59 protein-coding genes (1 of these 59 only partly in view) are annotated in these 53,820 nt (G+C 63.6%); 30 read left to right on the top strand and 29 right to left on the bottom strand.

Annotated features, from left to right (window positions below; translation table 11 throughout):
* The 4 genes from sucC to AC0L2B_RS04365 form a co-directional block, all read right to left on the bottom strand.
* Nucleotides 1-537 carry the start of an ADP-forming succinate--CoA ligase subunit beta gene (gene sucC / locus AC0L2B_RS04380; protein WP_473744360.1) on the bottom strand. 657 nt of this gene lie to the left of the window's left edge, so only the first 537 of its 1,194 coding nucleotides appear in the window; the start codon lies at nucleotides 535-537; the stop codon falls past the left edge of the window.
* Between the two features lie 47 nt (nucleotides 538-584).
* On the bottom strand, nucleotides 585-1,553 hold the full coding sequence (gene mdh, locus AC0L2B_RS04375) for a malate dehydrogenase (protein ID WP_027153710.1): 969 nt from the start codon (nucleotides 1,551-1,553) through the stop codon (nucleotides 585-587).
* Nucleotides 1,554-1,951: 398 nt separating this feature from the next.
* The gene (zapE, locus tag AC0L2B_RS04370) at nucleotides 1,952-3,148 is read right to left on the bottom strand and encodes a cell division protein ZapE (RefSeq protein WP_473744359.1); all 1,197 of its coding nucleotides are present in this window, start codon (nucleotides 3,146-3,148) and stop codon (nucleotides 1,952-1,954) included.
* 146 nt (nucleotides 3,149-3,294) lie between these two features.
* Complete coding sequence (locus AC0L2B_RS04365; RefSeq protein ID WP_473744358.1) at nucleotides 3,295-3,843, bottom strand: protease inhibitor Inh/omp19 family protein; 549 nt, start codon at nucleotides 3,841-3,843, stop codon at nucleotides 3,295-3,297.
* A 292-nt stretch (nucleotides 3,844-4,135) separates the two neighbouring features.
* Here AC0L2B_RS04365 and AC0L2B_RS04360 point away from each other — a divergent pair, with 292 nt between their 5' ends.
* The 7 genes from AC0L2B_RS04360 to AC0L2B_RS04330 all read left to right on the top strand — a co-directional run bounded on the left by AC0L2B_RS04360 (nucleotide 4,136) and on the right by AC0L2B_RS04330 (nucleotide 11,008).
* Complete coding sequence (locus tag AC0L2B_RS04360; protein WP_473744357.1) at nucleotides 4,136-5,146, top strand: MBL fold metallo-hydrolase; 1,011 nt, start codon at nucleotides 4,136-4,138, stop codon at nucleotides 5,144-5,146.
* A gap of 90 nt (nucleotides 5,147-5,236) precedes the next feature.
* Nucleotides 5,237-5,398 (top strand): DUF1328 family protein, encoded by a 162-nt coding sequence (locus AC0L2B_RS04355; RefSeq protein ID WP_023803355.1) that lies wholly within the window; start codon nucleotides 5,237-5,239, stop codon nucleotides 5,396-5,398.
* A 278-nt stretch (nucleotides 5,399-5,676) separates the two neighbouring features.
* A complete protein-coding gene (dapF, locus tag AC0L2B_RS04350) occupies nucleotides 5,677-6,561 on the top strand; it encodes a diaminopimelate epimerase (protein WP_473744356.1) in 885 nt (294 codons plus the stop codon).
* A complete protein-coding gene (mtaB, locus tag AC0L2B_RS04345) occupies nucleotides 6,561-7,880 on the top strand; it encodes a tRNA (N(6)-L-threonylcarbamoyladenosine(37)-C(2))-methylthiotransferase MtaB (RefSeq protein WP_473744355.1) in 1,320 nt (439 codons plus the stop codon). The genes dapF and mtaB overlap by 1 nt, the downstream gene beginning before the upstream one ends.
* 11 nt (nucleotides 7,881-7,891) lie before the next feature.
* A complete protein-coding gene (gene ftsY, locus AC0L2B_RS04340) occupies nucleotides 7,892-9,634 on the top strand; it encodes a signal recognition particle-docking protein FtsY (protein WP_473744354.1) in 1,743 nt (580 codons plus the stop codon).
* Between the two features lie 62 nt (nucleotides 9,635-9,696).
* Nucleotides 9,697-10,371 (top strand): septation protein A, encoded by a 675-nt coding sequence (locus AC0L2B_RS04335; protein ID WP_023803351.1) that lies wholly within the window; start codon nucleotides 9,697-9,699, stop codon nucleotides 10,369-10,371.
* 16 nt (nucleotides 10,372-10,387) lie between these two features.
* Nucleotides 10,388-11,008 (top strand): pyridoxamine 5'-phosphate oxidase family protein, encoded by a 621-nt coding sequence (locus tag AC0L2B_RS04330; RefSeq protein WP_473744352.1) that lies wholly within the window; start codon nucleotides 10,388-10,390, stop codon nucleotides 11,006-11,008.
* A 94-nt stretch (nucleotides 11,009-11,102) separates the two neighbouring features.
* Here AC0L2B_RS04330 and AC0L2B_RS04325 read toward each other — a convergent pair whose 3' ends face one another.
* Complete coding sequence (locus AC0L2B_RS04325) at nucleotides 11,103-11,312, bottom strand: tautomerase family protein (protein WP_473744351.1); 210 nt, start codon at nucleotides 11,310-11,312, stop codon at nucleotides 11,103-11,105.
* 34 nt (nucleotides 11,313-11,346) lie between these two features.
* A complete protein-coding gene (locus tag AC0L2B_RS04320) occupies nucleotides 11,347-12,261 on the bottom strand; it encodes an SMP-30/gluconolactonase/LRE family protein (RefSeq protein ID WP_473744349.1) in 915 nt (304 codons plus the stop codon).
* Between the two features lie 273 nt (nucleotides 12,262-12,534).
* Between AC0L2B_RS04320 and AC0L2B_RS04315 the strand changes: the two genes are divergently transcribed.
* Nucleotides 12,535-12,702 (top strand): hypothetical protein, encoded by a 168-nt coding sequence (locus tag AC0L2B_RS04315; RefSeq protein ID WP_023803346.1) that lies wholly within the window; start codon nucleotides 12,535-12,537, stop codon nucleotides 12,700-12,702.
* Nucleotides 12,703-12,791: 89 nt separating this feature from the next.
* Here the strand turns inward: AC0L2B_RS04315 and AC0L2B_RS04310 are convergent, their stop codons facing one another.
* The 4 genes from AC0L2B_RS04310 to ccmA all read right to left on the bottom strand — a co-directional run bounded on the left by AC0L2B_RS04310 (nucleotide 12,792) and on the right by ccmA (nucleotide 14,996).
* Entirely contained in the window at nucleotides 12,792-13,370 is a 579-nt protein-coding gene (locus AC0L2B_RS04310; protein WP_473744347.1) for a DsbE family thiol:disulfide interchange protein, read from the bottom strand.
* Nucleotides 13,367-13,534 (bottom strand): heme exporter protein CcmD, encoded by a 168-nt coding sequence (gene ccmD, locus AC0L2B_RS04305; protein WP_023803344.1) that lies wholly within the window; start codon nucleotides 13,532-13,534, stop codon nucleotides 13,367-13,369. The genes AC0L2B_RS04310 and ccmD overlap by 4 nt, the downstream gene beginning before the upstream one ends.
* Before the next feature lie 150 nt (nucleotides 13,535-13,684).
* Entirely contained in the window at nucleotides 13,685-14,350 is a 666-nt protein-coding gene (gene ccmB, locus AC0L2B_RS04300) for a heme exporter protein CcmB (RefSeq protein WP_023803343.1), read from the bottom strand.
* Nucleotides 14,351-14,387: 37 nt separating this feature from the next.
* Nucleotides 14,388-14,996, bottom strand: coding sequence for a heme ABC exporter ATP-binding protein CcmA (gene ccmA, locus AC0L2B_RS04295; protein WP_473744346.1), 609 nt, complete (start codon nucleotides 14,994-14,996; stop codon nucleotides 14,388-14,390).
* 285 nt (nucleotides 14,997-15,281) lie between these two features.
* Between ccmA and acnA the strand changes: the two genes are divergently transcribed.
* Nucleotides 15,282-17,972, top strand: coding sequence for an aconitate hydratase AcnA (acnA, locus tag AC0L2B_RS04290; protein WP_473744345.1), 2,691 nt, complete (start codon nucleotides 15,282-15,284; stop codon nucleotides 17,970-17,972).
* Nucleotides 17,973-18,070: 98 nt separating this feature from the next.
* Here acnA and AC0L2B_RS04285 read toward each other — a convergent pair whose 3' ends face one another.
* Nucleotides 18,071-18,736: a ceramidase domain-containing protein gene (locus tag AC0L2B_RS04285; protein WP_473744343.1), complete on the bottom strand. Its 666-nt coding sequence runs from the start codon at nucleotides 18,734-18,736 to the stop codon at nucleotides 18,071-18,073.
* 176 nt (nucleotides 18,737-18,912) lie between these two features.
* Here AC0L2B_RS04285 and AC0L2B_RS04280 point away from each other — a divergent pair, with 176 nt between their 5' ends.
* Together AC0L2B_RS04280 and AC0L2B_RS04275 are read left to right on the top strand one after the other, a co-directional pair.
* Nucleotides 18,913-19,707: a DUF1223 domain-containing protein gene (locus AC0L2B_RS04280; protein WP_473744342.1), complete on the top strand. Its 795-nt coding sequence runs from the start codon at nucleotides 18,913-18,915 to the stop codon at nucleotides 19,705-19,707.
* Between the two features lie 581 nt (nucleotides 19,708-20,288).
* Nucleotides 20,289-20,675, top strand: a complete 387-nt coding sequence (locus AC0L2B_RS04275) for a DUF2794 domain-containing protein (protein ID WP_023803338.1) — start codon at nucleotides 20,289-20,291, stop codon at nucleotides 20,673-20,675.
* On the opposite strand, the gene AC0L2B_RS04270 is transcribed toward AC0L2B_RS04275, so the two are convergent.
* The 4 genes from AC0L2B_RS04270 to AC0L2B_RS04255 all read right to left on the bottom strand — a co-directional run bounded on the left by AC0L2B_RS04270 (nucleotide 20,676) and on the right by AC0L2B_RS04255 (nucleotide 25,646).
* Nucleotides 20,676-21,248 (bottom strand): GNAT family N-acetyltransferase, encoded by a 573-nt coding sequence (locus AC0L2B_RS04270; RefSeq protein WP_091592173.1) that lies wholly within the window; start codon nucleotides 21,246-21,248, stop codon nucleotides 20,676-20,678.
* Nucleotides 21,249-21,365: 117 nt separating this feature from the next.
* Complete coding sequence (locus AC0L2B_RS04265; protein ID WP_091592171.1) at nucleotides 21,366-22,145, bottom strand: Bax inhibitor-1/YccA family protein; 780 nt, start codon at nucleotides 22,143-22,145, stop codon at nucleotides 21,366-21,368.
* A gap of 241 nt (nucleotides 22,146-22,386) precedes the next feature.
* Nucleotides 22,387-24,936, bottom strand: coding sequence for an ABC transporter permease (locus tag AC0L2B_RS04260; RefSeq protein ID WP_473744340.1), 2,550 nt, complete (start codon nucleotides 24,934-24,936; stop codon nucleotides 22,387-22,389).
* A complete protein-coding gene (locus AC0L2B_RS04255; protein ID WP_473744338.1) occupies nucleotides 24,936-25,646 on the bottom strand; it encodes an ABC transporter ATP-binding protein in 711 nt (236 codons plus the stop codon). Before AC0L2B_RS04255 ends, AC0L2B_RS04260 begins: the two co-directional genes overlap by 1 nt.
* 85 nt (nucleotides 25,647-25,731) lie before the next feature.
* Between AC0L2B_RS04255 and AC0L2B_RS04250 the strand changes: the two genes are divergently transcribed.
* Together AC0L2B_RS04250 and thpR are read left to right on the top strand one after the other, a co-directional pair.
* On the top strand, nucleotides 25,732-26,376 hold the full coding sequence (locus tag AC0L2B_RS04250) for an arylesterase (protein ID WP_473744337.1): 645 nt from the start codon (nucleotides 25,732-25,734) through the stop codon (nucleotides 26,374-26,376).
* A gap of 139 nt (nucleotides 26,377-26,515) precedes the next feature.
* On the top strand, nucleotides 26,516-27,112 hold the full coding sequence (thpR, locus tag AC0L2B_RS04245; protein WP_473744336.1) for an RNA 2',3'-cyclic phosphodiesterase: 597 nt from the start codon (nucleotides 26,516-26,518) through the stop codon (nucleotides 27,110-27,112).
* Here the strand turns inward: thpR and AC0L2B_RS04240 are convergent.
* Nucleotides 27,016-27,534 carry a low molecular weight protein-tyrosine-phosphatase gene (locus AC0L2B_RS04240; RefSeq protein WP_128175331.1) on the bottom strand — a complete coding sequence of 173 codons (519 nt, stop codon included), beginning with the start codon at nucleotides 27,532-27,534 and terminating at the stop codon, nucleotides 27,016-27,018. The two genes, thpR and AC0L2B_RS04240, sit on opposite strands and share 97 nt — an antisense overlap.
* 52 nt (nucleotides 27,535-27,586) lie before the next feature.
* Between AC0L2B_RS04240 and AC0L2B_RS04235 the strand changes: the two genes are divergently transcribed.
* From AC0L2B_RS04235 to AC0L2B_RS04205, 7 genes are all read left to right on the top strand, one after another.
* Complete coding sequence (locus AC0L2B_RS04235) at nucleotides 27,587-27,907, top strand: 4a-hydroxytetrahydrobiopterin dehydratase (protein ID WP_473744334.1); 321 nt, start codon at nucleotides 27,587-27,589, stop codon at nucleotides 27,905-27,907.
* Nucleotides 27,908-28,022: 115 nt separating this feature from the next.
* Nucleotides 28,023-28,385 carry a YkvA family protein gene (locus tag AC0L2B_RS04230; RefSeq protein ID WP_023803329.1) on the top strand — a complete coding sequence of 121 codons (363 nt, stop codon included), beginning with the start codon at nucleotides 28,023-28,025 and terminating at the stop codon, nucleotides 28,383-28,385.
* A gap of 234 nt (nucleotides 28,386-28,619) precedes the next feature.
* Entirely contained in the window at nucleotides 28,620-29,123 is a 504-nt protein-coding gene (locus AC0L2B_RS04225) for an invasion associated locus B family protein (protein ID WP_091592451.1), read from the top strand.
* Nucleotides 29,124-29,324: 201 nt separating this feature from the next.
* Nucleotides 29,325-30,032: an IS110 family transposase gene (locus AC0L2B_RS04220; protein ID WP_473744333.1), complete on the top strand. Its 708-nt coding sequence runs from the start codon at nucleotides 29,325-29,327 to the stop codon at nucleotides 30,030-30,032.
* Nucleotides 29,948-30,364: a transposase gene (locus tag AC0L2B_RS04215; RefSeq protein WP_473744332.1), complete on the top strand. Its 417-nt coding sequence runs from the start codon at nucleotides 29,948-29,950 to the stop codon at nucleotides 30,362-30,364. The genes AC0L2B_RS04220 and AC0L2B_RS04215 overlap by 85 nt, the downstream gene beginning before the upstream one ends.
* Before the next feature lie 169 nt (nucleotides 30,365-30,533).
* Nucleotides 30,534-31,769: a dual-specificity RNA methyltransferase RlmN gene (gene rlmN / locus AC0L2B_RS04210; protein ID WP_473744331.1), complete on the top strand. Its 1,236-nt coding sequence runs from the start codon at nucleotides 30,534-30,536 to the stop codon at nucleotides 31,767-31,769.
* Nucleotides 31,766-32,245, top strand: coding sequence for a hypothetical protein (locus tag AC0L2B_RS04205; protein WP_473744330.1), 480 nt, complete (start codon nucleotides 31,766-31,768; stop codon nucleotides 32,243-32,245). Before rlmN ends, AC0L2B_RS04205 begins: the two co-directional genes overlap by 4 nt.
* On the opposite strand, the gene AC0L2B_RS04200 is transcribed toward AC0L2B_RS04205, so the two are convergent.
* A complete protein-coding gene (locus tag AC0L2B_RS04200; RefSeq protein ID WP_091592156.1) occupies nucleotides 32,217-32,858 on the bottom strand; it encodes a LysE family translocator in 642 nt (213 codons plus the stop codon). The two genes, AC0L2B_RS04205 and AC0L2B_RS04200, sit on opposite strands and share 29 nt — an antisense overlap.
* Nucleotides 32,859-33,041: 183 nt before the next feature.
* Here AC0L2B_RS04200 and AC0L2B_RS04195 point away from each other — a divergent pair, with 183 nt between their 5' ends.
* The 3 genes from AC0L2B_RS04195 (at nucleotide 33,042) to leuB (ending at nucleotide 36,101) form a co-directional block, all read left to right on the top strand.
* Nucleotides 33,042-34,265: an argininosuccinate synthase gene (locus AC0L2B_RS04195; protein WP_287121033.1), complete on the top strand. Its 1,224-nt coding sequence runs from the start codon at nucleotides 33,042-33,044 to the stop codon at nucleotides 34,263-34,265.
* A 118-nt stretch (nucleotides 34,266-34,383) separates the two neighbouring features.
* A complete protein-coding gene (locus AC0L2B_RS04190; RefSeq protein ID WP_473495517.1) occupies nucleotides 34,384-34,767 on the top strand; it encodes a RidA family protein in 384 nt (127 codons plus the stop codon).
* Nucleotides 34,768-34,997: 230 nt separating this feature from the next.
* Nucleotides 34,998-36,101 (top strand): 3-isopropylmalate dehydrogenase, encoded by a 1,104-nt coding sequence (leuB, locus tag AC0L2B_RS04185; RefSeq protein WP_473744329.1) that lies wholly within the window; start codon nucleotides 34,998-35,000, stop codon nucleotides 36,099-36,101.
* 60 nt (nucleotides 36,102-36,161) lie between these two features.
* On the opposite strand, the gene AC0L2B_RS04180 is transcribed toward leuB, so the two are convergent.
* Complete coding sequence (locus AC0L2B_RS04180) at nucleotides 36,162-36,845, bottom strand: DUF805 domain-containing protein (protein ID WP_473744328.1); 684 nt, start codon at nucleotides 36,843-36,845, stop codon at nucleotides 36,162-36,164.
* A 378-nt stretch (nucleotides 36,846-37,223) separates the two neighbouring features.
* Nucleotides 37,224-39,080, bottom strand: coding sequence for a DEAD/DEAH box helicase (locus tag AC0L2B_RS04175; RefSeq protein ID WP_473744327.1), 1,857 nt, complete (start codon nucleotides 39,078-39,080; stop codon nucleotides 37,224-37,226).
* 199 nt (nucleotides 39,081-39,279) lie between these two features.
* On the opposite strand from AC0L2B_RS04175, the gene AC0L2B_RS04170 reads away from it, so the two are divergent.
* From AC0L2B_RS04170 to AC0L2B_RS04150, 5 genes are all read left to right on the top strand, one after another.
* Nucleotides 39,280-39,429, top strand: coding sequence for a hypothetical protein (locus AC0L2B_RS04170; protein ID WP_287057073.1), 150 nt, complete (start codon nucleotides 39,280-39,282; stop codon nucleotides 39,427-39,429).
* A 106-nt stretch (nucleotides 39,430-39,535) separates the two neighbouring features.
* A complete protein-coding gene (locus AC0L2B_RS04165; protein WP_473744326.1) occupies nucleotides 39,536-40,570 on the top strand; it encodes an aspartate-semialdehyde dehydrogenase in 1,035 nt (344 codons plus the stop codon).
* 402 nt (nucleotides 40,571-40,972) lie between these two features.
* A complete protein-coding gene (locus tag AC0L2B_RS04160; protein WP_473744325.1) occupies nucleotides 40,973-41,878 on the top strand; it encodes a bestrophin family protein in 906 nt (301 codons plus the stop codon).
* Nucleotides 41,879-42,002: 124 nt separating this feature from the next.
* Nucleotides 42,003-42,413: a DoxX family protein gene (locus AC0L2B_RS04155; protein ID WP_091592141.1), complete on the top strand. Its 411-nt coding sequence runs from the start codon at nucleotides 42,003-42,005 to the stop codon at nucleotides 42,411-42,413.
* 144 nt (nucleotides 42,414-42,557) lie between these two features.
* Nucleotides 42,558-42,821 (top strand): YMGG-like glycine zipper-containing protein, encoded by a 264-nt coding sequence (locus AC0L2B_RS04150; RefSeq protein ID WP_473744324.1) that lies wholly within the window; start codon nucleotides 42,558-42,560, stop codon nucleotides 42,819-42,821.
* A 77-nt stretch (nucleotides 42,822-42,898) separates the two neighbouring features.
* Here the strand turns inward: AC0L2B_RS04150 and rpsP are convergent, their stop codons facing one another.
* From rpsP to AC0L2B_RS04115, 7 genes are all read right to left on the bottom strand, one after another.
* Nucleotides 42,899-43,300 (bottom strand): 30S ribosomal protein S16, encoded by a 402-nt coding sequence (gene rpsP, locus AC0L2B_RS04145; protein WP_027153676.1) that lies wholly within the window; start codon nucleotides 43,298-43,300, stop codon nucleotides 42,899-42,901.
* 44 nt (nucleotides 43,301-43,344) lie between these two features.
* Nucleotides 43,345-43,671: a chorismate mutase gene (locus AC0L2B_RS04140; protein ID WP_023803766.1), complete on the bottom strand. Its 327-nt coding sequence runs from the start codon at nucleotides 43,669-43,671 to the stop codon at nucleotides 43,345-43,347.
* A 7-nt stretch (nucleotides 43,672-43,678) separates the two neighbouring features.
* A complete protein-coding gene (ffh, locus tag AC0L2B_RS04135) occupies nucleotides 43,679-45,307 on the bottom strand; it encodes a signal recognition particle protein (protein ID WP_023803767.1) in 1,629 nt (542 codons plus the stop codon).
* Between the two features lie 324 nt (nucleotides 45,308-45,631).
* The gene (locus AC0L2B_RS04130) at nucleotides 45,632-46,594 is read right to left on the bottom strand and encodes a lysostaphin resistance A-like protein (protein ID WP_473744323.1); all 963 of its coding nucleotides are present in this window, start codon (nucleotides 46,592-46,594) and stop codon (nucleotides 45,632-45,634) included.
* A gap of 291 nt (nucleotides 46,595-46,885) precedes the next feature.
* Nucleotides 46,886-47,485: a DUF1236 domain-containing protein gene (locus tag AC0L2B_RS04125; protein ID WP_023803769.1), complete on the bottom strand. Its 600-nt coding sequence runs from the start codon at nucleotides 47,483-47,485 to the stop codon at nucleotides 46,886-46,888.
* A 63-nt stretch (nucleotides 47,486-47,548) separates the two neighbouring features.
* Nucleotides 47,549-48,643 carry a zinc-binding metallopeptidase family protein gene (locus tag AC0L2B_RS04120; protein ID WP_287240081.1) on the bottom strand — a complete coding sequence of 365 codons (1,095 nt, stop codon included), beginning with the start codon at nucleotides 48,641-48,643 and terminating at the stop codon, nucleotides 47,549-47,551.
* A gap of 100 nt (nucleotides 48,644-48,743) precedes the next feature.
* Nucleotides 48,744-49,991, bottom strand: a complete 1,248-nt coding sequence (locus tag AC0L2B_RS04115) for a flavin monoamine oxidase family protein (RefSeq protein WP_473744322.1) — start codon at nucleotides 49,989-49,991, stop codon at nucleotides 48,744-48,746.
* Nucleotides 49,992-50,258: 267 nt separating this feature from the next.
* Between AC0L2B_RS04115 and AC0L2B_RS04110 the strand changes: the two genes are divergently transcribed.
* The gene (locus AC0L2B_RS04110; protein WP_473744320.1) at nucleotides 50,259-51,053 is read left to right on the top strand and encodes a lytic murein transglycosylase; all 795 of its coding nucleotides are present in this window, start codon (nucleotides 50,259-50,261) and stop codon (nucleotides 51,051-51,053) included.
* Between the two features lie 118 nt (nucleotides 51,054-51,171).
* Here AC0L2B_RS04110 and AC0L2B_RS04105 read toward each other — a convergent pair whose 3' ends face one another.
* Nucleotides 51,172-52,101 carry a hypothetical protein gene (locus AC0L2B_RS04105; RefSeq protein ID WP_091592124.1) on the bottom strand — a complete coding sequence of 310 codons (930 nt, stop codon included), beginning with the start codon at nucleotides 52,099-52,101 and terminating at the stop codon, nucleotides 51,172-51,174.
* Nucleotides 52,102-52,162: 61 nt separating this feature from the next.
* On the bottom strand, nucleotides 52,163-52,768 hold the full coding sequence (gene leuD, locus AC0L2B_RS04100; protein ID WP_023803774.1) for a 3-isopropylmalate dehydratase small subunit: 606 nt from the start codon (nucleotides 52,766-52,768) through the stop codon (nucleotides 52,163-52,165).
* A 152-nt stretch (nucleotides 52,769-52,920) separates the two neighbouring features.
* Here leuD and AC0L2B_RS04095 point away from each other — a divergent pair, with 152 nt between their 5' ends.
* Entirely contained in the window at nucleotides 52,921-53,346 is a 426-nt protein-coding gene (locus AC0L2B_RS04095) for a GNAT family N-acetyltransferase (RefSeq protein ID WP_419695245.1), read from the top strand.
* A 66-nt stretch (nucleotides 53,347-53,412) separates the two neighbouring features.
* On the opposite strand, the gene AC0L2B_RS04090 is transcribed toward AC0L2B_RS04095, so the two are convergent.
* Nucleotides 53,413-53,820 (bottom strand): NAD(P)/FAD-dependent oxidoreductase (locus AC0L2B_RS04090; protein ID WP_473744319.1); only part of this gene is annotated, 408 nt, incomplete at its 5' end.

The raw sequence follows: 53,820 nt of genomic DNA, 5'->3' as shown, positions 1-53,820 counted from the left end.
GAGCTTCAGCGCGCCGTTGAGTTCTTTCAAATCATCCGCCGTTATGCCTTTTTCCGGGTCGATGGCGACGGTGATGATCTTTTCCGGCGTGTCGTGGGCGACCGCCTCGATATCCATGCCGCCCTCGGTCGAAACGACGAAAGCGATGCGGCCGACGGTGCGATCGACCAGCAGCGACAGATAGAGCTCGCGCTCGATGTCGGCGCCGTCCTCGATGTAGAGGCGGTTGACCTGCTTGCCCGCCGGGCCGGTCTGCTTGGTGACCAGCGTGTGGCCAAGCATTTCCTTGGCGTTGGCGACCACTTCGGCCACCGATTTCGCCAGCCTGACGCCGCCCTTGGCGTCGGGGCCAAGCTCCCTGAACTTGCCCTTGCCGCGGCCGCCGGCATGGATCTGGCTTTTTACCACATAGAGCGGGCCGGGCAGTGCCTTGGCGGCGGCTTCCGCCTCGCTTGCCCTAAACACCGGTACGCCTTCGGCCACTGGCGCGCCAAAGCCCTTCAGCAGCGCCTTGCCCTGATATTCATGGATGTTCATGCGCGTTGTCTCCAGATCACTTTACTGGCGGGTCACTTGGCGGCGGATCATTTGGCGGCGAGTTGCGGAGCGATCTTGACGCAAGCCTCGCACAGGCCCTGCACCGCCGCCACCGAATTGTCGAACATCTTCTGCTCGGCCTTGCCGAGCTCGATCTCGATGACGCGCTCGACGCCGCCGGCGCCGATCACCACCGGCACGCCGACATAGGTGTTCTTGACACCATACTGGCCGGAGAGATGCGCAGCACAGGGCAGCACGCGCTTCTTGTCCTTGAGATAGGCTTCGGCCATGGCGATCGCCGAGGCGGCCGGTGCGTAGAAGGCCGAGCCGGTCTTGAGCAGGCCGACGATCTCGGCGCCGCCGTCGCGGGTGCGCTGCACGATCTGGTCGAGCTTTTCCTTCGAGGTCCAGCCCATCTTGATGAGGTCGGGCAGCGGGATGCCGGCGACCGTCGAATAGCGGATCATCGGCACCATGGAATCGCCATGGCCGCCGAGCACGAAGGCGGTGACATCCTCGACCGACACCTTGAATTCTTCGGCCAGGAAATAGCGAAAGCGCGAACTGTCGAGCACGCCGGCCATGCCGACGACATGGCTCTTCGGCAGGCCGGAGAACTTCTGCAGCGCCCAGACCATGGCGTCGAGCGGGTTGGTGATGCAGATGACGAAGGCTTTCGGCGCGTATTTCTTGAGACCCGCGCCAACCTGCTCCATGACCTTCAGATTGATGCCCAAAAGGTCGTCGCGGCTCATGCCGGGCTTGCGCGGCACGCCGGCGGTGACGATGCAGACGTCGGCACCCTCTATGCCGGCATAATCATTGACGCCGGTCAGCCTGGAATCGAACCCATCGACCGGCGACGACTGCGCGATATCCAGCCCTTTGCCTTGCGGGATGCCCTCGGCGATATCGAACAGCACAACATCGCCGAGATCCTTGAGGCCGATCATGTGGGCGAGCGTGCCGCCGATCATGCCCGAGCCGATGAGCGCTATCTTGTTGCGTGCCATGTCAGGATGTTTTCCCTTAGACTGTGACGGCGCCCAAATCCCTTAACGAATTGGATGACGGCGTCGAGGAAGGAGGCCGGAATGCAGCGGGGAAGCCGCAAAGATTTCGCCGCACCCAATAGCCCCGGCGCATAGAATATTCAAACGATTATTTTGGAGTGAGATTTTTCAATCGGTTAGATGAGATGGGATTTACGTAAACGTCAAAGTTCGTAAGCCGACTTGGGAAGATTACGCAATGAAGATGGAAATAAGAAGGCTGTTTCCCGGCGATGACGCCCTTGTGAAGCGGGTCGCCGAAGATGTGTTCGATGAACCGGTCAGGCTGGATTATTTCGCCTCATGGCCATTGCCGGCGGGACAGAGGGGGGCGCGAAGCGACCTTCCGGAGACTATCTTCAGGCTCGAGCCTGCTGCGCTTCGGTCAGCGTCGCCTTCTGCCTCTCCATCCAGTCTTCCAGCCATTCGTGGCTCTGCATCTCGATCAGCCGCGACGCGGTGCGCTCGAACTCGAAGACCTCGTTGCCGCGCCTGGCCGTATAAAGCCCCGCTGGCGGTGCGGCGGCGCTCACCACCAGCCGCACATGATGGTCGTAGAGCGTGTCGATCAGCAGGATGAAGCGCTTCGCCTCGTTGCGCATGCCTTCGCCAAGCACCGGCACATGATCGATGAAGACGGTCGAGAAGCGGCTGGCAATCGCCAGGAAATCGCGGGCGCCGAGCGGGCTTTCGCAGAGATCGGCAAAAGAAAACCGCGCCGCTTCGCCGGCGGCGCGCGGCACGACGACCTGCCGGCCCTTTACCGTCAGGGCCACTGCCTGCGTCGGCCTGCCATGCGTCATCACTTCCCAGGCCTCGTCGAGAACAGCATCGGCGGCGGCATCGGCAGGGGTGACATAGACCGGCAGGCGGCTGAGCTTGTCCAGCCGATAGTCCTTGTCGGCATCGAGGGCAATCACCTGCGCATGCCGCTCCAGGATGCCAATGAAGGGCAGGAAAAGCTTGCGGTTCAAGCCGTCGCCGTAGAGATCCTGCGGCGCGACATTGGACGTGGCGACCAGCACGACGCCGTTGGCAAACAGCGCCGAAAACAGCCGCGACAGGATCATCGCGTCGGCGATGTCGGTGACGGAAAACTCGTCGAAGCACAGCACCCAGGCTTCCTCGGCCAACGCGCGGGCCACCGGCGCGATCGGGTCGTCTTCCCTGACGGTGCCCTCTTTACGCGCCTGCCGGTGCTTCTGGATGCGGTCCTGCACATCGGCCATAAAATCGTTGAAATGCACACGCCGCTTGCGCCGGACCGGCACCAGCTCGAAGAACATGTCCATCAGCATGGTCTTGCCGCGGCCGACGCCGCCGTGGATATAGAGGCCCTTGACGGCCTCGCGCGTCTCGCGCTTGCGAGCGAACAGCCAGCCCAGCGCGCTCGATTTGTGCGCCAGCCGTTTTGCCGAAATGTCGTCGATCAGCCGGTCGAGTGCCGCAACGACCCGCTCCTGCGCCCGATCGCGGTCGATCAGGCCTGACACAACCAGATGGTCGTAGCGCTGCCGGACGGTCGCATGGGTCTGAAGGCCGTCGCGCAGATGCATCGATCACGTCGTTCCGGAGCAATTCCAAGAAAAATGTGTAGCGGTTTTCTGTCCGGAATTGCGTAAAAACAAAAGAGAGCAATTCCGGGAAAAGCGTGTCGCGGTTTTCGGCCCGGAATCGCGTAAAAACAATAGGGGCGGGCGGGTCAGCCTCTTGTAAGCGAGATCGGCAGGCCGTTGGAAGTCTGGCCGTCGAATTTCTCTCCGCCCGAGGAATAGAGCCGTGCCAGCGTGCCGCCATTCGCGTCGTACAGCGTCAGCTGCTTGCCGGCGACGTTCCAGGATTTGATGCCGTCGATCGGTGCCGGGCAATGCAGTGGTCCAGCCCGATAGCCGGAGCCGAATTTGGTTTGCGGCGTCGCCACCTGGCAGCTCTGGCCGGACACGCTGGCCTTCCACACGCCGGCGACGCTGCTTGCGGTAAGATCCGGGGCTCCGGCCGGAGCCGTTCCGTCCGGCGGCAGTGAGGCGACCTGCGGGTTTAGCGTGCCTTGCGGCGCCGTCGGAAATTTCGACGGGTCAGCCGTGCCGGGCGACGCCGGCGGCGGCAGCTGGTTGGCGGTCACCTTGCCGGAGGGCGCGGCTTCCAGCGGCGCCGGCTGCTGGTCCATCGGCGAGAACCGTGACGTTGAACAGCCGCTCGCAAAGAGCGCGGCCAGCGATACGGCCAGCAGACCGGTTTTCGAAAAATTCATTTCAAACCTCCGTCGGATCCGGCCGGGCTGCCGTCCGCACAATATCTCCTTTACCAAGACGGAGAAGGTGGCAAAATTTCAACCCTGTATGGTTAAAATAGCATTTGCGGCGGCACCTGTTGCAACTTTGCCACAAATGCGTGCCGCCCGAAAACCTGCCCTGGGGTCTGACGCGAGACTGCGCAGCGGTTTGCCAGGACAGGCCTGCCCTTGGCGTCCGGCCGCCAAATGCTTGCGCCAGCCCGCTTCGGTCCTATCTCTGATGAAACCGAACCTTGCCGGAGGCGAAATCTTGGCTGCGAGGAAAAGGGCGGCCAACCGCTATTATAGCGGGCCGCCCAGCGATCATTTCGACGGCACCTTGTTCTTCAATCCCAACGGCAAGTTGCCTGCCCGCTTTTCCGATCTTTTGAAGTGGCAGCTGGGCGGCGAACGCTCGAAATGGCCGTCGGCGAATCCAAGTCCGTTTCATCAGGCGACACCGGCCAAACGGATCGACGGCTCCGAACTGAGGCTGACCATGGTCGGCCATTCCACGCTGCTCATCCAGACAGCCGGCCTGAACATCCTCACCGACCCGGTCTGGTCGCGGCGCGCCTCGCCGCTCCCCTTTGCCGGGCCGAAACGGGTCAATCCGCCGGGCATCGCCTTCTCCAACCTGCCGCCGATCGACCTCGTGCTGGTCAGCCACAACCACTACGATCATCTCGACCTCGCCACGCTGAAGCGGCTGAGGACAAAGCACGACCCGCTGGTGCTGACGCCGCTCGGCAACGACGCCATCATCGACCCCGGCGTTCCCGGCATGCGGCTTTCCGTGCATGACTGGGGCGAGCGGGTCGAGATCGGCAACGACGTCGCAGTCCATGTCGAGCCGGTGCACCATTGGTCGGCACGCGGCACCCGCGACCGGCGCATGGCGCTGTGGGCGGGCTTTGTGGTCGAGACGCCGTGCGGAAAAGTCTATTTCGCCGGCGACACCGGTTTCCACGATGGCATCAACTACCGGCTGATGGCCGCAAGGCACGGCGGCTTCCGCCTCGCCATCCTGCCGATCGGCGCCTACGAGCCGCGCTGGTTCATGGCGCCACACCACCAGAACCCGGAGGAGGCGGTGCGAGGCATGCTGTTGTGCGACGCCGCCTATGCCGCCGGCTGCCATTGGGGCACGTTCCGGCTCACCAACGAGCCGATCGACGAGCCGGCAAGAAAGCTTGGCGAGGCCCTCGACGATCAAGGTGTCCCGCAAGAACGCTTTCGCGCCCTGCGTCCCGGCGAAGTCTGGGACGTGCCGGCGCTCTAGGCTGGCGACCCCAGAGGCCCCCGGGGGGAACCCGGGACGTCGTAAACGCGTTGGTGGTGGTCCACAACCGTCGGCTGCGAGGGATTTCCCATGATCAAATGGATTGTCATTCTTCTGATAATCGCGGCCGCGGCCAGCCTGCTCGGCATGCCGGCATTGGCCGGAGCCGCCGCCACCGGCGCCCGCATTCTCATCGGCATCGTGTTGATCATCTTCCTGCTGGTCATGCTTGGCGTCTTGGCGGTGGCGTAATGCATGTCGCGCAAAAGTGCGTAGCGGTATTGCGATAACGACATGGATAAAACAAGAACCTAAAGCGCGTTGCATGAATCGGCTCAAACGCGACGCGCTTTAGCCGCATCCGCCCGAAAATCGGAATCGATTTTCAGGAAGCACGATGCGCAGGTTTTAAAATGTCAGAGCGTACTTTGTGCGTCCAACTCGACGCACGTCGCGCTGGCGTCTCGCACTGGTAATTCCGGCCGCTATCCGCCATATAGGCGCCAAACCGGCATGAGACCTTTCGATCCATGGCAAGCACTGCCCCCTTCGCCAAGATGAGCGGCATCGGCAACGAAATCATCGTTGCCGACATGCGTGGTCGCGCCGACCGGGTGGCGCCGGCTGCCGCCCTTGCGCTCAATGCCGATGCCGCGACGAAGTTCGATCAGATCATGGCGATCCACGACGCCAGAACGCCGGGCACTGCCTTTTTCATCGACATCCTGAATTCCGACGGAACCGGCGCGCAGGCCTGCGGCAACGGCATGCGCTGCGTGGTGCAGGCGCTTGCCGCCGAGACCGGCCAGAAGACATTCGCCTTCGAGACCGTCGCCGGCATCCTCAACGCTGAAGAACATGCCGACGGGCTGATCTCGGTCGACATGGGCAAGCCGCATTTCGGCTGGCAGGATATTCCGCTCGCCGAGGAATTCCGCGATACCCGCATGATCGAGCTGCAGGTCGGCCCGATCGACGCGCCGGTGCTGCACTCGCCCTCGGTCGTGTCGATGGGCAATCCGCACGCCATCTTCTGGGTCGATCGCGACGTCTGGTCCTATGAGCTCGACCGCTTCGGTCCGCTGCTCGAAAACCACCCGATCTTCCCCGAACGCGCCAACATCACCATCGCGCGGGTGACCTCGACCGAGACGATGGTCATCCGCACCTGGGAGCGCGGCGCCGGCCTGACCAAGGCCTGCGGCACAGCGGCCTGTGCCGCCGCCGTCGCTGCCGCGCGCACCAGGCGGACCGGACGCAGCGTCTCCCTGGTGACGCCCGGAGGTGGCTCCTTGCATGTCGAGTGGCGCGGCGACGATCACGTCATCCTCACCGGCGCCGCCGAATGGGAATTTTCCGGCAGCGTCGACCCGGCGACCGGCGTGTGGGCCCGCGACACCGAAAGCGCCGCCTGATGGCCGCGCTTGCCAAGAAGGGTCCCGCTCTTCCCAAAAGTGTTGACGTCGTCACCTTCGGCTGCCGGCTGAACACCTATGAATCCGAGGTGATGCGGCGAGAGGCGGAAAGCGCCGGCCTTGGCGCGCTGGAAGGCGGCGCCATCATCTTCAACACCTGCGCCGTCACCGGCGAGGCGGTGCGCCAGGCAAAACAGTCGATCCGCAAGGCCCGCCGCGAGAACCCGCAGGCCCGCATCATCGTCACCGGCTGCGCCGCGCAGACCGAGCCGCAGAATTTCGTCGCCATGGACGAGGTCGATCTCGTCCTTGGCAATGAGGAAAAGCTGAAGGCGCATTCCTATCGCGCGCTGCCGGATTTCGGCGTCAACGACACCGAGAAGGCTCGCGTCAACGATATCTTTTCGGTGCGCGAGACGGCCGGCCACATGGTCGACGCCATCGAAGGCCGGGCGCGGGCGTTCGTCCAGATTCAGAACGGCTGCGACCACCGCTGCACCTTCTGCATCATCCCCTATGGCCGCGGCAATTCGCGCTCGGTGCCGATGGGCGCCGTGGTCGAGCAGGTCAAGCGGCTGAGCGGCAATGGCTATGCCGAGATCGTGCTGACCGGCGTCGACATGACAAGTTTCGGCGCCGATCTGCCGGGCAGCCCGAAACTCGGCAAATTGGTCAAGACAATCCTGAAGCAGGTGCCTGACGTGAAACGCCTGCGCCTTTCCTCGATCGATTCGATCGAGGCTGACGACGATCTGCTCGACGCCATCGCCACCGAGCCCCGGCTGATGCCGCATCTGCATCTGTCGCTGCAGTCCGGTGACGACATGATCCTGAAACGGATGAAGCGCCGTCACAACCGGGATCAGTCGATCCGTTTTTGCCAGGATTTGCGCAAATTGCGTCCCGGCATCGTTTTCGGCGCCGACATCATCGCCGGCTTCCCGACCGAGACGGACGCCATGTTCGAAAAATCGCTGGAGATCGTCGAGGAATGCGGGCTGACGCATCTCCACGTCTTTCCGTTTTCGCCGCGCGAAGGCACCCCCGCCGCGCGCATGCCGCAGCTTCGCCGCGAACTGGTCAAGCAGCGTGCGTCACGGCTGCGCACCGCCGGTGACGCCGCCTATCGCAGCCACCTTTCCTCGCTCGCCGGAACACGCCAGTCGATCCTGGTCGAGCGCGACGGGCTCGGCCGCACCGAAGGGTTCACGCTCGCTGCGGTCTCCGCCGGCGCGCCGGGCGAAATCGTTGACGCCGCTATCGCCGGCGATGACGGTGTCAGACTGATCGCGGCGCCGTTTGCCGCCCGCGCCGCCTGAGACGCAAGAACATGGCTGGTTTTTTCAAGAAGATATTTTCGTTCGGCAAGAAGGAGGTGGTCGAGGAGCGGATCGACGAGACCGCACCGCTGCCGCCGATCAAATGGGACGCGCTCGAGGCGCTGAAACCGGCGCCTGTTGAAGAGGCCGAGCCCGCTCCGACGATTCCGCCCGAGCCTGAAATCCAGCCGGAACCTGCTCCGGTAGAGGAGTTGCAGCCGCCTGCCGAGGAGCCGGCGCCAGAGGAGATTCCGGCGGCTCCCGTCGAGTCTCCTCCGGAGCCAGAGCCGGAGGAAATTCCTGAGCCAACGCTGACGCAGCCTGAGATCGTCCAGACTGAGGGTCCGTCATCCGAACGTGACGCTGCCCCTCATCCGCCTGCCGGCACCTTCTCCCCGTATAGTGACGGGGAGAAGCGTGCTGATCGTCCCGCCGAGCCTCCTTTTGAAAGCGGCAAAGAAGAAGCTCCGACGCTGACGTCCCCCTCTCCCCGTCCCTTACGGGGAGAGGGTAATGGTGAGGGGCAGCGCGGACCTGCGCAGGATGCCGCACCGCCAGCCGGGGCCCCCTTAACTGCGCCCGAGCCTGAGGCGCCGGCGGCCGAGATCCCGCCCCCCATTCGCCAGCCGGCGCCAGTCGAGGCAAAGCCGGTCCTTGCGGAGATTGCGCCCGAACCTGAAGCCATTCCAGCGCCCCACCCTCCCCTCGATGGGGAGGTAAAGCGCGAGCCCGTTCCGCAACCGCCACCGGAGCCAAAGCCGGCTCCCGGCAAGGTCACCGTCACCAGGAAGGTCGAGCAGAGAGCCGAACCGCAGAAGGCGCCGGAACCGGCGCCGAAACGCTCGTGGTTCCAGCGCATGAAGGAGGGGCTCGCCCGCTCTTCCCGGGAACTGTCGGGCAACATCGCCGGCGTCTTCACCAAGCGCAAGCTCGACGAGGACACGCTGCAGGATCTGGAGGACGTGCTGATCCGCGCCGATCTCGGCATGGAGACGGCTTTGCGCATCACCGATTCGCTGGCTGCCAGCCGCTACGGCAAGGACGTCTCCGAGACGGAAGTGCGCGCCATCATGGCGACCGAGGTGGAGAAGGTGCTGACCCATGTCGCCTTGCCGCTGGAGCTCGACCTCAGCCACAAGCCGCATGTCATCCTTGTCGTCGGCGTCAACGGCACCGGCAAGACCACGACCATCGGCAAGCTGGCGGCAAAGCTGACCGACGGCGGCCTGTCGGTGATGCTCGCCGCCGGCGACACGTTCCGTGCCGCGGCGATCGAGCAATTGAAGATCTGGGGCGAGCGCACCAGGTCGCCGGTCATCGCCTCGAAGCTTGGCGCCGACGCCGCCGGCCTCGCCTACGATGCCTTCGAACAGGCCAGGCAAGCCGGCTCCGACGTGCTGATCATCGACACCGCCGGGCGGCTGCAGAACAAGACCGAGCTGATGGCGGAACTCGAAAAGATCGTCCGGGTGCTGGGCAAGCTCGATCCGGAGGCGCCGCACACCGTGCTGCAGACGGTCGACGCCACCACCGGCCAGAACGCGCTCAACCAGGTCGAGATCTTCCGCAATGTCGCCGGCGTCAACGGCCTGGTGATGACCAAGCTGGACGGCACGGCACGCGGCGGTATTCTGGTGGCGATTGCGGCAAAGCACAAATTGCCGGTTTATTTCATCGGCGTCGGCGAACAGGTCGACGACCTCGAACCATTCTCCGCAAGCGAGTTCGCCAGGGCGATCGCTGGAGTGGCATAACAAGCTTGATCCCAGGAAGTTGCAGACTTTTTGGACAGGATCATGCGCAAGAAGGAAAGCCTATGAACCCGCGCATCCTCGAACGCGACCCGTCCGACCCGCAGAAACAGAAGAAGGAAGGCGTCAATCCGCTGCTCAAGCTGGTGCTGGAGCTCGGCCCGTTGATGGTGTTCTTCTTCGCCAACGCCCGTGGCGCATGGCTGTCGCAGAAATTTCCGGTGCTGGCCGAATTCGGCGGACCGATCTTCGTCGCTACCGGCCTGTTCATGGCCGCGACCGCGATCGCGCTGGCCGCGTCCTGGTTGCTCACTCGCACCTTGCCGATCATGCCGATGGTGTCGGGCGTCGTCGTCTTCGTCTTCGGCGCGCTGACGCTCTACCTGCAGGACGACATCTTCATCAAGATGAAGCCGACAATCGTCAACATGCTGTTCGGCGGCGTGCTGCTCGGCGGCCTGTTCTTCGGCAAGTCGCTGCTCGGCTACGTCTTCGATTCGGCCTTCAGCCTCGATGCCGAGGGCTGGAAGAAACTCACTTTCCGCTGGGGCCTGTTTTTCCTGTTCCTGGCCCTTGTCAACGAAGTTGTCTGGCGGAATTTTTCCACTGACGCCTGGGTTACCTTCAAGGTCTGGGGCATCATGCCCATCACCCTTCTCTTCACCTTCAGCCAGATGCCGCTGATCATGCGCCATTCGCTTGAAGGCAAGACCGGAACAGAAGGGAAGCCCGGCAAGTAACGATCAAGGAGACGGCATGGAATTCGTCACCACGCGCGAAGAGCTGAGAACGATCTACAAGACGCCTCGGCCGACCGACGGCTCGATCCGCAAGGAACTGAAGGCGCTGGATGGCCACAGCCGTTCCTTCATCGGCAAAAGCCCCTTCGTGCTGATCGGCTCCTCCGACGGCGCCGGCAATGCCGATGTGACGCCGAAGGGCGACAGGCCGGGCTTTGCCGCCGTGCTCGACGAGAAGACCATCGCCATCCCCGACCGGCCCGGCAACAACCGGCTCGACACGCTGGAGAACATTCTTCTCAACCGTTCGGTCGGGCTGCTCTTCCTCATCCCGGGCATGAACGAGACGCTGCGCGTCAATGGCGACGCCCGCATCACCGTCGATGCGGGCCTGCGCGAGCGGCTCGCCGTCGACGGCAAGGAACCGCAAAGCGTCGTCCTGGTGACGGTCAAGGCCGCCTACATGCATTGCGCCAAGGCTTTTATGCGCTCCGATCTGTGGAAGCCGGAAACCTGGTACGACCGCGCGACGCTGCCGACGCTCGGCCAGATCCTGCGCGACCAGCTGGCGCTCGCCGATTCGGCCGAGGCGACCGACCGCTGGCTGGACGACGAATACAAACACACCATGTGGTAGACTTTTTCGGACATGATCCGTCCGAAACACGTCTCGGCCTTCGCCGCCGGCTGACGGCCGCGCCGCAATCATCAAAGGTCGCGGCGAAATTCCTTCAACGTTTGCTGCGCATCGTCTCGACATCGGTCTCGCCAACGAACCAGTCACGCGCAGCGACCTCCTCGAAAACCACCCAGACATCGTTGCTGGCCAAGCCGGTGGCGCCGGTGATGGCCGCGGTCACCTGGGCGGCGATCGCGGCCTTCTTGCCGGCCGGGTCGTCGGCGATCACCTCCTTGACGAGGCGGATGTTCACGAATGGCATGGCGTCCTCCCTTGGATATTTGATTGGCGGCCGCTCAGTAGGTTTTTGCGCCGTTGACCATCAGCCGGACCATGTAGAGCGAGGTCGTGCCGGCGATGTAGAGGCAGTTCAGCTTGTTGCCGCCAAACACGCAATTGGCGACGACTTCCGGCACCTTGATCTTGCCGATCAGCGTCCCGTCCGGATCGTAGCAATGGATGCCGTCGGCGGCACTGGTCCAGATCCGACCCTGGTCATCGAGCCTGAAACCATCGAACAGGCCGGCCGTGCAATCGGCGAAGACCTTTCCGCCTGAGACCTTCTTGCCGGCCCCGTCGACATCGAACACCCGCATATGCGCCGGATTCTGCGCGCCATGCGTGCGGCCGGTATCGACGACATAGAGCTTGCTCTCGTCGATCGAGAAGGCAAGCCCGTTGGGCCTGACCATGTCGGTGATCACCGCTTCGATCTCGCCGGTGCCGGGGTCGGCCCGGTAGACATGGCAGGCGTCGATCTCGCTCTCGGCCTTGTCGCCTTCATAATCCGTATCGATGCCGTAGGTCGGGTCGGTGAACCAGATCGAACCGTCGGACTTGACCACCGCATCGTTGGGCGAGTTCAGCCGCTTGCCGCGCCATTTGTCGGCGATGGTGGTGATCGAGCCGTCATGCTCGGTGCGGCTGACACGGCGGCCCGAATGCTCGCAAGTGACCAGCCGGCCCTGCCGGTCGACGGTGTTGCCGTTGGAATTGCCCGACGGCTGCCGGAACACGCTGACGCTGCCGTCGGTCTCGTCGTAACGCAGCATGCGGTTGTTGGGAATGTCGGACCAGACCAGATAACGGCCGGCCGCAAACCAGGCCGGCCCTTCCGCCCACCGGCATCCGGTGAACAGCTTGTCCACCTGCGCGTTGCCGTTGAACAGCCGCGCAAAGCGTGGATCGAGAATTTCGTAGTCTTCGGCCATGGTTTTCTCCCGGGTCATGCAATTCGTTGGTGCCGGCGCGATCAAGCCAGCCGGCGATCGATATGGCAAGATCGTGTATCGGGACAGGCAATGCGGCCCTTGCTCGACTGACGGATGGAAGGACGGGCCCATGCGCCGTTAACCGGCTATGCGCCCAGCGCAACGGTGCATTGCAACATCTTCTTTTTGCGATGCACCATAACTATGTCATGCTGCGTATCGATCAGGGAGGAACAACCTGCCGCGACAATGCGGCACAGAAGGAACCTCGCTATGATTCTCGACAGCCTCATGAGCCGCGCTCGCACCAGCATCGCCAAGCGCCGGCAATACAACCGCCTCATCGCCGAAATCGACTCGTTTTCCAGCCGCGATCTGGCTGACATGCGCGCCGACCGCAGCGAAATGCTCTACCAGGTCCACAAGCAGGTCTACGGCTAAATCTTCGGTCGACCTATCACGTTGGTAATCCTTGGACGTAACGACGCAAAGCGGAGCGAAGACCCAAGGATGACGAAAACGGCGGGCCATCAGCCGGGTGCTGCCAGCGCCTTCTCGATCTCCGGCAAAAGCAGCGCTTGTGCTGAGCCCGGCGTCAGCGGGCCGACGTGTTTGTAGGCGATCTTGCCGTCCTTGCCGACGACGAAGGTTTCCGGCACTCCGTAGACCCCCCAGTCGATCGCCGCGCGCCCTGCCGCGTCGACGCCGATCGCCTGGAACGGGTTGCCGAGATCGCCGAGGAACCGGCGGGCGTTTTCCGGCTGGTCCTTGTAGTTGAGCGCGGCGATGACGAAGCGCTTGTCCTGCGACAGCGCCAGCAGCAGCGGATGTTCGTCGCGGCACGGCCCGCACCACGACGCGAAGACGTTGACGAGCGTGACCTTGCCGGCGAACTGCCTGGAATCGAGCCCCGGCAAATTCATGCCCTCCAGCGCCGGCAGATTGGTCTGCGGCGCCGGCAGGCCGATCAGCGCCGATGGCACTTCCGAAGTGTCGCGGCCGGACAGCAGCTGCGTCAGGAACAGCCCCGCCAGCCCGAGGAAAATCAGCAGCGGCAACAGCACGATCAGGCGGCGTGAGCGCGCCGGCGTTTCCGTCTCCATGCTCATGATTTCCCCGCCTTGTCGGAGCGCCGCCGCACGCCGGACGCTTCCAGCTCGGCGAGGTCTCGTCTGCGTGCACGCTGGTCGAGCAGGATCCAGCCGATCAGCCCGGCCAGCACCACGGCCGTGATGGCATAGGCAGCGGTCACATAGAGCGCATGCGCGCTCATAGGGGTCGCTCCTCCGGTGCAAAACCTTTCAGCCGGACCATTTCGCTTCGTTCCAACATGCCTTCCTTTAACCCTGCGCCATCGGCTTCGCAATCGACAGCAGCGCCGCAGCCTTTGACGCCCTGTAATCACCAACGATGGCCGGCCAAATCAGTCGGTTCCATGGCGCAGCGCCAACGCTGCCGCAACCGGCCCCAGCACGGCAAGAAACAAGGTCAGCGCGGCAAGAATGAGGAAAGGCTGCAGAAACGGATCGGGGTTCGCCACCGCGCCATAGCTTGCCGAGACGCCGAAGATCAGCACCGGGATGGTCAGCGGCAGCACCAGCACCGAGATCAGCAGCCCGCCACGCGGCAGTGCCACCGCCACCGCCGCACCGGCAGCGCCGATGAAGGTGATCGCCGGCGTGCCGACCAGAAGGGTCAGCGCCGTGGCGCCGATGCCGATCGGCTCCATATTCATGAACAGGCCGAGCAAGGGTGCGGCGATGACCAGCGGCAGCACGCTTCCTGCCCAATGCGCCAGGCATTTCGTCAGCACGGTCAGCGCCAGCATCTGCCGGTCGTCGCCGAGCACCAGCAGATCGAGCGAGCCGTCTTCCCGGTCGGCCTGGAACAATCGGTCGAGACCGAGCAGGCAAGCCAGCAAGGCGCCGATCCACAGGATCGCCGGGCCGATGCGGGCAAGCAGATTGAGGTCCGGCCCGACGCCGAAGGGGATCGTGGCGATCACCGCGAGAAAGAAGATCACGCCGGTCAGCGCCCCGCCGCCGGCCCGGATACTCAGGCGGATATCGCGCAGGAAGAGGGCTAGCATGGTTTTAGATGCCCTTGCCCAGGCGGGAACGCCGACATTACCGAGTTTCCCCCATCCTCAATTCCTGTGCCCCCTCCAACCCCAGTGGCAGATGCGTCGCCGCAACAATGATCCCCCCGTCTTGCAGATGCTCCCGCATCAGCCGGCCGAATCGCTCTTCCGAAGCCTTGTCCAATCCGGCCGTCGGCTCGTCGAGCAGCCACAGCGGCCGCCGGCTGACCAGCAGTTTTGCGATCGCCGCGCGGCGGCGTTGTCCGGTGGAGAGATAGCCGAACGGCAGATGGCCGATACCGTCAAGCCCGACCATTGCCAGCGCCTGTTCGGCGCTCAAAAAATCCGCGCCCGAAAAATCGCGCCAGAAGCGCAGATTTTCCGCCACGCTCAGCGCCGTCTTCATCGCATTCTGGTGGCCGAGATAGTGGCAGGCCGAGGCGACCGACGGAAAATCCTCACCGCCACCTTCGACAAGCAAACGGCCTGCCGCCACCGGCAGCAGCCCGGCAACTATCCTGAGCAGCGTCGATTTCCCCGCGCCGTTCGGCCCGGTGACGATCAGCGCCTGGCCTTTGCCAAGGGCAAAGTTGAGGCCGGAAAAAACCGCCTCGCCGCCGCGTTCGCCGCCCAGATTTTCGGCGATCAGCCGCATTCCATGCCCGTCCCGAAAACATCGCGCCACGGCAGCTGCCGCATCGCACAAAATAGCCGTTCGACTGTCTAGAACTATTCCAGGAAATTCTCTATATGCGGGGCATCCGTGCCAGCGGTCGGCACGGGAAGCGAATTAGCGCCGAACCAGCGCACGCGCCGCCTTGAACGGCTCGGGTTGGCTGGGAACGGACAGCGGAAATGGCCGTACCCGCACCTTTGCGCGTGATTGCATGCCATCGGCGTCCGTTCCCTTTCAGGCTGAACAGACAAGGACGGATCGCACGTGTCAAAATCCCTCGATAGTTTCAATTGCCGCCGCACGCTGACCGCGGGCGGCTCCGACTATGTTTATTACGACCTCGTCGAGGCCGAGAAGAACGGCCTCACCGGCATCGCCCAGTTGCCCTATTCGATGAAGGTGCTGCTGGAGAACCTGCTGCGCAACGAGGACGGCCGTTCCGTCACCAAGGAGAGCATCCAGGCGGTCGCCGGCTGGCTGACCGACAGGGGCACCGCCGGGGTCGAGATCGCCTATCGCCCGGCCCGCGTGCTGATGCAGGATTTCACCGGCGTTCCGGCCGTGGTCGACCTGGCCGCCATGCGCGATGCCATGGCCTCGCTCGGCGGCGACCCGCAAAAGATCAATCCGCTGGTGCCGGTCGACCTGGTCATCGACCACTCGGTCATCGTCGATGAGTTCGGCACGCCGCTGGCTTTCGCCCGGAATGTCGAGCTTGAATACGAGCGCAACGAGGAACGCTACAAATTCCTGAAATGGGGCCAGCAGGGCTTCCGCAATTTCCGCGTCGTGCCGCCCGGCACCGGCATCTGCCACCAGGTCAATCTCGAATATCTCGGCCAGGTCGTGTGGACCAACACTGAAGGCGGCGAAACCACCGCCTATCCCGACACCTGCGTCGGCACCGATTCGCACACCACCATGATCAACGGCCTTGGCGTGCTCGGCTGGGGCGTCGGCGGCATCGAGGCCGAGGCCGCGATGCTTGGCCAGCCCGTCTCCATGCTGTTGCCCGAAGTCATCGGCTTCCGGCTCACCGGCAGGCTCAGGGAAGGCGTCACCGCCACCGATCTCGTGCTCACCGTCACCCAGATGCTGCGCAAGAAGGGCGTCGTCGGCAAGTTCGTCGAATTCTTCGGTCCGGGTCTGTCCAACATGACGCTGGCCGACCGCGCCACCATCGGCAACATGGCGCCCGAATATGGCGCGACCTGCGGCTTCTTTCCGGTCGATGGCGAAACCATCCGCTACCTCACCATGTCCGGCCGCGAAGAAAACCGCATCGCGCTGGTCGAGGCATACGCCAAGGCGCAAGGCATGTGGCGCGATACCGGGTCGGCCGATCCGGTCTTCACCGACCTGCTCGAGCTCGATCTCGGCAGTGTCGTGCCGTCGATGGCCGGCCCCAAGCGTCCAGAGGGCCGGGTCGCGCTTGAAGGCATTCCGGCCGGCTTTGTCAAGGCGATGGAAACCGAATACAAGAAGGCGGTCGAAATCGACAAGCGCTATGCCGTCGAGGGCACCGACTATGACCTTGGCCATGGCGACGTCGTCATTGCCGCCATCACCTCCTGCACCAACACGTCGAACCCGAGCGTGCTGATCGGCGCCGGGTTGCTGGCACGCAACGCCAACCGGCTCGGGCTCAAGCAGAAGCCGTGGGTCAAGACATCGCTGGCGCCGGGCAGCCAGGTCGTCGCCGAATATCTGGAGAAATCCGGCCTGCAGAAGGAACTGGACCAGATCGGCTTCAATCTGGTCGGCTTCGGCTGCACCACCTGCATCGGCAATTCCGGCCCGTTGCCGGCGCCGATCTCCAGAACCATCAACGACAAGGGCTTGATTGCTGCCGCGGTGCTTTCCGGCAACCGCAATTTCGAAGGCCGCGTCTCGCCCGACGTGCAGGCGAACTACCTCGCTTCGCCGCCGCTGGTCGTCGCCCACGCACTGGCCGGGACCGTGACCAAGGACCTGACCACCGAACCGCTCGGCGAGGACCGCGACGGCAACCCGGTCTACCTCAGGGACATCTGGCCGAGTTCGGTCGAGATCCAGGAGTTCATCGAGAAGAACGTGACGCGCGAACTGTTCGCCCGCAAATATGCCGACGTCTTCAAGGGCGACGAATACTGGCAGAACGTCAAGGCGCCGGAAGGCCAGACCTATTCCTGGGACAACAATTCGACCTATGTGCAGAACCCGCCCTACTTCGCTGGCATGACATCGGGCTTCGGCACGATCGGCGACATCAAGGGCGCCCGCGTGCTCGGCCTGTTCGGCGACAAGATCACCACCGACCACATCTCACCGGCCGGCTCGATCAAGGCGGCCTCGCCGGCCGGCAAGTACCTCATCGATCATGGCGTCGGCGTTGCCGACTTCAACCAGTACGGCACGCGGCGCGGCAATCACGAAGTGATGATGCGCGGCACCTTCGCCAATATCCGCATCCGCAACCACATGCTGGGTGAGAACGGCCGCGAGGGCGGCTACACGATCCACTATCCGTCGAAGGAAGAGAAATCGATCTACGACGCCGCCATGGAGTACAAGAAGGAAGGCGTGCCGCTGGTCATCTTCGCCGGTGTCGAATACGGCAACGGCTCGTCGCGCGACTGGGCGGCCAAAGGCACCAACCTGTTGGGCGTTCGCGCCGTCATCGCTCAGTCCTTCGAGCGCATCCACCGCTCGAACCTGGTCGGCATGGGGGTCATCCCGTTCGTCTTCGAGGAGGGCACCTCATGGGCCTCGCTCAACCTCAAGGGCGACGAACTGGTCGAAATCGACGGGCTGAGCGCCATCAAGCCGCGTCAGAAGATGATTGCGAAGATCACTTATGGCGACGGCACGGTGAAGAACATTCCGATCATCTGCCGCATCGATACGCTGGACGAGCTCGACTACTTCAAGAACGGCGGCATCCTGCAATATGTGCTGCGCGATCTGGCAGCATAATTTGAAGGGAATAGGGGAGTAGGGCAGTAAGGGAGTAGGGAAGACAATACCTACTGCCCTACTGCCCTACTGCCCTACTGCCCTACTGCCCTACTGCCCTACTGCCCTACCTTCCCGAACCGCGCCGCCGCCGCCAGCAGCACGCCGAGCATCAGCCCGTTGAGGATGTGCCACAGGAAATGCGTGCCGAGCGGGAAGCTGCCGCAGACCAGCGGATCGATCGTCCTGAAGATGACCGACACGACGAAGATCGCCGAGCCCGCCAGATTGTACCAGCCGGCGCGGTTGCCGCTCGCCGCCACCCAGGCGCCGAAGAAGGCGAGCGCCAGGAAGGGCGGCAGGTAGCCGGTCGTGCCGTTCGATGCCTGGCGCAGCCAGTCCGGCACGGCCCAGGTCAACAACCCGGTGACGGCATAGAAGGCAAGGAAGATGGCGATCGCCTTGCCCCATTTCATAGCGAGGAAACGGCGCAGGTTGAACAGCGTGTAGGCCAGCGTGAACCCGGCGATCGGCAGCACGTCGGCCCAGACCATGGCATGGTTGGCAAAGGTGTGGAACAGCGCCGAGCCGATGCCGATCGCCACCACCCACCAGGCCAGCATTTCGGCGAAGATGCCTGTGCCACGCCGGCGCACCTCCCGGACACCCCACAGCCCGGCGACAAGAAAAACCAGATTGGTCAGTGCGTTGACCGGCTCGGCCCAGAACTGTGGCCCGACCCGCTCGCAGTACAGGTCGACCGGCGTCAGGAGAGTTTGCCACATGCTGATTGTCGCCCGAATCGGTATCCCTGAAGTGTAGCCCGTCCTGGAGCGCCCTTGCAGTTGGCTGCAGCGGTAAAAGTTTCACCGCAACGTGACTTCCCGTTGACTGCCGCTTCTGCCACATATTTCGCCAACCAGAACAAAGCCGGCCATCACCGGCGGGAGTCGAAACGGCCATGACACCTCGAAAACCATTGCGGCTTGCGGTATTTGCGCTGGCCCTCTCGGTGCTTGCTGGCGCTGGACTTGCAGCCAATGCGCTTGCCGGCGAGGCCGACCGCTCCAAGACAGATAAATCCCTGGTCGGCCAGCCCTTGGGCGTGGTCGAGCTCTTCACCAGCCAGGGCTGCAGCTCCTGCCTGCCGGCTGATGCGTTTTTCGCCGAGCTTGCCGCCAAGGAGAACATCGTCGCGCTCGCTTATCATGTCGACTACTGGGATTATCTCGGTTGGAAGGACACGCTGAGCCGCAAGGAGAACACCGAGCGGCAGTATGAGTATATGCGTGCCTTTGGCAGCCGCTCGGTCTATACGCCGCAGGCCGTCATCAATGGCCGCAGCCATGTCAACGGCGCCCGCCGCGAGGAAGTCGACGGCGCTCTCGCCCGCATGGAAACGTCCGGCGAAGGCATGCAGGTCGGCATCAAGGTCAGCCGGACCAGCGACCGCGTCATCATCGACGCCGGCGATGCCGGGAGCGGCCCCAGCGATGCCCATGTCGTCATCGTCTATTTCGACCCGCCGCAGACGATCAAGATCGGCAAGGGCGAGAACACCGGCCGCAGCATGACCTATTGGAACGCCGTCTCCGGCATCCAGACCGCCGGCATGTGGCACGGCAAGGCGCAGCGCTACGAACTGCCGATGAGCGTGATTACCAAGAAAGGCGGCTGCGCCGTGCTGCTGCAATCGGTGGGCAATGACGGCATGCCGGGTCCCATCCTGGGCGCCGCCTTGATCCACAAGCCCTGAGAGGGAAGCTCTCCTTCTCCCCTTGTGGGAGAAGGTGTCGCCGAAGGCGACGGATGAGGGTGTTCCAGCTTGGCAATTGCTTGAAATCGCCGCCGCCTCATTCCTTCCAGCACCCCTCATCCGTCTCGGCGCTGCGCGCCGATCCACCTTCTCCCACAAGGGGAGAAGGAGAAGCCGCGCGCATTCACTCGGCCAATAAAATAAAAAACCGACGTCAGCTTGCTTCTGACGCCGGTCATTTAGGTTTTGGGATCGTCGCGCTCGATTTCTCCAAGGGAGAAACCGAGGTTGGTTCGATCCGACGCAGACCCGTGGGCGGGGGGCTTGGGGTTTACGAGCCAGTGCCGGACCGAACCGTCTCAGGCAACACCCGTAAATTCGTCGGAGATTGGGGCTTTAGCGCGGTTAAAAGAAGGCAGGATTGTGGCAAAGCATCACCAATTTCAACGGGCGTTTTTATAAACGTGACTGGACACCGCGGAAACGTTGCGCCGCCAGCCTTTCCCTAGCCGGGCTTGCAATTCCATGGCGAAAGCGCCAACTTTGATTAATGTGTAAGATTCATTCGAAGGGATCGAGGCATGACTGATCACGGCAGTGGGACGGAGGATGGGGACGCATCCGCAATACTGATCCCGCTGCATGAGGCAAGACGTGAACGCCTCGACCAGCCGGTGCGGTTCGACCGGCGTGAATTGGACCAGATCCTGAGGCTTTACGGGCGCATGGTCGCCGCCAACGAATGGCGCGACTACGCCATCGACCATCTTGCCGACCGCGCCGTCTTTTCCGTCTTCCGTCGCACCAGCGAGGTGCCGCTGTTCCAGATCGTCAAGGATCCGAAGCTGGCGCGCCGGCAAGGGGCTTTCGCCGTCATCGCCGCCGGCGGCCGCATCCTCAAGCGCGGCCAGGAGCTTGGCCGCGTACTTGGCGTGTTCGACCGCACGCTGAAACTTGTCGAGGCCTAACTACTTGTTGTGCTTCCGGAATCTCCGTTCCGGCAGTGAGTTGGGATCGGGCGGAACCTGAGACCCGCCATTGATCGGCAGTTGCATGAACACCGTGTCGAGCCAGCGTCCGAGCTTGTAGCCGGAGGCTTCCAGACGGCCCGAATGGCGAAAGCCGAGCTTTTCATGCAGCCGGACCGAGGCACTGTCCGGACGACCGTCGCCGATCACCGCGATGATCTGGCGGAAGCCCGCCGCCTCGGCCGCCGCGATCAGCCCTTGCATCAGCTTCAGCCCGATGCCATGGCCCTTGGCCTCGGGCGCGACATAGACAGAATCTTCGACGATGAACCGGTACGCAGGCCGCGCCCGGAAGGCGCCGGCATAGGCATAACCGAGCACGATGCCGGCTTTTTCCGCCACCAGATAGGGAAAGCCGCCCGCTATCAAACTGTCGAAGCGCTCGCCCATCTCGGCACGATCAGGCGGCTCCAGTTCGTAGCTCGCCGTGCCGTGGATCACCGCATCGGCATAGATGGCGGTGATCCGGTCGAGATCGGCCGCTGTCGCGCCGCGTATCGTGATGCTGCTCATAATTTATGCAAGCCGTTCATCTGCCTTCTATAACAGCAAAGGCCGGCACAGAAGGAAAGGGCGGCCGTTGGGCCGCCCTTTCCAAATTCGCTGGTCCACAGACTCAAGGGGCCGTTGTTAACGGCGATCGCCCATGAACTGCAGCAGGAACATGAACAGGTTGATGAAGTCGAGATAGAGCCTCAGAGCGCCCATGATAGCCTTGCGGCCGGCGACATCAGTCTCGTCGCCCTCGAAATACATCTCCTTGATGTTCTGCGTGTCGTAGGCGGTCAGCCCTGCGAAGATCAGCACGCCGATCGCCGAAACGGCGAAGGAAAGCGCCGACGACTGCAGGAAGATGTTGATCACACTTGCGATGATCAGACCGACCAGGCCCATGATCAGGAACGAACCGAGCGCGGAAAGATCGCGCTTGGTCGTGTAGCCGTAGAGCGACAGTCCGCCAAAGGCGGCGGCGGTGGCGAAGAAGGTCTGCGAGATGCTGGCGGTGGTGTAGACCAGGAAGATCGACGACAGTGACAGGCCGACGAGGCCGGCATAGACCCAGAACGTCGTCTGCGCGGCCGAAACGCTCATCGACTGGACGCGAAACGACAGGAACAGCACCGCTGCCAGCGGGGCAAAGATCACCAGCCATTTCAGCGGCGAGCCGAAGATCGCGTAGCCGAAGGATGTCAGCATATCGCCGTTCGGCAGCGTAGCGACCGCCGAAGCCGGATCGGTGGTGGTGGCCAGCATGATCGTTCCGACCGCGGCGAGGCCGGTGATGAGGAGGCCAAGCCCCATCAGATTGTAGACCTTGATCATATAAGCGCGCAGGCCCTGGTCGATAGCAGCATCGACGCCGACGCCGGGCACGGCACGCGTCTGATAATTGCGAACGGGTTCAGCCATGGAAATCCTCATATTGCTTCTGCCCCGTCCGGTGTCCGGTCGATTTGGACCGAGGCGCCGCTGGCGGGGCTCCAGCATGCCTGCCGCGAAATATGATGGTTATTGGCGTCAAGAACAAGACCGTAACCGGGCGTAATGCTTCGTGAAGTAGCAAAAATCCGGATTTATCGGCCGTCCGAAGCCCAACATTAACAAGATTTAACCAAATCCCGGTCGCGTTGAGCTTGCCGACCCTTGCAGATCAGAGATTGCGCAGCACCGGCGCCGCCTTGTGGCCCAGCACCCGCCAGGTGCCGGCGAGGCCGATGCCGACCGTGACCAGCAAAGCAAAGACTATTGTGGCCACCGCCACATCGGGCATGAAATGCGACGGCAGCGTCATGACGCGCGCGACAACGAACCACGCCGCAATGCCGCCTGCCGCCAGCGCGAAGATCGCGGTGGCGAGGCCGATCAGCATGTATTCCAGCGAAAAGGCCGCGATCAGCGTCTTCCTGGTGGCGCCCAGCGTCTTCAGCACCACCGCATCGTGGATGCGGGCGCGGTTGCCGGCCGCCAACGCGCCGGCCAGCACCAGCACCGAGGCGATCAGCGCCACCCCGGCCGCGGCCCTGATAGCGGTGCCGAGTTGCGCCACCAGCCGGTTGAGGATGTCGAGCGCGTCCTTGACCCTGACTGTCGTCACCGCGGGAAAGGCACCGGTGACAGCGTTGAGAAGACGGGCATCGTCGGCCGGCGACGCGCCCTTTTCGGTGAGCGTCGCCAGCCAGCTGTGCGGCGCGCCGGCAAATGTGCTGGGCGAAAACACCATGACGAAATTGATGCCCATCGTCTCCCACTCGACCTGGCGGAAATTGGCAATCTTCGCTGTCACGTTGCGGCCAAGCACGTTGACGGTGACGGTATCGCCGAGTTTCAGCCCGATCTCTTTGCCTTCCTCGGCCGAAAACGACACCAGCGGCTCGCCGGCATAATTGTCCGGCCACCATGTGCCTTCGGTCAGCGTCGCATTCGCAGGAATTCTGGCCTCGTAGGTCAGCCCGCGATCGCCGCGCAGCACCCAGGCCCCTTCCGCTGGGACCTTGACCTTGTCGACGTCGACGCCGTTCAGCGCCATCACCCGGCCGCGCAGCATCGGCACCTTGACCAGCGTGCCTTGCGGCGCCTCCCTGCCGACCAGCTCCGAGAACGCATCGACATCGCTGCTCTGGATATCGACGAAGAAGAAGTTCGGCGCCCGCTCCGGCAGGCTGCCGGAAATCTGCCGCCTGAGATTGCCGTCGATCAGCGCCAGCGTCACCAGAAGCGTCAGCCCCAGTCCCAGCGACAGCACCACCGACGGCGTCAAGGCGCCTGGCCGATGGATGTTGCCGAGGGCGAGCCTGAGCACCGTCGAGCCAACGCGCGGGCTCCTTTTGGCGGCCCACTGCACCAGCGCGCCGACAAGGCGCAGCACCAAAAAAGCAAAAATGGTGGCGCCGACGAAGATCGAGGCGATGTAGCGGTCGCCGGAAAACAGAATGGCCAGCGCCGCCAGCAGCAGCGCGATGCCGAGCGCCGCCGCCGTGTAGAGCGGGCGCGGAAAACCGCGGCCCTTAAAACCCATTTCACGAAACAGCGCCGTCGCCGGCACGTCGCGCGCCCGGCCGAGCGGCAGCAAGGCGAAAGCCAGCGTCACCAGCAGCCCGAACAGCGCCGCCATGCCGAGCGCGCCGGGATAGAATCCACCTTCCGCCGGCACCGGAATGATCGACTGCAGCGCCGCGCTCGCCGCGAACGGCATCAGCGCGCCAAGCACGACGCCGAGCGTGATGCCAAGCACGGCGATCATCAGGATCTGCACCAGGTAGACGGCAAAGACGAAACCGCCCGAAGCTCCCAGGCTCTTGAAGGTGGCAATGACGCCGCGCTTGCCGTCGAGATAGGCACGCACCGCATTGGCCACGCCGACGCCGCCGACCACCAGCGCCGTCAGCCCGACCAGCGTCAGGAACTGCGAAAACCGTTCGATATTGGCGGACAACGCCGGTGCTGCATTGCTGCGCGTGCGGATCGACCAGCCGGACTCGGGAAACTCCTCCGCCGCCTGATCCTGAATGGCTTTTATGCGCGTCTCGCCGGTGCCGCCGGGCAGGCGGACCTTGTAGGCGTTCTCGACCAGGCTGCCGGGCTGGATCAAACCGGAAGCGGCAAGCCCGTCGGTCGAGATCATCAGCCGCGGCGCAAAGCCGAAGCCGTCGGATACCGCGTCCGGCTCGTTGACGAGTCGGACGCGCAGTTCGAAGGTGGCGCTGCCCAGCTTCAGCCGGTCGCCGATCCGAAGGTTCAGCCGCTCGAACAAAAGGTCGGGTGCGGCGGCGCCGAAAACACCGGATTGTTCGCCGAACAATTCCTGCTTCGACAGCGCCGGCTCGGTCTGCAGCGCGCCATAGAGCGGATAGGCGCCGTCGACCGCCTTGGCCTCGACCAGCGCCTGGTCGGAGCCGTCCTCGAGCCGCGCCATCGAGCGCATGTTGGCACTGTGCGAGACCGTGCCCAGCCCGTCAAGAAAGACCTGCTCGGCCTGCGTCGCGGCGCGCTGATTGAGCTGGAAACGAAGATCGCCGCCGAGCAGCGACTGGCCTTCGTTGGCGACACCGGCGGTAATCGCCCGGGCCACCGAATTGACACCGCCGATCGCCGCGACGCCAAGCGCAATGCAGGCAAGGAAGATCAGGAAGCCGGACAGCCCGCCGCGCATCTCGCGCAGCGAGAAGCGGAAGGCGAGCTTCAGCGTGCGCGACAGCGGCATCAGGCCGGCACCTTGCCAGACTTTGGAACCGGTTCTGGCGCATCCTCGATCCGGCCCGACCGCATCGACACCTGCCGGGAGCAGCGTGCGGCGAGCGCCGGATCGTGGGTGACCAGCACCAGCGTCATGCCGCGCTCGGCCGCTTTGGCGAACAAAAGATCGGCTACCTGCCGTCCCGTCGCCTGGTCCAGATTGCCGGTCGGCTCGTCGGCGATCAGGATGCGCGGCGAAGGCGCCAGTGCCCGGGCGATCGCCACACGCTGCTGTTCGCCGCCGGACAATTCGCCAGGATAGTGAGTGACGCGATCGCTCAAGCCCACCGCCTCGAGCTCCCGCGCCGCCACCCCGAACGGATCGGCATGGCCGGCTAGTTCGAGCGGCACTGCGACATTTTCGAGCGCTGTCATATTGGGAATGAGGTGGAAGGACTGGAAAACGATGCCAATGTTTCGCCCACGAAACGATGCAATCTGATCTTCGCTCTTGCCGTTCAGCAATTCGCCGGCGATTCGTACCGTACCCGAATCGACCCTTTCCAGACCGGCCAAAACCATCAGCAGCGTCGACTTTCCCGAGCCCGACGGCCCGACGATGCCGGTCGCCTCGCCATTTGCCACGTCGAGGCTGACGCCTTTCAGGACATGGACGAAAGACGCTCCTTCGCCGAGCGTCAGCGATACGTTTTTCAGCGCGATGACGGCTTCTGTCAAAATAAAATCGTCCTATATGGGAAAGGGAGGGCAGAATTCCGCCTACCGCCAGTGTAATGTTCTCGGTCATATGGGGCCCTGCCGCATGGCTTTCAAACACCGACTTGCCGCAGCCTTCGTCCTATTCCTCGGAATTTGCGGCGCCATTTCTTCGGCGCGCGCCGAGCCGTTCAAGATCGTCGGCTTCGGCGACAGCCTGATGGCAGGCTTTGGCCTCGGACCGGACGAAGGCTTCACCCGGAAACTTGAGGCAGCACTCCGCGCCAAGGGCCACGATGTGACCGTCGCCAATGCCGGCCTATCCGGCGATACGTCGAGTGGCGGCCTGTCGCGGCTCGACTGGTCGGTGCCGGACGGCACGCAGCTTGTCATTCTCGAACTCGGTGCCAACGACATGCTGCGCGGCGTTTCTCCCGATATCACCCAAAAAAATCTCGACGCCATGCTGGCGAAGCTGAAGCAGCGCAACATCGCCGTGCTGCTGGCCGGCATGCGCGCCGCCCCCAATCTCGGCGCCGACTACCAGAACGGCTTTGACGCGATCTTCCCGAAACTGGCGGAAAAACACGGCGTCCCGCTCTATCCATTCTTTCTCGACGGCGTCGCCGGCGAACCAGCTATGCAACTTGAGGACGGCCTGCACCCGAATGCCAAGGGCGTCGACCGCATGGTCGAGCGCATACTGCCGGATGTCGAGAAAGCCATTGCCGTGGTTAAGGGCAACTCTTGAAGGGACCGGATTTCGATGATGCCACGCATTCCCCGCACGATTTGATTTTAGGCCAGGTGCAACCAACAAACCGCTTGCCCCGCTCGATTTTCGATGATTCGCTAGGGGCAGAGTTCGATTCGAGGACAGGAGGCTTGCCATGCCGCGTCTTTTCACCGCCCTCGAAATACCGCGTGATGCCGCCCTTTCGCTGTCCCTGCTCCGGGGCGGCCTGCCCGGGGCCCGTTGGATCGACGTCGAGAACTACCATATGACGCTGCGCTTCATTGGCGATGTCGAGGGTCATGTCGCCGACGAGATCGCCAACGCGCTCGACCGTGTCCACCGCCCATCCTTCGCGCTGACACTGTCCGGCGTCGGCGCCTTCGGCCAGAAAAAACCGCACGCGGTGTGGGCCGGCGTCTCCTTCTCGCCCGATCTTGCGGCGCTGCAAGCCGAGATCGAGCGCATCTGCCAGCGCCTCGGCATCCCGGCCGACCCGCGCAAATTCATGCCGCATGTGACGCTGGCCAGGTTGCGCAATTCGAGCCCGCTCGACGTCGCCCAGTATCTTTCGGCGCGCGGCAATTTTTCGACGCTGCCCTTCCGTGTCAGCCGCTTCGTCCTGATGTCGTCGCGCGATTCGGTCGGCGGCGGACCCTACATCGTCGAGGAGGCCTGGCCGCTGTCGGGCGCCGACAGCCGTGCCTCGAGCCGCGTCGCCAGCGCCTCCGACGCTTCGCGGATCATGCGGTAGACCGAGGCAAACGCCTCCGGCCCCTGATGATAGGGGTCCGGCACGTCGCCCACCTTTCCCTCGGCGAACTCGAGGAACAGATGGACACGGTCGCGCATGGCGGCAGGCACCAGCGCTTTAAGATCCCGGAGATTCGATCGGTCCATGGCGAGAATAAGGTCGAAACGCGAAAAATCGTCCGGCGCCAGCTTGCGCGCCGTCTGTCCGGAAATATCGACGCCGTGCCGCTTGGCGATCGAGATCGAGCGCGGGTCGGGTGCCGAACCGGCTTCCCAGTCGCTGGTCCCGGCTGAATCGAGCAGGATATCCCGATCGAGGCCGCGCTCTGCCAGGACGGCGCGCAACACGCCCTCCGCCAGTGGCGAGCGGCAGATATTGCCGAGACAGACAAAGAGAATGGATTTTATCGGCTTGGCGCTCATCGATCCGGCACTATGCTGAAGACTGCAAATCCAGATAGCACGGGAAGCGACCATGGCGAGAGAGAAACTGGGCAGTGAGGCGGTCGCCGAGGCGCTGGCCGGGCTCGACGGCTGGTCGCTGGCCGAGGATGGCGGCTCGATCACGCGCAGCTTCACCTTCAGCGATTTTTCCGAAGCCTTCGCCTTCATGACCCGCGTCGCCCTGGCGGCGGAGACGATCGACCATCACCCCGACTGGTCGAACGTCTACAACACGGTGAACGTGACGCTGAACACCCATGATGCCGGCGGCCTGACCGCGCTCGACTTCGAACTGGCCAGGACGATGAGCCGCTATTTCGGTCAGGTCGTTGGAGATCTGTCGACGCCGTAGCCTGATTTTCAGGCCGCGGAACGGCCGAGCTCTTGTAGTGGACTGGCGCTTTCACCACATTTTCCGCTGGCAGGCGCGCGTGGAACGCCATGCGCAGCCTCGTTAGGAGAGACTGATGGCGCAAAAATCAGGTTTTGATTTCTTCGGCTTTGGCGGCAAGCCGGGCGACGAGAGCGAAGTGCGCGAGAAATTCTGGCGCACGGCCAAGCGGGCTGCCCGGCAGATCCCTTTCATGGAGGAACTGGTCGCCGCCTACTACTGCGCCATGGACAAGAACACGCCGCTGCGCGCCAAGGGCATCCTGGTGGCGGCGCTCGGCTATTTCGTGCTGCCGGCTGACGTCATCCCCGACTTCGTCCTCGGACTGGGCTTTACCGACGACATCGCCGTGCTGACCGCCGCGATCACCACCGTCAAAGCCCACATCACATCAGCGCATCGGCTCGCCGCCAAACAGGCGATTGCCGACAACGGCTGAGCCGGCGATAAGGCAGAAAAGTCAAACTCTTGCCGCTTTCGTGGCATCCAAGTCGCGAAAGGGACGTTGCAACTGCCGCTTTCGAGCGACGGGCGCAAGGATGGCGGCGGTTTCCTGGGGTGGATGTCCTTTTCCTGAGGGAACTTCACCGTTTGGTAACCCAGATTAAATCAAAATGAAGCGACGGGCAGGACGCCGAGCCGGCCTGCCTCCGCACCATATATGGGAAAAGCGATGCGCGGATTGATTGCTACAATTTCGAGCCTGGCACTGGTGGCCATGACAGCGCCGGCTCTGGCGCAGTCGGCAACCAAGATCGGCCAGCACAATGCCTGGGGCACCTACAGCTACCAGGCGTCGGGCGGCAAGGTTTGCTATGTGTTGACCGTGCCGACCGACAAGCAGCCGCCGACGCTTGACCATGGCGACATGTTCTTCTTCGTCAGCCAGCGGCCGGGACAGCAAGTGTCTTACGAGCCGCAATTCATCGCCGGCTACAATTTCCAGGAAAACTCCAAGGCCACCGTTACCATCGACGGCAAGAGCTTTTCGATGTTCACCCGCGGCAAGTCGGCCTGGGTCGAAAACGCCGCCGAGGAGCCGGTGCTGATCGCGGCGATGAAAACCGGCAGCGACATGAAGGTGCAGGCGAAGTCCGGCCGCGGCAACACCACCACCTATGTCTTTTCGCTGAAAGGCATTTCGGCGGCACTGTCGTCCATCGCCAGGTGCAAATAGCCAATAATTAGGTGCGGTCCCTTCTCCCCTTGTGGGAGAAGGTGTCGCCGAAGGCGACGGATGAGGGGTGCTCCAGCTTGGCGCAGGCCTCGCTCCGTCCAACACCCCTTGTGTCTCTCGAATCACGCACAATCGGGTTGGCGGGTGATCCGGTCATGACCCGGGTCACCCGCTGCGGCGGAAGCCCGTACACCCCTTGGTATGAGTCCGTGGTTGAGCAAGGAGCTCCGTCGCATCTTCCATAGCCCGAACGGTTGCCAGGGTTCGACCCCGCACCAGCAAGGAAGGGATCAGAGGATGACACAAATTGCGTTTCATGTCGGCATCGATGTGGCCAAGGATCGACTGGACGTGGCTATTCTGGAAACAGGGGAGTTGTTCACAGTCGACAACACCGAAGCCGGTTATGCGGCGTTGGCCGAGCGGCTGTCGGACAACGAGCTCGGTGCCATCGGTCTTGAGGCGAGCGGCGGCTATGAACGCGCTGTACTCAAGGCGCTGTGGCAAGCAGGACTTCCGGTGCGTCGCATCAATCCGCACGGGCTGCGCCAGTTCGCGCGTGCAGCCGGCATCAACGCCAAGAACGATCGCATCGATGCCCCGTTTGATCGCCCGCTTCCTGGCGACGCTACCGGTGCATCCGGTGGAGCTCGATCCAAGCCTGGAACTGGTGATCGAACTGGTCACGGCACGGCGCCAGCTCCAGGCCGAGCTAAGCCGCGTCAACAATCAGGCCGAGCACGTGCGCGATGCTGCTCTCAAGCGCCTGGCCAAGCGGCGTGCGACCCGGCTCAGTGCCGATATCCTGCTACTCGACACACGCATTGCCCAAGCAATTGCGGCCGATCCCGGCCCTGGCTCAGCGCGACCGCCTGCTGCGTTCCACGCCCGGCGTCGGTCCGGTCCTGAGTGCCACACTGATCGCGCTGCTACCCGAACTGGGTCGCCTGTCCAACCGGCAGATCACCGCCCTGGTCGGACTCGCCCCCTATGACCATGACAGCGGCAAGCTCAAAGGCAAGCGATGCATTTGGGGTGGCCGCGAGCCTGTCCGCAACGTCCTCTACATGGCCGCGCTCAGTGCCGGAGTTCATAACCCCATCTTCGCCGCTTTCCGCCAGCGGCTGCGCTCCAACGGCAAGGTAGCAAAGGTCGCCATCGTCGCCGTCATGCGCAAGCTCATCACAACCCTCAACGCTATGGTGCGCACCAACAAACCCTGGAATCCGACTTCCGTTTGAAGCACGGTTGCTCATCCGTCTCGGCGCTGCGCGCCGATCCACCTTCTCCCACAAGGGGAGAAGGAAACCACCGCCACCCATGACTCCGCCGTCAAGCTGTGCTATGCGCCGCGCTTCATTTCGGGCACGATGCTGTAATCGGCCGTAAATCGCTTATATTGGCGCAACAATGACCCTCTCATTCGACCTTACCACTGAAGGCGCCCGTGACGCGTTGCGCGCCCGCGCCGCGCCGGCGGAAAAACCGTCGCTGATCGGCCTGACCCGCGCCGAGCTTGGCGCTGCGCTCGTTGCATCAGGCATCGTGCCGGAGCGCCAGGCCAGGATGCGCGCCCAGCAGCTCTGGCACTGGATGTATGTGCGCGGCGTCTCCGACTTTGCCGGTATGTTCAACATCTCCAAGGATCTGCGCGCCGAGCTCGACAAGCATTTTACCGTCGCCAGGCCCGAGATCGTCGAGGAGCAGATTTCCTCCGACGGCACGCGCAAATGGCTGTTTCGCTTTCCGCCGCGCGGCGCCGGCCGGCCGGTCGAGATCGAGACCGTCTACATCCCCGAAGAAGGCCGCGGCACGCTCTGCATCTCCTCACAGGTCGGTTGCACGCTGACCTGCTCCTTTTGCCACACCGGCACGCAGAAGCTGGTGCGCAACCTGACCACGGAGGAAATCCTCGCCCAGCTTCTGACCGCCCGCGACCTGCTCGGCGATTTCCCCGACCGCGACACGCCCGATGGCGCCGTCGTTCCGGCCGAGGGCCGGAAAGTGTCCAACATCGTCATGATGGGCATGGGCGAGCCGCTCTACAATTTCGAGGCGGTGAAGAAGGCGCTGCTGATCGCGTCCGACGGCGACGGGCTTTCCCTGTCGAAGAGACGCATCACGCTGTCGACTTCCGGCGTCGTGCCGGAGATCTTCCGCACCGGCGACGAGATCGGTGTCATGCTGGCGATCTCGCTGCACGCCACCAATGACGATCTGCGCGACCTTTTGCTGCCGATCAACAAAAAATATCCCTTGAAAGAGCTGATCGCCGCCTGCCGCGCCTATCCCGGCCTGTCGAACGCCCGCCGCATCACCTTCGAATATGTGATGCTGAAGGACGTCAACGATTCGATCGAGGACGCCAAGGGACTGATCAAGCTGCTCAAGGGCATTCCAGCCAAGATCAATCTGATCCCGTTCAATCCGTGGCCGGGCACCAACTACCAGTGCTCGGACTGGGAGACGATCGAGAAATTCGCCGACTACATCAACAATGCCGGCTATGCCTCGCCGATCCGCACGCCGCGCGGCCGCGATATCCTCGCCGCCTGCGGCCAGCTCAAGTCGGAATCCGAGCGCATGCGCAAGGTCGATCGGCTCGCGCTGGAAGCAATGATGATCGCGGGGCACGGCGAGGCGTGACCCGCCTTGTCGCCTACTTCATCTGCTTCGCCATCATCCTGATCGGTTATGGCGTTGCCGCGCTGGCGGCCAGCGCTTTCCTCAACGTCATGTTCCTGGCGTCGCTGGGCTATACGCCGGAGCATGTGCAGCCGGCGGCGACGGCCTCGCTGTATTTTTCAATCCCCTTCGTTGCGCTGTTCGTCGCCTATTTCGCCTTTATGCCGGCAGCGGTGGCGATTCTCGTCTCGGAAATCCTCGGACGGCGCGACTGGCTGTTCTATGCGCTGGCGGGCGCGGTGGTCGCGGCGGTCTTCCTCGGCTTCGCCCACCAGACCGCCGACGCCAATTTCGAGATCACCGACCCGCGCGTCGTCGCTGCCGTGATCGGCAGCGGCATGGTCGGCGGCATTTTCTACTGGCTGAGCGCCGGGCGCTCGGCCGGAAGCTGGCGCCAAGCCGGAAGGTCTACTTCGCCTGGGCGGTCAGGATCTTGAGCGCGAAGGCCGAAAACACCCCGGCGAACAGATAGTCGACGACGCGCGTTACCCGCGGGCTTGCTTTCATCGCGCTCGAGAATTTTTCTGCCGCAAAGACCATCGGCGCTGTTACCGGGATCGACAAAACCACGAACATCGCGCCGAGAAAGAACAGTTTTCCGGGCGCGTTCGGATCATGGGCCGAGACGAACTGCGGCAGGAAGGTCATGAAGAACAATATGATCTTCGGGTTGAGCAGATTGACGCCGAGCCCTGCCGCCCAAGCACGGAACAGTGAAATCTCCGGCCCGCTCTTCTTCTCGGGCGAAAACGCCGATCCCTTGGTGATCGCTTGCCACGCCAGGAAGACGAGATAGGCAGCGCCGAAGATCTTCAGGGCCAGGAAAGACATCGGCGAGGCGACGATCAACGCCGAGATGCCGACCACCACCAGCGTGGTGTGGATCAGCGTGCCGAACAGCGCGCCGGCCATCGAGGCAAAGCCGGTGGCGCGGCCATGGCTCAGCGTGCGCGACACGAACAGCGTCATGTCGGGGCCCGGCGTGATCGCCAGGATCACGGTGGCGATGGCGAACTGGATCAGCGTGGTGGTGTCGGGAATGAAGGACATCTGCGGGCCCCTGGATAAAGAAAGCGCAGCCTATAGCGCAAGCGTCTCCTCCGCACCAGCGACTGGCCGGCACAAGGGCTGATCCAGTATGCCAGCAGCGACCGAGGGACCGTTCATCTCTTGCGCAGCCCGGAAAGGCCGTGATACCTCGCCCGACGAGAACCTCTGTCGCGGAACAGCCAAATGTCGAAAGCAAAAGCCGTCAAGAAGGTCGTGCTCGCCTATTCCGGCGGCCTTGACACCTCCATCATCCTGAAATGGCTGCAGACCGAGCTTGGCGCCGAGGTGGTCACCTTCACCGCCGATCTCGGCCAGGGCGGCGAGCTGGAGCCGGCGCGGCGCAAGGCCGAGATGATGGGCATCAAGGATATCCGCATCGTCGACGTGCGAGAGGAGTTCGTCTCCGACTTCGTCTTCCCGATGTTTCGCGCCAATGCCGTCTATGAAGGCACCTATTTGCTCGGCACCTCGATCGCCCGGCCGCTGATCTCCAAGCACCTGGTCGAGATCGCAAAAGAAACCGGCGCCGATGCGATTGCGCATGGCGCCACCGGCAAGGGCAACGATCAGGTCCGTTTCGAGCTTTCGGCTTATGCCCTCAATCCCGACATCAAGGTCATTGCGCCATGGCGCGACTGGTCGTTCAAGTCGCGCACCGACCTGATCAACTTCGCCGAGCAGCACCAGATCCCGGTGCCGAAGGACAAGAAGGGCGACGCGCCTTTTTCGGTCGACGCCAATCTTCTGCATTCGTCCTCCGAAGGCAAAGTGCTGGAAGACCCGTGGAGCGAGCCGCCGGAATTCGTCCACCAGCGCACCATCTCGCCGATGGACGCGCCGGACAAGGTCACCGAGATCGAAATCGAATTCCTGAAGGGCGATCCGATCGCGCTCGACGGCAAAAAACTGTCGCCGGCGACGATGCTGGCGGCGCTCAACGATCTCGGCCGCGACAACGGCATCGGCCGGCTCGACCTGGTCGAGAACCGTTTCGTCGGCATGAAATCACGCGGCGTCTACGAGACCCCCGGCGGCACCATCCTGATATCAGCCCACCGGGCGATCGAATCGATCACGCTCGACCGTGGCGCCGCCCACCTCAAGGACGAGTTCATGCCGCGCTACGCCGAGCTGATCTACAACGGCTTCTGGTTCGCGCCCGAGCGGCTGATGCTGCAGGCGATGATCGACAAGAGCCAGGAAGACGTCGAAGGCACGGTGCGGCTGAAACTTTACAAGGGCAACGTCATCGTCACTGGCCGCAAGTCGAAGAAGACGCTCTATTCCGACGCGCTGGTCACCTTCGAGGATGACCGCGGCGCCTACGACCAGAAGGACGCCGAAGGCTTCATCCGCCTCAACGCGCTGAGGCTGCGGACGCTGGCGGCGCGGGGCCGAAAAAGCTAGCCAGTTTCTCTGCGCAGGGAATGCACGGCTCAGATAAATGTCGATTCCGCCCCGCCTGGCCCATAGCCGGAAGGCACGTCTTCAGCTCAATATCGCCTCAGGAATATCCGAGGGAACCATGCGAAAACTGATCTCCACCGGCTCGCCCTTCGAGAAGGCCGCCGGTTATTCGCGCGCCGTGGTGCAGGGCGACTGGTGTTTCGTTTCCGGAACAACGGGCTACGACTATGCGACCATGTCGATGCCGGAGACGGTCGAGGCGCAGACGCGCAATTGCCTGGCGACGATTGCCAAGGCGTTGCAGGACGGCGGCTTCGAGATGGCCGATGTGGTGCGGGCGCATTACTACATCACCGACGCGGCTTTCGTCGACATCGTCTTTCCGCTCCTCGGCGAGGCTTTTGGTGACATCAGGCCGGCAGCGACGATGATCGTCTGTCAGCTCAACAAGCCGGAAATGAAGATCGAGATCGAAGTGACGGCGCTCAAGCGCACGTCCTGAGCGCGGCGGCGGCGCAGAAGCTTGCGCGACGTCGGCGGAGCGAAGGATCGTCAAAGATGCTCTGAACCAAGGCTTGCGCGTGAGCCGCTTGGCGTTTAGCAAGGCCGCGGCTCACGACAGCGCCGCGCGTCCTTTGGCCGCGAAAAGGGACGCTGTAGAATTTTGTTTCTGCGCATGATGCTTTGCGAAATCGATTCCGATTTCATGCGCCACAATTAGGACGGTTCCGGATGGCTTCGAAAAATCTTCTCCTGCTCGCCGGCGACGGCATCGGCCCCGAGGCGATGGCCGAAGTGAAGAAGCTGATCGCCGCCATGAACGACAATCTCGACAGCGGTTTTGTCACCGATGAGGGGCTGGTCGGCGGCTGCGCCTATGACGCGCATGGCGCGGCGATTTCTGATGCCGACATGGCCAAGGCGATGGCCGCCGACGCGGTGCTGTTCGGCGCCGTCGGCGGGCCGAAATGGGATGCGGTGCCTTATGAGGTGCGCCCGGAAGCCGGACTGCTGCGGCTGCGCAAGGACATGGAGCTGTTCGCCAATCTCAGGCCGGCCATCTGCTATCCGGCGCTGGCGGCATCCTCCTCGCTCAAGCAGGAGGTGGTCGAAGGGCTCGACATTCTGATCGTTCGCGAGCTCACCGGCGGCGTCTATTTCGGCGAGCCGAAGCAGATCATCGATCTCGGCAACGGCCAGAAGCGCGGCATTGACACCCAGGTCTACGACACCTTCGAGATCGAGCGCATCTCGGGCGTCGCCTTCGAGCTGGCACGCACGCGCAAGAACCACGTCACCTCGATGGAAAAACGCAATGTGATGAAGTCGGGCGTGCTGTGGAACGAGGTTGTCACGCAGATCCACCGGGCGAAATACGCCGACGTCAAGCTCGACCACATGCTGGCCGATGCTGGCGGCATGCAGCTGGTGCGCTGGCCGAAACAATTCGACGTCATCGTCACCGACAATCTGTTCGGCGACATGCTGTCCGACATCGCCGCCATGCTGACCGGCTCGATCGGCATGCTGCCCTCGGCCTCGCTCGGCGCGCCGGATGCCAAGACGAAAAAGCGCAAGGCGCTCTACGAGCCGGTGCACGGTTCGGCGCCCGACATCGCCGGCAAGGGCATCGCCAACCCGATCGCCATGATCGCCTCCTTCGCCATGTCCATGCGCTATTCCTTCGGCATGGTGGCCGAGGCCGACCGCCTGGAAAGCGCCATCGCCGCCGTGCTCGACCAGGGCTTGCGCACCAGGGATATTCTTTCCCCTGGCATGACCGAGGTCGGCACCGCTGAGATGGGCGACGCGATCATCGCCAGGTTCCTGGGCTGAGGCTGCTGGCGATCGACGTCCGCCCGGCTTCCAGCCCCTCAAAATCGTTGTGTCGAGCTGCTAGGCCCTGACGCCCGCCGGCACCGGGCCCCACTGGTTTTCACGGGCCTGCGTTGGGATCAGCGCGAAGACCAGAATGATCAGCCAGCCGATGGTCGGGATGAGCACCGCCAGAAAAAGCCAGCCGGTCAGGCCGATGTCGTGCAGGCGACGCACGTTCAGTCCGATCCAAGGCGGGATTGTCGCCAGCACAAACGCACCGCAAAGACCGACCGTCGCTGCCGGCAATTCGTCAAGATCGCCCATGGCGTCGTCGATGAAGAGGCCGACGCCGACGACCACGATCAGCGCGATCGTCCAGAACAGGCAATAGCCCCAATATTCCTTGCGGCGGGCACGGCCGGAGAAATTGAAGTAATTTTCAGTCAGGCCCCGCCGGAAGTAGCTCCAAAGGTCGGTGGCGGGAGCATTTTCAGCGAAACGGCCGAAATGTTGCGGCGCCCCGGGCGCATTGCCGGTTTGAGTCGGGGCGGCGGTTGCGGCAGGCGGACTGGCAGCCTGGGCACGGATCGAAAAAACCTCGCGTGCCCGTCCGCCGGCCGGCTGGAACTCGATGGCTGTGCCCCTGCCTATCGTCGCCTCACGGCGCAGATCCTCGCGCGAAAACGTGTAGCGGTTGCCGTCGGCTCCGGTGATGAAACCAAAACCCTGGTCCTCGTCATAGTGAAGCACTTCGCCGCGCATGTCCTGCCCCTCGTCCCGCTGGCCAGACTGTTCAAAGTTGCGGCAGACCGCAAGGGGTGCGTGCGCGGGAGCATCGCTCCAGACAAAGGATAGCGCGCCAACTCGTGTTGAAGACGACCAATCGTCGAAGTCTGCGCCGCCCCTCATCGCCCTGCCGGGCACTCCCGTATAGTGACGGGGAGAAGGACGCTGTCATCGCCGGTTTCGCCAATCGCGGGCGTCGCGGAAAGAACGCCGAGGCTGCGGCCAGCGGGCTTCTCACCGTTTACGGGGAGAAGGTGCCGGCAGGCGGATGAGGGGCGGCGCAGACCTGAATCGATTGCCTTTGCGAGGGCCAGCCCTTGCAGGCCATGACAGGCCAACGATGCCAGCAAATCGCTAAGCCGGCCGCTTCTTCGCTTTCTTGCTCTTGGCGGGTCCGGCCTTGTCGAATTTCGGCTTGCTTGCCTTCCCGGCCCAGGGTTTTGCCTCGAATGCGGCGGGGCGCTGATCGGCTGACGGTGCGCGCTTTTCGAATTTGGGCGCGTTCTGGTCGAACGTCCGCTTGCCGCGGTGCGGCTTCTTGTCCGGCCGTGGCTCCTGATAGCCGGCCCGCGACAGGTCGGGCGTGCCGTCCAGCCGCTTCACCGCGATGTTGTTCTGCAGCTTGCGGTCCGGGCCGATCGCCTGGAGGAACCGATCGGCCCAATTCGCCGCGATCTGCACGAAGGTTTCCTCCGGCTGCATCTTGATGGCGCCGATCTCGCGCTTGGAGATGCCGCCGGTCCGGCACAGCATCGGGATCAGCCAGCGCGGCTCGGCATTCTGCCTGCGTCCCACCGACAGCGAGAACCAGACGCTGTCGCCGAAATCGTCGCGGCGGCTTGGCGCCTCGTCGCGACGGGCAGATCTGTCGCCAGAGGGCCTGTCGCCCGATGGCGTGAACGGAGCGACGTCTAGGAGATCCTCGGGCGCCGAGCGGCTGGAGCGGCACAGACGCACGAAGGCGGCGGCCACCTGATCGGGGCCGTGCTGCTCAAGAAGCGCATTGATGAAGCCGCGTTCATCATCCGTCACAGGCTCGCTGAAAACCGGGTCGGCGAGGATGCGCTCGTCGTCGCGGCGCAGGACGTCGTCGGCCGAAGGCGGGCTTGCCCAGGTCGCCGCAAGGCCAGCGCTTTGCAGCAGCCGTTCGGTGCGCCTGCGGGCATTGTTGGGCACGATCAGCGCGCTGACACCCTTGCGTCCCGCCCGCCCCGTCCGCCCGCTTCGGTGCAGAAGCGTCTCCGGATTGGTCGGCAGGTCGGCGTGGATAACCAGTTCGAGGTTGGGCAGGTCGATGCCGCGCGCCGCCACATCGGTGGCGATGCAGACTTTGGCGCGGCCGTCGCGCATCGCCTGCAGCGCGTGGCTGCGCTCGTTCTGGCTCAGCTCGCCCGAAAGCGCGACGACGGAAAAGTTGCGGTTGTTGAAGCGCGCGGTCAGGTGATTGACGGCAGCGCGCGTGTTGCAGAACACCAGTGCGTTCTTCGCCTCGTAATAGCGCAGCACGTTGATGATGGCATTTTCCCGGTCGGCCTGGGCTACGCTCAGCGCCCGGTATTCGATGTCGAGATGCTGCTTTTCCTCGCCGGCAGCCGAGATGCGCACCGCATCGCGCTGGTAGCCCTTGGCCAGCGTCGCGATGGAGCGCGGCACGGTGGCCGAAAACATCAAGGTGCGGCGCTCGGCCGGCGCTGCGTCGAGGATGAATTCCAGATCCTCGCGAAAGCCGAGATCGAGCATCTCGTCGGCCTCGTCCAGCACCACTGCCTTCAGCTCGGACATGTCGAGCGAATTGCGGGTGATGTGGTCGCGCAGCCGGCCGGGCGTGCCGACAACGATATGGGCGCCACGCTCCAGCGTGCGGCGCTCGGTCCGCATGTCCATGCCGCCGACGCAGGACGCTATCGCTGCGCCGGTCAGTTCGTAGAGCCATTCGAGTTCGCGCGTCACCTGCAAAGCGAGCTCCCGCGTCGGTGCCACGGCCAGCGCCAGCGGTGCTGCGGCTTGGGAAAAGCGCTCGGCGCCGTCGAGAAGGGTCGGCGCCAGAGCCAGCCCGAAGGCGACGGTCTTGCCGGAGCCGGTCTGGGCGGAAACCAGCGCATCGGCCTGTCCGAGCTCGAGTACCGCCTTCTGCACCGGCGTCAGCTCGACATAGCCGCGTTTTTCCAGCGCCTTTGCCAGCGCGGGGACAAGTGCTTCGAAATTGGACATTTCACTCTTTCGGAATTCGGATTCTTTTATGCCCGGCAATGGGTCATCCGTCGGCGAGCGCCAGGAGCGCCACGAGCCAAACGATCCAATCGTTCGTACTTCGCGCCGCCGCCATTGTACAGGGCAAGCCGCCTGGCTACGTCGCGATTGACTCTTTACGCAAACCGCGTAAAAGCCGGCACCGAATGGGGTAGTTTCGATGCGCGGCCTTTTGATGGCGCTTCTTGCCTTCGACGTCCCGGGCCGCAATGCGAACCATTGGGCCGGGCGTTTCGGCGCGTCTGCTCGTTCCAGCAAAACCACGTTCTTGGCCAAAAAAACCGGCAAAACGACCACTAAAACGGTCTGATTCCCTTGGCCTAACCACCCTCTCCCGGGTCCGGCCCGGGGGTTGAAACCCGCATCGGCCGGCGGGTTTTCTCCAAAAAACCGAGCGGAGAGGACAGGAGATTTCGATGAGTTTCAAGGTTGCAATCGTCGGCGCCACGGGCAATGTGGGTCGGGAAATGCTCAACATACTGGAAGAGCGCGGCTTTCCGGTGAGCGAGGTGGTGGCGCTGGCCTCGCGGCGCAGCCAGGGCACGGAAGTGTCGTTCGGCGATCGCACGCTGAAGGTCAGGGCGCTCGACCAATATGATTTTTCCGATACCGACATCTGCATCATGTCGGCCGGCGGCAACGTTTCGAAGGAATGGTCGCCGAAGATCGGCAAGCAGGGCTGCGTCGTCATCGATAATTCGTCGGCCTTCCGCTATGACCAGGACGTGCCGCTGATCGTGCCGGAAGTGAACCCGGAAGCGATTTCGCTGTTCACGCGCAAGAACATCATCGCCAACCCGAACTGCTCGACGGCGCAACTGGTCGTGGCGCTGAAGCCGCTGCATGACCTCGCCACCATCAAACGTGTCGTCGTCGCCACCTATCAATCGGTGTCCGGCGCCGGCAAGGAAGGCATGGACGAACTGTTCACGCAGACCCGCGCGGTGTTCGTCGCCGATCAGGTCGACGTCAAGAAGTTCACCAAGCGCATCGCCTTCAACGTCATCCCGCACATCGACGTCTTCCTCGACGACGGCTTCACCAAGGAAGAGTGGAAGATGGTCGCCGAGACCAAGAAGATGCTCGACCCCAAGATCAAGCTGACAGCGACCTGCGTGCGCGTGCCGGTGTTCATCGGCCATTCCGAAGCGGTCAACATCGAGTTCGAAAAGCCGATCACCGCCGAGGAAGCACGTGAGATCCTGCGCGAAGCACCGGGCTGCCAGGTTCTCGACAAGCGCGAGGACGGCGGCTACATCACGCCGCTGGACTCGGCCGGCGAGGACGCGACCTTCATCTCGCGCATCCGCGAGGATTCGACCGTCGACAACGGCCTGTCGATGTGGATCGTCTCCGACAATCTGCGCAAGGGCGCGGCACTCAACGCGGTGCAGATCGCCGAATTGCTGATCGAGCGCGGGCTGATCCAACCGAAGAAGAAGGCGGCGTAACTTCTCGCTCACGGGCCGTATCGCCGCTGCTGCGGCGGGCCCTCCGCGGGGGCGCCGGACAACCGGCGGCCCGCAGTCGCGGCTCGGCCTTCGGCCGGTTAGCTCCCTTCTCCCCGTTCACGGGGGTGAGAAGTGGTCCGCGAAGCGGATGGAAAGCCAATTGCTTGGCTTTCCGAACGACGAACGCCCGTAGCGACAGCGAAGGGCCGGGGTGCCGGCAGGCGGATGAGGGGCGGCACCGGCGCCTCAGTTAGGTCGCGTCGGGCCGCATCACCTGGCCCTGCTCTGCCCCTCAAACCGGCAAGACGACATCGCCATGTCGCTGGCGGCTGGGCTTGTGCGTGTATTGCGTCGCACAATGGAACCGATCAGGATCATTGCCGGTCCGTGAAAGGGGTTTCGATGATCGTTCGCCCGCGCCCGGGATTTTTGCATCTGTTCTTCATCATGCGCGGCTCGGTGGTGCCGCGCATCCTGCCGCAGATCTTCGGCTTCGGCATTTATGGCGCACTGGTGGTGCTGGCGGTCAGGGCCCTGCAGCTTGACCTCGGCAATGCCGGGCCCGCGCCGCTCGCCTTGCTCGGTGTGGCGCTGTCGATCTATCTCGGCTTCCGTAACAATGCCGCCTACGACCGCTGGTGGGAGGCGCGCAAGCTGTGGGGCCAGCTTGTGTTCGACATTCGCAATCTGGCGCGCGCCAGCACCGGGTTGATCGAGGATCGGGTCGAACTGCGCGGGCTGCTGATGGAGGCGATCGCCTTCTGTCACTTCCTGCGCGGCCTGCTTCGGCGGGTCGATGCCACGACCGAAGCACGCGCGTTCATCGATGAAGCGGCCGAAAGTGCTGCCAAGCTGGCCAACCCGCCGGACGCCATGCTGCGGCGGATGGGCGAGCGAACCGCCGCGTTGTACAGGGCCGGCGCAATCGATGTCATGGGCTACCGCATTCTCGACGAGCGCCTGTCGCAAATCGCCGCAGCGCAGGCCGGCTGCGAGCGCATCATGGGAACACCGCTTCCGTTTGCCTACACGCTGCTGTTGCAGCGCACCGCCTATATCTTCTGCCTGCTGCTGCCATTTGGGCTGGCCTCGACTGCCGGTTGGGCGACGCCGCTGTTCACGGCGCTGATCGCCTACACCTTTTTCGGCCTCGACGCGCTTTCGGAGGAACTCGAGGACCCGTTCGGCACCGAGGCCAACGATCTCGCCCTCGACGGTCTGTGCCGCGTCTGTGAAATCTCGGTGTTCGAGGCGCTCGGCGAAGCGCCGCCAAAAATGATCCCCGCCAAAAAATACTATTTTTCCTAGGGTTTGTTCCCGCGCTCACCGAAGCACCGTGCGCTGGAAAAATCATAAGCGTGTCGGATCGCCGCCTCACGCCGCGTCCTTGGTTCGACCCTCGCCAAGAGGGCTCGAAACAACCGGAGGACCAATGACCATGTCTCAAACAGCATCCGTCACGCCGAGCGCGCTGTGGACCGGCCGCGGGCTCAGCGCCCTCATCGTGCTGTTCATGACCTTCGACGGCGTCATCAAGCTGCCGCCGCTCGATGTCGTCACCCAGACCATGGTGCAACTCGGCTGGCCGGCCGATCCCGATGTTTCGCGCATGCTCGGCATCGTCGGGCTGGTCTCGACCGCGCTCTATGCGGTGCCGCGCACCTCGGTGCTCGGCGCCGTCCTGCTCACCGCCTATCTCGGCGGCGCCATCGCGACCCACGCGCGTCTTGGCAGCCCGCTGTTCTCGCACACATTGTTCGGCGTCTATCTCGGCCTCATTCTGTGGGGCGGCCTTTTCCTGCGCAATCCCGGGGTGCGCTCGCTGATCCCGTTTAGCCGGTAGCGGCGACATCAAAGCCGTTCGATGGCGGTCGCGCCGCCAGAGAGGGCGCCGCCACCCTTCTTCCTTGTCCGTGGATCAAATCGCCCGGTTGCGAGTTAGACGATGTGGGGCGAGGACGGAAAACCCCATTTGGGAGGAGCGACGATGAAGAAATTGGTGGTCCTGATCATATTGGCAACCACGCTCGCAGCCTGTTCCCGGACAGAACAGGACGCCGCGGTCGGTGGCCTGGGAGGCGCTGCTGTCGGCGCTGCCGTTGCAAATGACCCGGTGGAGGGAGCTGTTGTTGGTGGTGCTGTCGGCGCCGTCGCCGGCGCACTGATCGGTCGTGCGACCGAACCCGGCCGGTGCCGCTATCGCGATCGCTATGGAGGGGTCTACATCGCCCGCTGCCCGGCAGGCTATTGATCGGGCCGCGTCATAGGCTCCGACGAAATGAAACGGCGGGCAAAGCGCCCGCCGTTCCGTAAGCGATAAAAAGCGGATTATTCGGCGGTCGCGGCTTCCGCCTCGGCCGGCGCGGCTGCCGCAGCGGCAACCGCGGCGGCTGCATCGTCCTGCGCCTTCTTCAGAAGTGCGGCGCGTTCCTGCGCCTTCTTGCCGGGTTCGGCCTTCTTGGGATTGGAGCGGGCCTCGCGCTTGGCGATGCCGGCCTCGTCGAGGAAGCGCAGCACGCGGTCGGTCGGCTGGGCGCCGTGCGAGAGCCAATGCTTGACGCGGTCGGCGTCGACCTTGACCCGCTCGCCGTCCTTGGGCAGCAGCGGGTTCCACGAGCCGAGCGACTCGATGAAACGGCCGTCGCGCGGCGAACGGGCGTCGGCGACGACGACGTGGTAATAGGGACGCTTTTTCGAGCCTGCACGGGCCAGTCGGATTTTCAATGGCATTTCTTTTCTCCTAAAACGCTGATTTTCGGGTTTACGGCTGGTCCTCAGCCGGTTTTCGTTCCGCCGTTGGATGCGGCGATATGCTCGTGATGGCGGATCACTTCGCGGACGACGAAGTTCAGGAATTTCTCCGCGAAATCCGGGTCGAGATGGGCGTCCTTCGCCAGTTGGCGAAGGCGGGCGATCTGCTGCTGCTCGCGCGCCGGATCGGCCGGCGGCAGGCCATGCGATGCCTTCAGCTCGCCGACCGCCTTGGTGCAGCGGAAACGCTCGGCCAGCATGTGGATGAGCGCTGCGTCGATGTTGTCGATCGAGGCGCGGTAGTCGACCAGCGCCGCGCGTGCGTCGGCCATGTCCTTCTCTTCGTTCATCGCGCCCTCACTTCTTCTTGCCAGGGGCGTTCTTGCCGAGCATTGGCAGACCGCCGCCGGATCCTGGCAAACCAGGAAGCTTCATGCCGCCGGGCAGCCCAGGCAGACCACCGCCACCTGGGAGGCCACCGGGAAGACCCTTCATGCCGCCGAGACCGGCTGCCTGTGCTTGCTTCTGCAAGGCTTCGAGCTGCTTGGGGTCCATCTTGGACAGGTCCGGCATGCCGCCGCCCATCATGCCGCCCGGGCCACCCATGCCCCCTGGCATCATGCCGCCGAGTCCCATCTTCTGGGCCAGACCGCCCATCATGCCACGCATCAGGCCACCGCCTTTGCCCTTGCCGCCCATCGCTTTCATCATGTCGGCCATGCCGCGGTGCATCTTCAGGAGCTTGTTGATCTCGGCCGCATCGGTGCCGGAGCCTGCGGCGATGCGCTTCTTGCGCGAGTGCTTCAGAATATCGGGGTTGGCGCGCTCGGCCTTGGTCATCGACGAGATGATGGCGAGCTGGCGGCCGAACATCTTGTCGTCGAGACCGGCGGCAGCCATCTGGTCCTTCATCTTGCCCATGCCCGGCATCATGCCCATGATGCCGCCCATGCCGCCCATCTTCGACATCTGCTGAAGCTGGCCGGCAAGATCGTTCAGGTCGAACTTGCCCGACTGCATCTTCTTGGCCATCGCCGCCGCCTGCTCGGCGTCGATGTTTTCGGCAGCCTTTTCGACGAGGCTGATGATGTCGCCCATGCCGAGAATGCGGTCGGCGATGCGCTTGGGATGGAATTCCTCCAGCCCGTCCATTTTCTCGCCGGTGCCGATCAGCTTGATCGGCTTGCCGGTGACGGCGCGCATGGAAAGTGCCGCACCACCACGGCCGTCGCCATCCATGCGGGTCAGCACCAGGCCGGTGATGCCGACGCGCTCATCGAAGCTTTTTGCCAGATTGACGGCATCTTGGCCCGTCAGCGAATCGGCGACCAAAAGGATTTCGTGCGGCGACGAGACCTTCTTGATGTCGGCCATCTCGACCATCAGCGGCTCGTCTATATGGGTGCGGCCGGCGGTGTCGAGGATGACGACGTCATGGCCGCCGAGCTTTGCCGCCTGCACGGCGCGGCGGGCGATGTCGACCGGCGTCTGGCCCTCGACGATCGGCAGCGTGGCGACCTTGACCTGCTCGCCGAGCTGACGGAGCTGCTCCTGCGCGGCGGGACGCCGCGTGTCGAGCGAGGCCATCAGGACCTTCTTGTTCTGACGCTCGGTGAGGCGCTTGGCGATCTTGGCCGATGTCGTGGTCTTGCCGGAACCCTGCAGGCCGACCATCATGATGACGACTGGAGCCGGTGCATTGAGGTCGATGGCGACGCCCTCGGCGCCCAGCATCCCGACCAGCTCGTCATGGACGATCTTGACGACCATCTGCCCGGGCTTGATCGACTTCAGCACGGCGGCGCCGACGGCCTTCTCGCGCACCTTGTCGGTGAAGGAACGCACCACTTCCAGCGCAACGTCGGCCTCAAGCAGCGCACGGCGCACCTCGCGCAACGCCGCCGAGACATCGGCCTCGGACAGGGCGCCGCGGCCGGTGAGGCCGTTCAGGATCGAACCAAGACGTTCCTGTAGCGATTCAAACATTCTTCTTCCTTTTCCCTGGCACCCGGATGATGCCCGAGAGGTAATGCGTTCGCGCCCAGTATCCAACCCAAGCTGTCCAGGCAAAAGCCCAAAGCCAAAAAGCACCCGGGGGCGCACAGCGCTGCCGGATGTTGGCCTCCAGGATCGATTTACAGCACGTCGCCTCAAACAGGCTTCGGCGTCCCGGTCGGCTTGCTCGGAGGGATACTCGTCGCGGAATTCGCGGGCTGTAGACAGGAAATCGGCCGCGGAGTCAAGGTGCGGGGCCGAATACGCTGAACCGGGCCGGTTCGGTTTATGGCAGCACCACCAGCGTGATGCGCATCAGCTTGGGCCGCCGGGGTGCGAAAAATCCGGCTCGACCTTCAGCGGCGAGCGCGGGTGCAGCAGCAGCAGAACGGTCAACAGGCTGCAGACGATGCCGATCGCCGCGATGAGGACGGCATCAAGCGTCGTCCAGCCGGGGCCTTCGAGCGGCTTGGCGTTGAACAGGGCGAACGAATTGTAGCTTTGCTGGTGCGAAATCAGCAGGAAGCCGGTCAGATTGTTGCCGAGGTGGGCGCCGAAGGCCGCGCCGAGATTGCCCGTGGCATAGACCACAAGCGTCAGGAGCAGCGCAAAAGCGGCGATCGAGGCCAGCACGCAGGCGTTGATGGCGGTCGTCGAGCCTGGGTTCCAATGCATCGCAGTGAACAGAAGTCCTGGCAGCAGCGCCCAGATGAAGGGGTTTTGAAAGCGGTTGGCCAGGCCCCTGAGGAGATAGCCGCGAAACAGCACCTCTTCGGACGAGGTCTGCAGCAGGGTCAGCGCGGCGATCGGGATCAGGAACAGCAGCCAGGACGACAGGCCGATCGCACCGCGCGCAATGTCGGGCTGCAAGAGATAGAGCAGTATCTCGGAGAGCAGCGATGTGACCAATACCGCGGCCAATCCCCTAAAAAATCCCGAGCGCGAAACGCGGCGGCTGGTGCCGATCAGCGCCATCAGCGGCTCGCGATGGACCCAGCGCATGGCAGCCCACAGGCCGAGCCAGATTCCGGCAAAGGAGGCGAGCGCGGCGAGGATCCCGGTGGACGAAGCCATGAAATTCTGCACCGCCCCTCCTTCCATCGGGGCGCCGGACGATGCTTGCCAGACGACGAAGAAATAGGCGCCGCCGAACAGCACGGCGATGGTCGTCGCGACCCAGAACAGGACGACGATCGCCGTTCCGAGCAGGAGCCGCGGCAGGGTCGTCTTGGCGTTGGGAGTATGCCGATAGCGCTCGAAGGCGGCAGGGTCTATCACGCGGGCTCACAGGCTGGTGCTTCGGGTCGCATGATCTATTCGATCGGGTCGTGCCGCGCAATCGTCACAGCAATCGGCGTTGGCGTCGCCCCTCACCTGCCTGCCGGCATCCTCTCCCCGTGAACGGGGAGAGGGGTGCTCTCCCAACGATTTCGCTAATCGCCAGCATTGCAGAAGAGGCCGCTTCTCCCCGTCACTATACGGGGAGAAGCGCCCGCCAGGGCGATGAGGGGCGGCGCCGACTTCGACAGTTCCGTCATTCGTCCAAGGCGAATGCCCTGTTCGGCACCGTCAGCGCTCGACGTACATGATGCGTCGGGTGCCGGGGTCGACCAGTGCCGGCTGACCGTTCACATAGACATAGCGGTAGTCATAGTCCGGAATCTCGCGCAACTCGACGGTATCGGGCAAGGTCGCGCCGGTAACCACCTCGCCCTCGAGATAAACCGGGTCGACCCGGTTGGTCTCGATGTAGGTGCGAACTTCGGCCGGCGGCCGCCTGATCGGCTCGATCGGCTCGCCAGCGACGATCGCTCCGGTATAGATGTCGGGATCGTCGACATCGGCGGGGGCTTCGACGATGGTAATGTCTGCGTCGGCCGGGCGCCGGGTCAGGACGACCTCGTTGCCGCCGAAATCGGCCGTCACATAGTCGGAATAGATCCAGCCTTGGCCATTGGCCTCGGCTATGGTGCACCATTTGCTGTTTTGGATGCAGCCATCGAGCGTTGCCGACTGGCCAGCGGCGAGCACGCCGATCACCGGGTATTGCGGCCCGGGGCCGGCGCGAATGTTGAGATCGGCGACCGCCGAAACGGCGGTATCGGCCAAGGCTGTGCCGGACATGGCGACGAGCGCTCCGGCGACAGCAGGAAACAGTATGCGCTTCATGGTTTCGCTCCGTGTTGATGGTCCCTCGCGAACGAAAACGAAACAAGACCTCATGCGTTCCGGCTAAAACGCCTCGGCCGGCTCACGTTTTGTTCCGGTTTCTTTCACGACACCGGTCAGGAGTTCATGGACGAAGGCCAGCTTCTGTGCCGTCAGCTCCGAGATGACGAAGGGATAGAGGTCCGGCAGACCCATGCAGCGGTTGATCGAGTTGGACGCTTCCGACAGCACCAGCCAGCGGGCCAGGATCTTTTCGAACGGTTCGGGAACGGCGGCAGGTTCCGACGGTGCCGGCTGGAGCTCGCCGCCGGTATCGCCCCGCGACAGGTCGTTGGCCTCCATGGTTTCCAGCCGGCCGAGCGGGAAATTCAGCGCATGCACCATCTCCAGCGTATCGGCGATGTGCAGATGGTGCGCCCATGTCTCGGCCCAGTCTTCCCAGGGATGGGAGGCGGCATAGGCGGAAATGTGGTCCTGCTGCCAGTCGGGCGGCGCGCCATTGGCATGATAGGTCTTCAGCGCCTGCTCGTAGTCGGCGCGCTCGTCGCCGAACAAGGTGCGGAAGGCGGCAAGCCGTTGCGGGTCGTCGCGGATCAGGCGGTCCCAGTAATAGTGGCCGAGTTCGTGGCGGAAATGGCCGAGCAAAGTGCGATAGTTCTCGCCCATCTCGACGCGCCGTCTTTCGCGCTCGGCCGAGTCCGCCTCGGCGACATTGAGTGTGATCAGGCCGTTGTCATGGCCGGTCAGGATGCGCGCGCCACCCGGACCACCGATCGGATCGGCGAGAAAGTCGAAGGCGAGGCCAGCCTCGTCGCCGGCGTTCTGCTTGGGTGCGACCGGCAGTCCGGCCGCGAGCAGCGAATAGATGGCCCGCTTCTTTGCCGCTTCGACGCGGATCCAGCGACGGCGGTTGCCCTCGACCGAAAGGTCCGGGATCAGCTGGTTCAGCGCGCAGGCGCGGCAGAAGGCATGGCCAGGTTCCGCCATCCAGTTGCAAGCGCACTCGTCGGCATTGGTGCACTGGAAAACGCCGCCGGCGCCAGACAGCACGAAGCGCGCATGCCCGGCATCGTAAAGCACGGGGCTGGCGCAGTTCAGGCACTGGGCGTTCTCGAAATAGAGGCGGTGGCCGCAATGCGGGCAATCGAAGAGCTTCATACCGATCTCGAATCACCAGATCTCAAATCATCAGGCCCGGATATAGTGCGCAGCGGCATATCGCCCAAACGCCTGTCGGCGGCCGGCGTTCCTGCCGTTGCTATGTTGCCGCAAGCTGGGCGGCGACCGTTCTCGCCACCGCCTCGCCCGATAGCCTGGCGCCGCCGCAGGTCTGCATCAGCGGACCGGCCAGATGCTCGCCGGCGAAGAAGATTTTTTCCGCCACCGGCTGCATCAGCGTGGCGCGCGCCTGCGAACGGCCGGGTCGGGCCGCCGCATAGGCGCCGCGCACGAACCGCTCGCCGCCCCAATTGGTCATCATGGCGCGCCCGACATGTTTTCTGACGTCGCCGCCGAAGATGGCGCACAGCCGGTCGACGACGAAGTCGACGCCTGCCGCCTCGCCCGCCGCCGACATCTCCCAAGCGAAATCGCCGCCGACGAAGCCGACCATCAGGTCGAGGTCGAAGGGAAAGCAAAGGAAGTAGATGTCGTGCCTGGCCAGCCGCTCGATCAGCAGGTCGTCGAACGGCGCCAGCCCGAGCCTTGTGCCCCTGATCTCAACCGGCAGCTTGGTCAGCATGCCCATCGGCAGGTCGAAGAAGGCAGCGAAATGCCTGTCTGGCAGCGCCGGCGCGAATTCGATCTCCTCGAAGGCGAGCACCGCCGGCGAGGCGGTGACGATGACCGCCTTGGCGCGGATGATGCCGCGATCGGTGACGCAAGCGACGCCGGGCACGTCCCAGAGGATTTTCCGCACCGGCGTCGACAGCTCGACCGGCACGTCGGCGCCGAAATGGGCGACCAGCGCGCCGAACCCCTCCTTGGTGAAGTAGTTCGGATCGAGATCGGCGGCAGCCTGAAAGTCGCGGATCGATATCTCGTCCTCGTCGGCGCCGAAGTCCATCGGCCCGGCGAAGGTGGCGGCGGCGCGCGGCGCATGGCCCCTGGCGAGCAACGCCGAAAGACGGTCGTCGTCACCAACCTTGACCTCATGCGCCGCCAGCAGCTCGAACAGCCTGATATCGGCCGCCTTCATTGCGGCCTCTTCGTCCTCGCTCGCCTTTCGGTTGCGATAATAGAGATGGTCGATATTCATGTCGTGATGATGAAGCGTCCAGCGGGCAGCTTGCGCCTCGGGAAAGTAGGGATTGCGGTTGGCCGCGTGCAGCCAGGCGCAGCCGATGTCGAAAGGAACGCCGAAATGCTGGTCGCTGGTCCAGGCGCGGCCGCCGATACGGTTCATCGCTTCGACCAGCTTGAAGGAAAGGCCGGCCGCACGCAGGGTCTTGGCGGCGGAAAGTCCCGCCGAGCCGGCGCCGATGACCACGACGTCAACGTCTTCCATGAATATTCTAGCCCCCCGCCACAATAATTACTTGATCGTAAGCAAGTTGTCCGGCATTCGCCAGCGCTGCGGCGAGGATGCGTAAACGAGTTCTTAGCGCATCGGCCCCGAAAGTCGGTTCCGATTCTCGGAAAGCACGATGCGCAGATTGTAAAGTGCTGGAGCGTACTGCGTCCAAGCGGACGCACGTCGCTCCAACGGTGACAAGCGGGCGTTTCGCTGGCAAATTCGTGTTCGGGACAAGATTCAGGCAACCAGGAGAGCAACATGGCATTTTTTGCCAAGGCAAAGATTTTCGCAGCGGCGGCATCGATGATGCTTGCGGCGGCAACAGCGGCACAGGCCGCGCAATGCGGCAAAACGGGCGCGGGCTTCGAAGCGTGGAAGGCGGAGTTCGCGCAGGAAGCAAGGGCCAGCGGTGTAGGCTCGAAGGGTCTGGCCGCTCTGGCTAACGCGACCTACGCAAAAAGGACGATCGCCGCCGACCGCGCTATTCACAAGGCTTTCGGTGGCTCGGTGGATGCTTTCATGAAGCGCCGTGGCGCGTCCACAATCATTTCCAAGGGCCGTTCACTGAAGAAGTCGAACGCGGCGCTGTTCGACAAGATCGAACGGACCTACGGCGTGACGCCGGGTGTGTTGCTCGCCATCTGGGGGATGGAGACTGGCTTCGGTTCCTTCTTGGGCAAGCAGAATACGGTCTCTGCCATTGTAACGCTTGCCTATGATTGCCGCCGCCCGGAGTTCTTCTACCCGCATGCTGTTGCAGCCCTGAAACTGGTTGATCGCGGCGCGCTGAGCGCCTCGTCGGTCGGCGCCATGCATGGCGAGATTGGCCATACGCAGTTCCTGCCCGGAAATGTCTTGAAATACGGGGTCGGCAGCGGAAATCTGCGCGACAAGGCCACTGCGTTGGCTTCCACCGCCAACTTCCTCAAGGCTCATGGTTGGCAGGCGGGTGCCAGCGCACAGGCGAATCTCGGTGCAATTGCCGGCTGGAATGACGCGAGCAACTATCAACGAGCCATCGCCCGCATCGCCACGGCGATCGACGGCGATTGATACAAGTCCCTATTCGACGGAAAGCCCGGCCATGCGCCGGGCTTTTTTGTCGATGGTCTGAGGTTACGACTGCCGCCGCTCGGCCCCGCCTCGGGAACGAAGGCATGAAGCAGAGAAGCTAATTCGGCGAACCGAGCGCCTTGTCCATTGCTTCCCTGACCTCGGCCGGCCACGTGTTCACCGCCGGCCACGCATCCGGCTCGGGCTTGTCGCCGCGGCGGGCGAAATAGAGCTTGTGGTTGGCCGGATCGATCGCCATGAAGCCGTCGTCGCCGCCGCAATCATGCGGCATGCAGCCGCTGGCGTGGAAGACGCCCGAGGTGGTTTTCTCGGTGCCGCCGCCGACCAGCAGGCTGGTCGCCATGTCGGGCATCTGCTTGCCGAGCAGCGACGCGGCTTGCCTGTAGACGGCCTCGTTATGGAAGGCATCGACGATGCTGTCGTATTTCGCCGGGTCGACATCTTTCCAGCCGGTACCCGGCTCCGGCATGTAGGCGAGGTTGCCCAAGGTCGACAACCCGCCGGTCGGCGACCATTGCAGCGCCGGCTTCGATTCGCCCGGCAAGAGATTAGGCACGAAATAGATGGCGCCGTCGGATAGCGCGGCCGGCGGTGCGCCGCATTCATCCTGCTCGACGGTGGTCGTCTGGATCGTGCCGCCTTCCGGCTTCCACACGATCACCTTGGCCGGACCGCATTGATTGCCGCCGTCGCCGACATCGACCAGCGCCACCGTGACGCCGCCGACCTCGACAATCCTGTCGAAGAAGACATCGTAATTGCGCGCCAGCTGCTTGCCGTCATAGGCCAGCACCTTCTCGCCATAGTCTTCCTGCTGGGTGATGGTCAGCTGCCCATTCTCGAACGGGACCGGTGCTTGGCCGTCGTCCTCGGCCAGGGCCGCATTGCTCGACGCGCCCAGGTCGGCGGCCCCGCCGGACGCATCGTCAGCCGGCACGAGCACCGTGTCGGTCTGTGCATGCGCGCCAGCCACCGGCATCAGAATCCACGCCAGCGCCCAGGCGCCGGCAAGCAGCGAACGTGTCATGCCTGTCCCTCCGTGCAGCCGCCACGAACCCGGCCTGTCGCGGCCGGGGTCATCCTACCGTTCAGGCCCAGGGCCGCAGCTCGGCGTTCTTCTTCTCGAACGAGGCGATGGCGTCGGCCTTCTCCATAGTCAGGCCGATATCGTCGAGCCCGTTCAAGAGGCAGTGGCGCTTGAAGTCGTCGAGGTCGAACTTGACCACGCCGCCGTCCGGACCGCGGATTTCCTTGGCTTCGAGGTCGATCGACAGGGTTGCGTTGGAGCCGCGCGAGGCGTCGTCCATCAGCTTGTCCAGATCCTCCGGGCTGACGGTGATCGGCAGGATGCCGTTCTTGAAGCAGTTGTTGTAGAAAATGTCGGCGAACGAGGTCGAGATGACGCAGCGTATGCCGAAGTCGAGCAGCGCCCACGGCGCATGCTCGCGCGACGAGCCGCAGCCGAAATTGTCGCCGGCGACCAAGATCTGCGCCTTGCGGTAGGCCGGCTTGTTGAGCACGAAGTCGGGGTTTTCCGAGCCGTCGTCCGTGTAGCGCATTTCGGCAAACAGTCCGCTGCCGAGTCCGGTGCGCTTGATCGTCTTGAGATAATCCTTGGGAATGATCATGTCGGTGTCGACATTGACGATCGGCATCGGCGCGGCAACGCCGGTGAGCTTGGTGAATTTTTCCATAGGTCTTGCCCGTCTTCTTTTCGCTGCGGGGATGTATTGGCGCCCGGTTTACACAAAGCTGCAGGCAAATAAAAGGCGGCTGTTTTCGCAAGCTTTGGTCCTAGAGCACGGACCGCTTCAAACTTGCCGCCCTATGGTGCACCTTGGCCGGCATGACAACACGTCCCAAAGTACTCTACGCCAGCGAACCGAACCTCGACGCAGCCGAGTTCCGCCGCGTGCTGGTGGAATCCGGCCTCGGTGTCACTCGGCCCATCGATGACGACGTCCGTCTGAAGGCGATGCTTGCCAATGCAGATCTGGTGTTGACGGCGCGCCTCGATGCGCCTGGCAAGCCGCTGATCGGCCTCGCCCGAGGCATCACCGACTTCTCGTGGGTGTGCTACATTTCCGAGCTCGCCGTCTGCAAATCGGCGCAAGGGCTCGGCATCGGCAAGGGCCTGCTCGACGAAGCGCGGCGGCAGCTCGGGCCATCCGTCGCCATGTCACTGATCTCCGTGCCCGACGCCGTCGGCTTCTACGAACGGATCGGCATGACGCGGATGGCGGACGCGTTCTGGTTTGGCCGCGAGCGCTGACGGCTGGCCTTGCGGTGCGGAACCTTTTGGTGCCGAGGGACAGCACCCCCCCTCTGTCCGCCAGCCTCAGATCACATTCAACTCCCTGAAAGCCCGCCCCTCAGCGACACGGCTGTACCCAAACGCCGAGCAGTCCACCGTGCGAAAACCGCCATGCACGATCAGCTCGGCCAGCGCCTTGCCGACCGCCGGCGCCTGCTGCAGGCCGTGGCCGGAAAAACCGTTGGCGAACAGGAAATTCCCGACCTGCGGATGCGGGCCGATCACCGCGTTCTGGTCGAGCGTGTTGTAGTCGTAATGACCGGCCCAGGCGCGCGTCGGCTTGATCGCCTCGAAGGCCGGAATGCGGGTCGCCAGCACCGGCCAGATTACCTCTTCGAACAGCGGCCAGTCGGGTTCGAAATCGCTGGGATCGGCGGGGCCGTCGCCGTCTTCCGGCTCGGCCCCGCCGGTGATGTAGACCGAGCCTTCCGG

The organism is Mesorhizobium sp. WSM4815, assembly GCF_055811575.1.
The sequence above is the reverse complement of the archived record's forward strand: the minus strand, read 5'-3'. Positions and strand labels throughout refer to the sequence as shown.

What these genes read in the sequence shown, in the direction of transcription:
- mdh (WP_027153710.1), bottom strand. Translation starts at nt 1,553, where the DNA reads ATGGCACGCAACAAGATAGCGCTCATCGGCTCGGGCATGATCGGCGGC.
- zapE (WP_473744359.1), bottom strand. Translation starts at nt 3,148, where the DNA reads ATGCATCTGCGCGACGGCCTTCAGACCCATGCGACCGTCCGGCAGCGC.
- AC0L2B_RS04365 (WP_473744358.1), bottom strand. Translation starts at nt 3,843, where the DNA reads ATGAATTTTTCGAAAACCGGTCTGCTGGCCGTATCGCTGGCCGCGCTC.
- AC0L2B_RS04355 (WP_023803355.1), top strand. Translation starts at nt 5,237, where the DNA reads ATGATCAAATGGATTGTCATTCTTCTGATAATCGCGGCCGCGGCCAGC.
- dapF (WP_473744356.1), top strand. Translation starts at nt 5,677, where the DNA reads ATGGCAAGCACTGCCCCCTTCGCCAAGATGAGCGGCATCGGCAACGAA.
- mtaB (WP_473744355.1), top strand. Translation starts at nt 6,561, where the DNA reads ATGGCCGCGCTTGCCAAGAAGGGTCCCGCTCTTCCCAAAAGTGTTGAC.
- ftsY (WP_473744354.1), top strand. Translation starts at nt 7,892, where the DNA reads ATGGCTGGTTTTTTCAAGAAGATATTTTCGTTCGGCAAGAAGGAGGTG.
- AC0L2B_RS04335 (WP_023803351.1), top strand. Translation starts at nt 9,697, where the DNA reads ATGAACCCGCGCATCCTCGAACGCGACCCGTCCGACCCGCAGAAACAG.
- AC0L2B_RS04330 (WP_473744352.1), top strand. Translation starts at nt 10,388, where the DNA reads ATGGAATTCGTCACCACGCGCGAAGAGCTGAGAACGATCTACAAGACG.
- AC0L2B_RS04325 (WP_473744351.1), bottom strand. Translation starts at nt 11,312, where the DNA reads ATGCCATTCGTGAACATCCGCCTCGTCAAGGAGGTGATCGCCGACGAC.
- AC0L2B_RS04320 (WP_473744349.1), bottom strand. Translation starts at nt 12,261, where the DNA reads ATGGCCGAAGACTACGAAATTCTCGATCCACGCTTTGCGCGGCTGTTC.
- AC0L2B_RS04315 (WP_023803346.1), top strand. Translation starts at nt 12,535, where the DNA reads ATGATTCTCGACAGCCTCATGAGCCGCGCTCGCACCAGCATCGCCAAG.
- AC0L2B_RS04310 (WP_473744347.1), bottom strand. Translation starts at nt 13,370, where the DNA reads ATGAGCATGGAGACGGAAACGCCGGCGCGCTCACGCCGCCTGATCGTG.
- ccmD (WP_023803344.1), bottom strand. Translation starts at nt 13,534, where the DNA reads ATGAGCGCGCATGCGCTCTATGTGACCGCTGCCTATGCCATCACGGCC.
- ccmB (WP_023803343.1), bottom strand. Translation starts at nt 14,350, where the DNA reads ATGCTAGCCCTCTTCCTGCGCGATATCCGCCTGAGTATCCGGGCCGGC.
- ccmA (WP_473744346.1), bottom strand. Translation starts at nt 14,996, where the DNA reads ATGCGGCTGATCGCCGAAAATCTGGGCGGCGAACGCGGCGGCGAGGCG.
- AC0L2B_RS04285 (WP_473744343.1), bottom strand. Translation starts at nt 18,736, where the DNA reads ATGTGGCAAACTCTCCTGACGCCGGTCGACCTGTACTGCGAGCGGGTC.
- AC0L2B_RS04280 (WP_473744342.1), top strand. Translation starts at nt 18,913, where the DNA reads ATGACACCTCGAAAACCATTGCGGCTTGCGGTATTTGCGCTGGCCCTC.
- AC0L2B_RS04275 (WP_023803338.1), top strand. Translation starts at nt 20,289, where the DNA reads ATGACTGATCACGGCAGTGGGACGGAGGATGGGGACGCATCCGCAATA.
- AC0L2B_RS04270 (WP_091592173.1), bottom strand. Translation starts at nt 21,248, where the DNA reads ATGAGCAGCATCACGATACGCGGCGCGACAGCGGCCGATCTCGACCGG.
- AC0L2B_RS04265 (WP_091592171.1), bottom strand. Translation starts at nt 22,145, where the DNA reads ATGGCTGAACCCGTTCGCAATTATCAGACGCGTGCCGTGCCCGGCGTC.
- AC0L2B_RS04260 (WP_473744340.1), bottom strand. Translation starts at nt 24,936, where the DNA reads ATGCCGCTGTCGCGCACGCTGAAGCTCGCCTTCCGCTTCTCGCTGCGC.
- AC0L2B_RS04250 (WP_473744337.1), top strand. Translation starts at nt 25,732, where the DNA reads ATGGCTTTCAAACACCGACTTGCCGCAGCCTTCGTCCTATTCCTCGGA.
- thpR (WP_473744336.1), top strand. Translation starts at nt 26,516, where the DNA reads ATGCCGCGTCTTTTCACCGCCCTCGAAATACCGCGTGATGCCGCCCTT.
- AC0L2B_RS04240 (WP_128175331.1), bottom strand. Translation starts at nt 27,534, where the DNA reads ATGAGCGCCAAGCCGATAAAATCCATTCTCTTTGTCTGTCTCGGCAAT.
- AC0L2B_RS04235 (WP_473744334.1), top strand. Translation starts at nt 27,587, where the DNA reads ATGGCGAGAGAGAAACTGGGCAGTGAGGCGGTCGCCGAGGCGCTGGCC.
- AC0L2B_RS04230 (WP_023803329.1), top strand. Translation starts at nt 28,023, where the DNA reads ATGGCGCAAAAATCAGGTTTTGATTTCTTCGGCTTTGGCGGCAAGCCG.
- AC0L2B_RS04225 (WP_091592451.1), top strand. Translation starts at nt 28,620, where the DNA reads ATGCGCGGATTGATTGCTACAATTTCGAGCCTGGCACTGGTGGCCATG.
- AC0L2B_RS04220 (WP_473744333.1), top strand. Translation starts at nt 29,325, where the DNA reads ATGAGTCCGTGGTTGAGCAAGGAGCTCCGTCGCATCTTCCATAGCCCG.
- rlmN (WP_473744331.1), top strand. Translation starts at nt 30,534, where the DNA reads ATGACCCTCTCATTCGACCTTACCACTGAAGGCGCCCGTGACGCGTTG.
- AC0L2B_RS04200 (WP_091592156.1), bottom strand. Translation starts at nt 32,858, where the DNA reads ATGTCCTTCATTCCCGACACCACCACGCTGATCCAGTTCGCCATCGCC.
- AC0L2B_RS04195 (WP_287121033.1), top strand. Translation starts at nt 33,042, where the DNA reads ATGTCGAAAGCAAAAGCCGTCAAGAAGGTCGTGCTCGCCTATTCCGGC.
- AC0L2B_RS04190 (WP_473495517.1), top strand. Translation starts at nt 34,384, where the DNA reads ATGCGAAAACTGATCTCCACCGGCTCGCCCTTCGAGAAGGCCGCCGGT.
- leuB (WP_473744329.1), top strand. Translation starts at nt 34,998, where the DNA reads ATGGCTTCGAAAAATCTTCTCCTGCTCGCCGGCGACGGCATCGGCCCC.
- AC0L2B_RS04180 (WP_473744328.1), bottom strand. Translation starts at nt 36,845, where the DNA reads ATGCGCGGCGAAGTGCTTCACTATGACGAGGACCAGGGTTTTGGTTTC.
- AC0L2B_RS04175 (WP_473744327.1), bottom strand. Translation starts at nt 39,080, where the DNA reads ATGTCCAATTTCGAAGCACTTGTCCCCGCGCTGGCAAAGGCGCTGGAA.
- AC0L2B_RS04170 (WP_287057073.1), top strand. Translation starts at nt 39,280, where the DNA reads ATGCGCGGCCTTTTGATGGCGCTTCTTGCCTTCGACGTCCCGGGCCGC.
- AC0L2B_RS04165 (WP_473744326.1), top strand. Translation starts at nt 39,536, where the DNA reads ATGAGTTTCAAGGTTGCAATCGTCGGCGCCACGGGCAATGTGGGTCGG.
- AC0L2B_RS04160 (WP_473744325.1), top strand. Translation starts at nt 40,973, where the DNA reads ATGATCGTTCGCCCGCGCCCGGGATTTTTGCATCTGTTCTTCATCATG.
- AC0L2B_RS04155 (WP_091592141.1), top strand. Translation starts at nt 42,003, where the DNA reads ATGACCATGTCTCAAACAGCATCCGTCACGCCGAGCGCGCTGTGGACC.
- AC0L2B_RS04150 (WP_473744324.1), top strand. Translation starts at nt 42,558, where the DNA reads ATGAAGAAATTGGTGGTCCTGATCATATTGGCAACCACGCTCGCAGCC.
- rpsP (WP_027153676.1), bottom strand. Translation starts at nt 43,300, where the DNA reads ATGCCATTGAAAATCCGACTGGCCCGTGCAGGCTCGAAAAAGCGTCCC.
- AC0L2B_RS04140 (WP_023803766.1), bottom strand. Translation starts at nt 43,671, where the DNA reads ATGAACGAAGAGAAGGACATGGCCGACGCACGCGCGGCGCTGGTCGAC.
- ffh (WP_023803767.1), bottom strand. Translation starts at nt 45,307, where the DNA reads ATGTTTGAATCGCTACAGGAACGTCTTGGTTCGATCCTGAACGGCCTC.
- AC0L2B_RS04125 (WP_023803769.1), bottom strand. Translation starts at nt 47,485, where the DNA reads ATGAAGCGCATACTGTTTCCTGCTGTCGCCGGAGCGCTCGTCGCCATG.
- AC0L2B_RS04120 (WP_287240081.1), bottom strand. Translation starts at nt 48,643, where the DNA reads ATGAAGCTCTTCGATTGCCCGCATTGCGGCCACCGCCTCTATTTCGAG.
- AC0L2B_RS04115 (WP_473744322.1), bottom strand. Translation starts at nt 49,991, where the DNA reads ATGGAAGACGTTGACGTCGTGGTCATCGGCGCCGGCTCGGCGGGACTT.
- AC0L2B_RS04110 (WP_473744320.1), top strand. Translation starts at nt 50,259, where the DNA reads ATGGCATTTTTTGCCAAGGCAAAGATTTTCGCAGCGGCGGCATCGATG.
- AC0L2B_RS04105 (WP_091592124.1), bottom strand. Translation starts at nt 52,101, where the DNA reads ATGACACGTTCGCTGCTTGCCGGCGCCTGGGCGCTGGCGTGGATTCTG.
- leuD (WP_023803774.1), bottom strand. Translation starts at nt 52,768, where the DNA reads ATGGAAAAATTCACCAAGCTCACCGGCGTTGCCGCGCCGATGCCGATC.
- AC0L2B_RS04095 (WP_419695245.1), top strand. Translation starts at nt 52,921, where the DNA reads ATGACAACACGTCCCAAAGTACTCTACGCCAGCGAACCGAACCTCGAC.